The sequence below is a fragment of the Geothrix paludis genome (assembly GCF_022808815.1).
Taxonomy (GTDB): domain Bacteria; phylum Acidobacteriota; class Holophagae; order Holophagales; family Holophagaceae; genus Geothrix; species Geothrix paludis.
This window is the reverse complement of the sequence record NZ_JAKZLC010000001.1, coordinates 278,790-334,841: the sequence shown is the minus strand read 5'-3', so window position 1 is coordinate 334,841 and position 56,052 is coordinate 278,790. Positions and strand designations below refer to the sequence as shown.

Genomic DNA, 56,052 nt, shown 5'->3' with positions numbered 1-56,052 from the left:
GTCCCTCGACCAGGGCCGCGTTGAACCGGGGCTGGTCCGCATCGAGATCCCGTCCGCCACGCATGGCTGCCCGGGCCACCAGCCGGGAGATCCACCGGCCCAGCCCGGCACCCTTCCTGGAGGCTGGTCTGGAGGCCGCCTCCAGCTCCTTCAACCAGGCCGGAGCCTCCCCTTGAACCTTCTCGGTACGGGCCGTCGGGGCAGCGTGGGACATGCGGAAACTCCGGATCTGTCTGGATGGGGCATGGCTGTGGATCCCCCAGGATAACCTGGACATCGGCAATGACTATTCCAGGATTCGCATAGACTTAGAGCCACTGACAACCTCCCGACGAAACCACGAGGATTCATCCATGCTCCTTGCCCTCCCCCTTCCCCGGCTGGCAGCCGGTCTGCTCGCGGTGGCGCCTCTCTTCGCCCAGGACCCCCACTTCACCGGTCACGACGCCATCCAGGCCGAATGGGCCCGGCAGCCCCTGGCTTTCACGGATGCCCAGAAGGCGGCCCTGGCGCCGGTGGACCGGGCCCGCCTGGAACGGACGATCCGTCGCATTGGGGCTCCCGGCGCGCCCGCTCTGCTGCCGCCGGAACTCGACCACCCCACGGAGGCGCTGTGGCTGGCGAAGGCCGCCGAGGCGCGGACACCCCGGGAGCGCTTCGACGCCCTGTTCTTCCTGAACCGCTTCAAGAGTCCGAAGGCCCTCATGGCCCTCGATGGCCTCGTCGCCGCGGATGCCGCCACCTGGCCCAGACACCTGCACCTGGAGGCGTCCCTCGCCACGGCGCGCCTGAACGACGCGGAGGTCTCCCCCCGCCTCCAGGCCTTCCTCGATGCCCTCCAGAAGGCCGGCAAGGTGGACCCCGTCCGCGCCCAGGCGGCCCGGCTGCGACTGGTGATGGCGGGAAAGGAGAAGGAGCTCCTGCCGCCGGTGCCTGCCACGCCCGGAAGCATTCTGGCGCTGATGGATGCGTGGAACCGTGCGCCCTGGCCCCAGCGCCGGGACCTGGCGCTGAAAGCGTTCGCGTCGCTCTCGCCGGAATCCCCAGCCTGGGCCAGGCTCGGCCTTGCCCGTCCCGACCAGGCGACGCTGGACGTGGCCTGCGTGGGCATCCTCTCCAGGCTGGCCGAGGGCGTGCCCAGGCCTGCGCCTGCGGAGGCTTTCAACGTGGAAGGTGGCCCCTGGCCCTGTGCGGCCCATCCCTTGGCCCGGTGGTACGGATTCCAGGCCCTGGCCAAGCTCGATTCCCCCCTGCCCGGCCTGCGGACGCTCATGGATCAGGAGGCTCCCTTCGGCGCCACCACCCCTCTCCTGATGGGCACCCTTCTCCCCGCCCTGCGGATCCAGAATCCGGTCCGGGCGGATCTCGTCCGGGCGCATCTCCTCGCAGGAGCGGACGCCACCGCCCGCGCCGCCGGCATTGAGGACCTCCCATCGGCCCCCACCGATCTCGAGGCCCTCACCAGGCGCGTCTGGAGTGACACCCAGTTCGAGCCTCAGCAGACGCTGATCCAGAGCTATGCCCGCTGGAAGCTGCCCCCTGAAGAACAGAAAGCCCACCTTCGCCCCTGGCTGCAGCATCCCAACTGGACCTGCCGCTGGGAGGCCTATCAAGCCCTCGTGAAGCTGGATCCCGCCACACCCTGGCCCAGAGCCCCAAAACCCACCACGACCGACGCTGCGATCCTCAGGGAAGCCATCCGCCTCACCGAGCGCCGCAAGCCCCTCCGACTTCTCATTTCCCTGAGCGGAAAGCGCCACATCACGCTCCGCTTCGACCCCGCCGTCGCCCCCATGAACATCGCCAACCTCGTCCTGCTGGCCAGGAAGGGCTACTTCAACGGCCGGCTGGTGCCCCGGGTGGTCCCGGACTTCGTGGTGCAGATGGGCTCGCCCTTCGACACCATGGACGGCGGGCCCGGGTACACGGTCCGCTGCGAAGACAGCCTCGATTGGTACGGCCCTGGCAGCGTGGGCATGGCGCTCGCGGGGAAGGACACGGGTGGCAGCCAGTTCTTCATCACCACCAACGCCACGCCCCATCTCACGGGGAAATACACGCGGATGGGCGAGGTGGAGGACCTGGACGCCGCCATGAAGATCCTCGATGACCTCGAGCTGGGCGCGAGAATCGTGTCCGTCAAGGTGCTGGAGCCGTGAGGCGCTGGCCATTCCTCCTCGCGGTAATGGGCCTGGCGACCGGGCTGTGCGCCCAGGCCCCGATGCTGCAGGATGGCGCGGCCACCCTGAGACAGGCCCAGCGGACCTGGACCACCGGCGAGGAGCCCCTTCCGCCGCTGGCCTTCCCGTCCCTGGAAGTGGGCCTGGGAGGGGCGGGATCGGAGGGCCGGTACGCACCGCTGGTCGGGGGCGAGGGCCTGGGCCAGGCGGTGCAGGGCTGGGGGCTGGGCCTGCAGGGCCGCTACGTCAGCGGGGGCTGGTCCGTGGCCGCCACGGCCCTGGGCCTGCGGGACGGCGAGATGACCCGCGGCTATCTTCTCCGCGCCGAGATCGCCTACCGGTGGGAATCCGGATGGCGGCTGGCCCTGGAACAGCAGCCGTTCGCCTGGGGAGCCGGGCTCGGGGGTGGCGACCTGCTGGGCGATGCCGCGCGCCCCTTGCCCCGCCTCTCATGGAGCACCCCCGAGGCTTCGCTGCTCTTCGGGCGCTGGCGGGCCGAAGGCTTCGCCGGCCGACTGGAAGCCGATCGCCCCATCCCCGCTTGGATCCCTGATCGCGAGGCCCGTCTCGCCGCCCAGGCCGGCGGGCTGGATCTGCGCCGGCCGTGGCTCTACGGAGGCATGCTCCGGGCGGCCTTCGGCCCCGTGCTGGAAGCCAGCCTCGGATCCGTCCGGATGGAAGGCGGCGAGGACTCTGTCGGTCGGGCGGCCCCCGCCTCGTCCGCCCGGACCTGGAGCCTGATGGAAGTGAAGGTGCGGATCCCCGCCCTGGCCCGCTTCGCCGGGGCTCGGGGCGCAGCCATCCACCTGTCCCGGAGCGCCGCCCCGGGCAGCCGGGCCCTCACGCTGACCCCGGCCCGCACGCTCGGCGGGTTCCAGCTGGTCTGGGACCTTTGGGATTTAGCAGTCGATTACGCCGGGGCCGCTCCGTCGGATCATCCCGAAACCTTCACTCAGCCGATCTACCTCGCAGGCCCCTCCACCTTTGGCGACTCCCTGGGCGCCGCCTTCGGCCGCGAGGCCATCACCCGGACGGTGGAGCTCGGCATGCCCCTCTTCCTCGAAGGTCAAGGGCGCCTGCGCGGTGTGCGGGGCACATCGGCCTCTCCCCTCACCCCGGGGTTCTGGTTCCTCCAGGGCGAGGCCCAGTGGCGCACGCCCACGGGCCGGATCGGAGCCTCCCTGGCCTCGCGGCGGGACGAAATCCCAGGCTCCACCGTCCGCTGGGGCTGGACATTCAGCCTCTTCCAGAGCTTCCGCGTCTTCTGAGGCCCCGGCCGCCTGCGCTATCCTGGTTCCCCTTTTCGAGGTCCGCATGGCGTTGTCCCGCGATCAGCTCGTCCGCCGCGCGGCGCAGGAACTGCGCGACGGCTACTACGTGAACCTGGGCATCGGCATCCCCACCCTCATCGCCAACGCGATCCCGGAGGGCATGGAGGTCATCCTCCAGAGTGAGAACGGCCTGCTGGGCATCGGCCCCTTCCCCACGCCGGAGGAGGTGGACCCGGATCTCATCAACGCGGGCAAGCAGACCGTGACGACCGCGCCGGGCGCCAGCTTCTTCAGCAGCGCCGACAGCTTCGCCATGATCCGCGGCGGCAAGATCGACCTCAGCATCCTCGGCGCCATGCAGGTAGACATGGAGGGCAACCTCGCCAACTGGATGATCCCCGGAAAGATGGTCAAGGGCATGGGCGGCGCCATGGACCTCGTTGCCTCCGCCAAGCGGGTGGTCGTCGTGATGGAGCACACCAGCAAGGACGGCGAGCCCAAGATCCTCCGCAAGTGCAGCCTGCCCCTCACGGGCCAGCGCTGCGTCCATCGCATCATCACCGACTTGGCCGTCATCGACGTGGTGCCGGGCCGCGAGGGTTTGCGGCTGGTGGAGGTGGCCCCTGGGGTCACCCGGGAGGAGGTCCAGGCCCGGACGGAGCCGCCCCTGGTGATGGACCACGTGACCGACATGACCGGTGTGTGAGGTTTCCATGCTGATGCGCGCTCTGCCCTTCGCTCCCATCCTGCTGGCCCTCGCCTGCACCGCCCCGGGGGACACCGTGCCCGCCAAGCCCAAAGAGCCCTTCAAGCCTTCCCTGAGCCTCCGCCCCGTGGCCGTCAGCCTGGCCCGCGGCGCCACCCAGACCTTCCAGGCGGAGATCAACTACCCCGAGGGCGTCCGCTACATGCGCCAGCCCGTTGGGTGGCGCGTGGTGGAACCGGAGGGGGGAACCATCACGGGCGCCGGCCTCTACACCGCCCCCGCCATAGCCGGAACCTACCACGTGGAGGTCCGCCGCGAGGACTTCCCGGAGATCACCGCCACGGCCACCGTCTCGGTGAAGTGATGGATCTGTACGCCGCCCTGCGGCCCCTGCTCTTCCGCCTCGACCCCGAAACCGCCCATAACCTGGCTTTCCGGCTGGGAGCGGTGGCCTGCGCCTTCCCTGGCCTGCCCAAGCCGAAGCATCCCGCGACGCTGGGCCGGCACGCCTTCGGCCTGGACTTTCCCACGCCCCTGGGCCTGGCGGCGGGCCTGGACAAGGGCGCGACCCTGCTGCCCCTGTGGCAGAGCCTCGGCTTCGGCCACGTGGAGATCGGCACCGTCACGCCGCGCCCTCAGCCCGGCAATCCCAAGCCGCGCCTGTTCCGCTTTCCCGAAGCGGGCCTGATCCTCAACCGCATGGGCTTCAACAGCGAGGGCGCCGAGGTGGTGGCCGGACGCCTGAAACGCCGTCCCGCGGGCCTGATCGTGGGCGGGAATCTGGGCAAGAACAAGGAGACACCTGAGGCCCAGGCTCTGGATGACTACCGCGCGGCCTACCGTCTCATCGCGCCGGTGGTGGACTACACCGCCCTCAACGTGAGCAGTCCCAATACGCCCGGCCTGCGGAACCTCCAGGCGCCCGAGGCCCTGAAGCCCCTGCTGGCGGGCATGTTGGATCTACGCAAGGAGATGGGTCTGGAGCGCCAGCCCCTGCTGCTGAAGCTGGCGCCGGATCTGGCCCCGGAGGACCTGGACGCCATCGTGGAGGTGGCCGTGGCCTCCGGCATCTCCGGTCTCATCGCCACCAACACCACGTTGGATCGCGGCGTCGTGGCAGAACCGCTCCGGACCCTCGTCGAATCCAAGGGCGCCGGCGGCCTCAGCGGCACCCCCCTGAAGCCCAAGGCCCGAGAGGTGCGGAAGCGCATCCTCACCGCCCTGCGGGGCCGCTTGCCCCTGGTGGCCTGCGGCGGCCTGGGATCCGCGGAGGACGTGCAGGGCGCCCTGGACGACGGTGCAGCCCTGGCCCAGATCTACAGCGCCCTCATCTTCGAGGGCCCCAGCCTCGTGCACCGCATCCACGAAGGGTTGCGTCTCATCGGGTAAACTGGTGGTTCGAGGTTTCGATGTTGTCACTCCATTCGAAGATCCGTGATTCGCGCCTGCTGCCCCTGGCGGACAAGGTGCTGCGCAGCGAGCGCCTGACCTTTGACGACGGCCTGCTGCTCTACGAGAGCCCCGACCTCACGGGCATCGGGGCCATGGCCCACCATGTGCGGCTCCAGAAGAACGGCCGGGCGGCCTACTACGTGATGAGTCGCCGGCTGTCCTACACCAATGTCTGCTTCACCCACTGCCAGTTCTGCGCCTTCCAGGCCAAGCCCGGCGACCCCCGGGCCTACGCTCTTTCGGCCGAGCAGATCATCGCCGAGCTGGAGAAGCCCGAGAACGCCGGCGTCCGCGAGCTGCACATGACCTCGGGCCACAACCCGAAGCTGAAGATCGACTACTTCGAGGACCTGTTCACCAAGATCAAGACGCGCTTCCCGTCCATCCACCTCAAGGTCTTCACCATGATCGAGATGGACTACTACGCCCGCATTTCGGGCCTGAGCACCGAGGCCTTCCTGGACCGCTGCATGGCCGCGGGCCTGGAGAGCTGCCCCGGCGGCGGCGCGGAGATCTTCGACGAGCAGCTGCGTGAGCAGATCTGCATCGGCAAGAAGGACGCCCAGGTCTACCTGGACACCGCCGCCCTTTGCCACCGCAAGGGCCTGCCCACCAACTGCACCATGCTCTACGGCCACATCGAGGAGGCCCGCCACCGCGTGGACCACCTGCTGCGCCTGCGGGACCTGCAGGATCGCTCCCAGGCGGCGGGCTACCAGGGCTTCCTGGCCTTCATCCCCCTGGCCTACCAGAACGAGGACAACGAGCTGAGCGCCACCCACGTCATCCACGAGACCACGGGCACCCAGGATCTGCGGGAGATCGCGGTGGCCCGGCTGCTGCTCGACAACATCCCGCACATCAAGGCCTACTGGGTGATGATCTCGCCGGGCCTGGCCCAGGCGGGCCTGAGCTACGGGGCGGACGATGTGGATGGCACCGTCATCGCCGAGGAGATCGCCCACGACGCTGGCGCCAAGACCCCCCAGGGCCTGAAGCGCGACGAGCTGGTGCGCCTCATCGAAGACGCCGGCTTCGAGGCGCTGGAGCGTGACAACCTCTACAACGTCTACGCCCAGGTCTAGGTTGGCCGCTTAGTCCACCTTCCGCTTTTCATAAACCTTCGCCGGGTCCAGCGGGAAGGCGTAGGAGCTGTTCCAGAGGCGATCGTGGATGCGCACCGCCTGGGCGGCCAGGGGCGAGTCCCGGAAGATGAGCTCGATGTTCCGCGAATCCGTGAAGTAGCTCTCCTCCCAGTTGCTGGTGCCCAGGGCCAGGTGCATGCCGTCCACCACCAGGTACTTGCTGTGGACGGTGCGGGCGAAGGGAATGTGCCCCTCCTTGGCCTCGGGAATGGAAACCACCCTCACCTCCAGGTTGGGGATCAGCGTCAGGGCCTTGAGGTGCGGCAGGGCGCGGCCGCCCAGCACCCAGTCGGACACCATCAGGCGCACATGGACCCCCCGCACCGCGGCGGCCCGCAGGGCATCGTCCAGCACCGGCCAGAAGCGGTCCTGTCCCGCGATGGGCGAATAGGTCAGCAGCTGCACCCGCACGCTCTGCCTCGCCTGGCCGATCAGCTCCACCAGGGCATCGATGGCGGGCCGGATGTCCTTCGGGGTGAGGAAAGGCGGGCTGGCCACCAGCTCCGTGTCGGGCCGGAGGACGGGGACGGACCGGCCCGGAAGGTCCGGCAGTTTCCTGCTTCCGGCGAAGGCCCAGTCGAGAGCGAACAGTTCCGTGAGCCGGGTGACGATCCGGGGATCCGTGGTCCGGACGCCCAGCTCATGGATCTGCTCCAGGGCCCGCCAGTCGAAGTTCTGGCTGCCCAGGGCCGCCTCGCGGCCATCCACCACGAAGTACTTGGCGTGGAGAATGCCCCGGGAGACGCCGGCCAGGTCGAAGCTCCGCACCTCCGCGCCGGGAATGTTCCGGATCCGGGCCACCGAGGCGGGGTCCTGGTCGAGCATCTTCGCCGAGAGCAAGAAGCGGACCTTCACCCCGCGGGCCCCGGCCTTCTCCAGCTCCGCCAACACGGGCTCCAGGGCGCTGCCGGGACGGTTGGTGACGTAGAACTCCGCGGCATCCACGCTGGTCTTCGCTCCGCGGATCATCGCCACCCAGGCATCCTTGGCAAAGGCCAAGGTGGGATCCGCCAGGCCTGTTTCCGCCGGAACGGACTGCACCAGAGAAGTGGTGGGGACCTGGTTCTGGTCCACGGGTTGCGCCCGGGCGGGCTGGAAGACGCCGAGGGCCAAGCCGGCGGCGAGGGTCAGCAGCAGGGAACGTGAGGTCATGGCGGCGTCGCTCCAGGTGCGAGGATACTCCGTTGACGGGGCAGGCGCCGGTCTGGTGAGGTGAAGGCGTGGAAACCAAAGCCGAGTACCGCGCCCACCTCAAGGCCCGCCGGAACGCGCTGCCGGCGGAATCCCGCGCCGACTGGTCCGCGGCCATCGCCACCCACCTCGACCGCTTCTGCCGCGACCGCCGCCTGACCCGCGTGGGAGCCTTCTGGCCCTTCGGCTCCGAGATCGACCTGCGCCCCGCGGTGGCGGCCCATCCGGGCTGGCTCTGGTTCTTCCCGAGAGTGGCTTCAACCCAGCCTCCGCGGCTGGCCTGGGGCACGGAACCCCTGGAGAAAGGCCACTGGGGCCTCCTCGAGCCGGCCCTGGCCCAGCACTTCCTTCCGCCGGTGCAGCTGCTGCTCGTCCCGGGACTCGCGTTCGACGACGAGGGCTACCGCATCGGCTACGGCCGCGGCTTCTACGACGCCCTCCTCGCGAAGCTGCCGGAAGATGTCCTGACTGTGGGCGTGGGCTTCGAGGCCCAGATGCACCTACCCGTCCCCGTGGACCCCCACGACTGGCCCGTGCAGGCCCTCCTCAGCGAGCGCGGCTTCCGACAGCTGAGAGCTGAGAGCTGAGAGCTCCCCTACCCCAGCTTCAGGATGCTCGACCCGTCCGCATAGCCCTCCGTGGGCGTCTCCCGCATCCTCTGCAGCACCTGCACCAAGCCCTGGATGCGGTCGACCATCTCGCCAATCTTGGCGAGCTTGGCCTCCTCGGGGTATTTCCGCTGGAGCATCTCCACCTGCATCGAGATGACCGCCAGGGGGTTGTTGATTTCGTGCTTGAGGGTGCCGGCCATCTGGCGGAACGATTCCAGGCGCTCGGCCGCCAGGGCCCTCTGCCTCAGCTCCGTGTGGCCCCGCAAAACCCGGAGGCGCTGGTGGAGCGTCTCCCAGCGGAATCCGTCGGCGAGCCAATCCGTGGCGCCGGCTTCCATGAGGCGCTGCGTGTCCTCGTCCGAGCAGCGGACCACCAGGATGGGCGTGGTGGCGAAGGACGGATGGCGCCGGTAGGCGCGGATGGTGCCTTCGGGCTCCTGGTCGCCCTTGGCGTCGATCACCAGGAACCGGTACATCGGCTGGGGCGGGGCGGGCGGCTCGGCCTCCAGGGGGTGGAGCGTCAGGTCCCCCGCTTCGGCCACCGTCTGGAACAGGCTCACCAGGCCCAGGTCTTCACTGACCAGGCCCAGGAGGGGCCGAGCGGGCTCCTCCGGCATGTCCTCGGGCCCTTCGGGCAGGAGCACCTCCAGCGCCCGGTCCGTCCAGCGCCACCGGAGGCCCGCTTCCCTCAGGACCCGCTGGCTCCAGCCGTCGGCAGGGCTCCGCCCCACGGCGGGGAGGCTGATCCTGAGCACGTGGTACCCCGGCTCGCGCTCCCACTGGAGGGCGACCTCGGCCCCGCGGGGCACTTGCATGATCAGGGGCTCGACCAGGCCGTCCAGGGCCTGGAGAAGCGGACCTTCCGGCCACCACGCAGCGCCGTCCGGCGGCGGGGCGACCCTCCACTCGACCTGGCGGAGGGCCAGGAGCGGGGCCCAGCGCCCGGCCAGTTCCTCCTGCAGGGCGGCCAGAGCGAAGGGATGGCCGCCCGCCACGCCGCCCGGGTCATCGCAAGGGCCCTGGTCCAGCAGGGTGAACAGCCGCTCGAGCTGGAACCGGATAACCCCGCCGGCCGCCTCGGGCAGCTCCTGGACACAGCTCTGGATGCGCCGAAAGGACGCGGCCATGGCCGCGAACAGCTCGCCCCGGCATTCCTCGGCGCGCTGCACCTGACTCCGGAGGCGCAGCAGCTCCCCCTGCTGTTCCGCCTGGTCGATGGCCCGCCGCTGGAGCCGGGCCTGGTGGATCACCAGGGCCCCGCGGCGGGAGAAGGCCTGGAGGGTGGCCAGCTCGAGGCGGCTGAAGGGCCGCCCGCCGGGTTCGCGCTCCAGGTACAAGGCGCAGACGCCGTGGCCCTCCACCCTCAGGGGCGCGCACAGGAAGGGGCCGGGCCCGGCCTCCAGCGGATCGGCCCGTTCGAACCTCGGGTCCGCCGAAGGCTGATTGGACAGGACCGCCGTGTGTTCCCTCGCCACGTAGTCCAGGACGGAAGGCGGCGGCACGGTCCCGGCCGCGTCCGCACCCACATGGTGGACGGCGCGCCAGCCGCCCGGCTCGTGCCGCAGGACCAGGAACCCACGGTCGCTTGCCGTCAGGCGGAGGGATTCCTCCAGGAGCGCCCTCTCCAGGTCGCCCGAATCCACCTCCGCCAGCAGCCTCTCCGTGGCGAGGTAGAGCTGCTGCAGATCGGCGAAGCACCAGTCGCCCCGTTCCGGGTGGAGCCGGATCTCGTCGAAGAGGTCTCCCACCCGTTCCGCGAAGGTGACCCCATCCAGCCCAGGGAACCCCTCCGTATAGGACATCCGCCAGGAGCCGAGGACCAGCTCGTCCCCGTTCTTCAGGGGGTGGGCCTGGGAAGGGTCCACCGGAACCCCGTTCAGCATGGTGCCATTGGCCGATTCCAGATCCCTCACATGCCACACGCCACCCAAGAGGGTCAGGGCCGCATGGGCCGGCGAAACGGTGCCGAGGGCCGGCTGCGCGACGGCGCTGGCCAGGGAATCGCGGCCCAGGACGCAGGGATCCTCCACCACGGCATGCCTGAAGGGCTGGCTCCCCTCCATCCATGACAAGTAGGGCATCGGAACTCCTTCTGCGGGCTCCTCGGGGTGCGTGCCAGGCTCGGATCAGGCGGGCAAAGGATACCGCGTGTCGTGGGTGCGGCTGGGCCGGAAGAACAGCATGGTGTGGCCGATGGTCCAGACATGTTCCAGCCCCGGCACGGCGGCGCACAGGGCCGCGGCGGCCGAGGCCTCGTCCTCGAAGCTGTTCTGGTTGATCTTGATCTTCACCAGCTCGAGGCTGTCCACCATCACGTCCAGCTCCGCGGCCTGGGCCGGCGACACGCCGCCCTTGCCCACATGCATGACGGGCTTCAGGTGATGGGCCTCGGCCTTGAGGAACTGGCGCTGCTTCGAGCTGAGCATTTGGATCTCCACGGACCAGTCTATCCTCGAAGGCGAGGTGCCCCCATGATCCGTCGCCTGCTGTTCTCCCTCACGGCCCTGGCCTGCCTGGCTGCCCCGCCCCGCACCCTGCGGGTGGACTACGGCCACACCGGGGATGCGGCCTCGGAACGCTTCGGGGTGGACCGCGTGGTGCTGGAGCCCCTGCCCTGGCCCGGTGACCTCGCCAAGGCCCTAGACGACAGCAACCTCGGGAAGTACTGCTTCGAGGTGGCCGACAAAGCGACGGGGAAGCTCCTCTACTCCCGTGGCTTCGCCAGCATCTTCGGCGAGTGGGAGACCACGGACGAGGCGAAGGCCCTCAGCCGGAGCTTCTCCGAATCCCTGCGCTTCCCCCAGCCCGAGGCCCCGGTGCGCGTCCAGGTGAAGAAGCGGGATGCCCGGAACGCCTTCCGCACCCTCTGGGCCTTCGACCTCGATCCGAAGGACCCCCTCATCGAGCGGGCCCCCGCCCCGGACGCCGGTGCCCTCATCGCCCTCCAGAAGGCCGGCGATCCGGCGGACAAGGTGGACTTCCTCATCCTGGGCGACGGCTACACGGCCGCGGAGCGCGGCAAGTTCGAGCAGCAGGCGCGCAAGGTCATGGAGCTGCTCTTCCAGCAGACGCCCTTCAAGGAGCATCGCAATGACTTCAACGTGTGGGCCCTCTGCCCGCCCGCGAAGGAGAGCGGCATCTCCCGGCCTTCCACCGGTGTCCACAAGCGCTCTCCGCTCGGCGCCACCTACGACGCCTTCGGCAGCGAGCGCTACGTCCTGACCTTCGACAACCGCACCTGGCGCGACGTCGCCGCCCAGGCGCCCTACGAGTTCGTGGAGATCCTCGTCAATGCCGAGACCTACGGCGGCGGCGGCATCCACAACCTCTACAGCACAGCCTCCGCGGGCAACAGCACCATCGGCTACCTGTTCGTGCACGAGTTCGGCCATCACTTCGCGGGCCTGGCGGACGAGTACTACACCTCCGATGTGGCCGTCACCAACAGCCCCGAGCGGCCGGAGCCCTGGGAGCCCAACGTCACCGCCAACCCGAAGCAGCCCAAGTGGGGCGCCCTCCTCAGCCCCGGGGTGCCCCTGCCCTCCCCCTGGAAGAAGGACGAGTTCGAAGCGCACAGCCACGCCTACCAGAAGGAGCGCCGCGCCATCCGTGCCGCGAACAAGCCCGAGTCCGAGATGGACGCCCTCTTCGCGCGGGAGAAGGTCTTCGAGACGAAGCTCCTGGGCACCGACGCCCACAGCGGGAAGGTGGGCGCCTTCGAAGGCGCCAACTACGAGGCCAAGGGCTACTTCCGAAGCCAGGAGGACTGCCTCATGTTCACCCGCGACGAGGTCGGGTTCTGCGCCGCGTGCCGGGCCGCCATCGAGCGGGTCATCCGGCAGTACGCAAAATAGCGGACGCGGGTCTGGAAGTTCGGCTTGGATTATTCTTTAATCAAAGCCACAATCTTCCCACTCCCATGCTCCCGCCCGGAACCCGGCTTGGCCCTTATGAGATCCAGTCTCCCCTCGGTTTGGGCGGCATGGGGCAGGTCTACCGTGCCCTGGATACCCGCACCCAGCTCCCCGTGGCCCTCAAGGTCCTGGGGCATGCCTCGGCCCAGGCCGACGAGCGGCTGGCCCGCTTCCAGCAGGAGGCGCGGACCCTGGCGGCCATCGAGCACCCCGCCCTTCCGGCGATCTACGGGTGGGACACGGAAGGCGCGACACCCTACATCGCCATGGAGCTCCTCGAGGGCGAGACCCTCCATGAGCGCTTGCTGCGCGGGGCCCTCCCGCCCGATGAGGCCATGGACCTGGCCCACCAGTTGGCCCTTGGCTTGGCCGCCACCCACGAGCGGGGGATCATCCACCGCGACCTGAAGCCGGGGAACCTGTTCATCACCACGGACGGCCGCCTCAAGATCCTGGATTTCGGCCTGTCGAAGGCGCTCCCGACCCTGCTGGATGAGCAGACCCTGATCCAGCGCCCCGAGACGAGCCACCAGACCCAGGTCGGAACCATGATGGGCACCGTCGGCTACATGGCTCCGGAGCAGATCCGGGGGCGGGAGGTGGATCCCAGGGCCGACCTCTTCGTCTGCGGCATTCTGCTGTACGAAATGCTGTTCGGCCGCCGCGCCTTCTCCGGAGAGTCGCCGGTGGAAGTGCTCAACGCCATCCTCAAGGATGAGCCGCCGATGCGGACCGCGTCCCCCAGCCCCTATTCGCCCGAGCTCATCAACCTCCTGAAGCATTGCCTGGAGAAGAATCCGGAAGACCGCCTCCCCACGGCCCAGCAGCTGGCGTCGCGCCTGGCGGCGCTCCAGCGCAAGGGGGTGACGCTCCAGGGGCTGGCCCGGATCTTCCAGGGCCGGGTGGGCTGGGTGGCCCTCGCGCTGGTCCTGGGAGGCCTGGGCTTCGGCCTCGGCCATCATCTGGACCACCGGGAACCGCCCACGTTCAAGCGGCTCACCTTCCGGCAGGGGCTGATCCGGAACGCGCGGCTGAGCCCCGATGGCCAGGAGGTGCTCTACAGCGCCGCCTGGTCTGGCGGACCGCTCATGGTCCACTCCACCCGCCCCGACAGCCCCGAGAGCCGCACCCTTGAGCTGCCCGAAGCGGATCTCCTGGGCCTCTCCCGCACCGGGGAGCTCGCCATCGCCCTGGGCAGCCGCCCCATCCAGAGCTGGATGTGGCGGGGCACCCTGGGGGTGGTCCCCCTGGCGGGAGGCGCCCCGAGGGCCCTGATGGAGCAGGTGGTGGCCGCCGACTGGAGCCCGGACGGATCCGAGCTGCTGGTGGTCCGCAACGCGGACGGCAAGGCCCGCCTCGAGTTCCCGCTGGGACACCCCATCGCCGAATCGTCCGGATGGATCAGCCATCCCAGGGTCTCGCCCAAGGGCGATCGGGTCGCCTACCTGGAGCATCCGGTGTCCGGAGACGATGCCGGCTATCCCGTTGTGGTGGACCGGCAGGGGAACCGCCATCCCCTAACCGGCGCCTGGCCCAGCATCCAGGGGCTGGCCTGGAAGGGAAACGAGGTCTGGTTCACGGCCGCCACTCACGGCGTGGCCAGGGGCCTCTATGCCGTCGGCTCAGGCGAACCGCGGCTCGTCCTGAATGTGCCCGCCCCCCTCACGCTCCATGACATCTCCCGCGACGGGCGCCGCGTGCTCCTCGCCAAGGAGGTGATGCGCACGGGCATCCAGAGCCTGCGGCCCGGCGCCGACCGCGAACGCGAGCTCTCCTGGCTGGACTGGTCCCTAGTGCAGGATCTCTCCGCGGACGGGTCCACCCTCATCTTCAACGAGCAGGGTGAAGGTTCGGGAATCCAGTACGACATCTACCTGCGGAAGACGGATGGAAGCCCGGCGGTGCGGCTGGCCAAGGGCGCCTACCCCATCCTCAGCCCCGATGGACACCGGGTGGCGGCGCTCGCTCCCGGAACCCGCAACAAGATCCAGATCTTCCCGACGGGGGCCGGGGAGGTCCTGACCCTAGCCTCCTCCGGCCTGGAGACCATCCACCGCCTGCGCTGGTTCCCGGATGGCCGCCGCCTGCTCGTGCAGGCCAACCGTTCCGGCGAGGGAACCCGGCTCTTCGCCATCCCCCTGGACGGCCGGCCAGCGGAGTCCCTGACCGCGCCGGGGTACCAGTTCTTCGGGCAGCCCATCAGCCCGGACGGGCGCCGCATCACCACCCGCATCAGCGAGCAGGAGGACCGGATCCTCTCCCTGGAGGACGGCAAGTCCCAACCCATCCCGGGCCTTCATCCCCTGGAACGGGTGGTCCGGTGGGCACCCGATGGCAAGGGATTATGGGTGGTGGACCTCCATGAGATGCCCTGCACCGTGACGCACCTCGACCTCATCACCGGCGCCCGGAAGAAGCTTCTGGAGATCGCCCCGGAAGACCTCGCGGGGATGACCGTCAGCAACTTCCTCCTCACGCCGGACGCCAGGGGCTATGCCTACGCCTACCGCCGGGTGCTGTCCGAGCTCTACCTCTACGAAGGGCTTCGCTAGGCCTGCCTTCCCGCGGGAGAGCGGCCCCGGTCAGCGGAGCAGGCGACGAAACAGCAAACCCAGCAGGGCGGCACCCGCCGCCAGGCCGAAGGCGAAAGCGCCCGTGAGGACCACCTCGAAGGGCCACAGGTTGTGCGAGGTCGGATCCTTCGCGGTGGCCACGATCACCCGGACGATCACCGCCGCCGGCACCGCCGCGCCCGCGGCCAGGACGGTGCGGCTGAAGCCCAGCTCCGTCCCTCCGGCGAACCAGGCCGCCAGCACCACGAAGGCCAGGAAGCCGAGGATGGCCGCGGGATGGGAGAAAGTGAAGCGATTGTAGGGCGCCAGCCACCAGGGGATTCCCGAGGCCAGGAAGGCCCCCGCCATGCACGTTGCGAAGGTCCTGGACGGCAGGAAGCTGCGGTCCATCACTCCACCACCGGTCCGGAAGCCATGGCCAAGGGCGAATCGCCGGCGCCCAGCAGCCGCTCCCGTCGGGCATGCAGGATGCGGTCGCGGAGCTCCGCGGCGTCCTCGAACTTCATCTGCGAGGCCAGCTCCTTCATGCGCTTCTCCAGCTTGGCGACCTCGCGCTCGAAGGCCTTGTCCTCCAGGTAGAGCAGCGGCTCCTCGGCAGCCTGCTCCTCCTTGGTGACGTTGATGAACTCCCGGGCCAGGGCCTCGCCCATGACATCGTCCAGGTTGCGCTTCACGGTCTCGGGCGTGATGCCGTGGGCGGCGTTGTGGGCCAGCTGCTTCTGGCGGCGGCGCTCGGTCTCGCCGATGGCCTGCTTCATGGATCCCGTCATCACGTCGGCGTAGAGGATGGCCTTGCCGTTCACGTGACGGGCGGCGCGGCCAATGGTCTGGATGAGGCTGCGGGTGTTGCGGAGGAAGCCCTCCTTGTCCGCGTCCAGGATGGCCACCAGGCTGACTTCCGGCAGGTCCAGGCCCTCCCGCAGCAGGTTGATGCCCACCAGCACATCGAAGACGCCGCGCCGGAGGTTCTTCAGCAGCTCCACCCGCTCCAGGGTGTCGATCTCGCTGTGCAGATACTCGGCCTTGATGCCCAGCTCCTGGTAGTAGGCCGTGAGCTGCTCCGCCAGCTTCTTGGTGAGCACGGTGACAAGTACGCGCTCGTCCCGGGCCACGGTCTTGCGGATCTCCTCCAGCAGATCGTCCACCTGGGTGCCCACGGGGCGCACCTCGACGATGGGATCGACGAGACCCGTGGGGCGCACCACCTGCTCCACGAAGGCCCCGCCGCTCTGCTGCAGCTCGTAGTCGCCGGGGGTCGCGGAGACGTAGACCACTTGTTTGACCCGGCTCTCAAATTCTTCGAATTTGAGAGGACGGTTGTCGAGGGCGGATGGAAGGCGGAAGCCGTAGTCCACGAGGGTGGTTTTGCGGGAGCGATCGCCGTTGTACATGCCGTGGAGCTGGCCGGTGGCCACGTGGCTCTCGTCCATGAAGACGATGAAGTCCTCGGGGAAGTAGTCCAGCAGGGTGTGAGGCGGCTGGCCGGGCTGGCGGCCGTCGAGGAAGCGGCTGTAGTTCTCGATGCCGCTGCAGTGGCCCATCTCCTTCATCATCTCCACGTCGTAGATGACGCGCTGGTGGAGGCGCTGGAGCTCGACGATCTTGCCCGCGGCGCGGAATTCCTCCTCCCGAGCCTCCAGCTCGTCCTTGATGTCGCGGATGGCGGCCTTGAGCTTGTCCTCGGGGGTCACGTAGTGGGTCTTGGGCCAGATGGTGAGCTCGTCCAGCTTCTCGATGACCACGCCACGGAGGGGGTCGATCTTCGACAGCCGCTCCACCTCGTCGCCCCACAGCTCGATGCGGTAGGCCACATCCTCGTAGGCTGGATAGACCTCCACCACGTCGCCCCGCACGCGGAAGATGCCCGGCTCGAAGCTGAGGTGGTTGCGCTGGTACTGGATGGCCACCAGATCCCGCAGCAGCATGGCGCGGTCGATGCTCTGGCCGGTCTTCAACGTCACCGACAGGTTCAGATACGAACTGGGATCGCCCAGGCCGTAGATGCAGCTGACGGAGGCCACCACGATGGTGTCCCGGCGCTCCAGCAGGCAGCGGGTGGCGCTGAGGCGCAGCTTCTCCAGCTCCTCGTTGATCTTCGCGTCCTTGTCGATGAACAGGTCCCGCTCGGGCACGTAGGCCTCGGGCTGGTAGTAGTCGTAGTAGCTGACGAAGTACTCGACGGCGTTCTCGGGGAAGAACTGCTTGAACTCGCTGAAGAGCTGGGCGGCCAGCGTCTTGTTGGGCGCGAAGATGAGCGCCGGCCGGCCGGCCCGGGCGATGGTCGAGGCCATGGTGTAGGTCTTCCCGGAGCCCGTCACCCCCAGCAGCGTCTGGGCCCGGTCCCCCCGCTCGAGGCCCGCCACCAGCTGGGCGATGGCCTCCGGCTGATCTCCGGCGGGGGAGTAAGGCGACACGAGCTTGAAGGGGATTGCCTTGGCCATGGGAAGAAAAGGAAAGCACGAAGACGCGAATAAAAAAAGAAAGAATAACCACTCACGCAGAGGACCGCGGAGAGGACGGAGACTGCGGAGAAAAGGCAGGCCTTCCTCCTCCGCGATCTCCGCTCATCTCCACTTTTCTCTGCGAGTGTTTTGGTCCGTTCTGCTTTCGATCTTCGCGGCGAATTGGCCTGCCGTTCAGACCTTCCGCAGGATCAGGCACCCATTGGTGCCTCCGAAGCCGAAGCCGTTGTTCATCACGTATTCGGAGTCCAGCTTGCCCGCCGCGTTCGCGGTCACGTCCAGGTCGCATTCGGGGTCCTGGTGGTCCACGTTGATGGTGGGAGGGATCTTCCCGGTCTTGACGGCCATGACGGCGACGATGGTCTCCAGGCCGCCGGCGGCGCCCAGCAGGTGCCCGTGCATGGACTTGGTGCTGCTCACCTTGATCTTCTTCGCGTGGTCGCCGAAGACCTTCTGGATGGCCATGCACTCCAGCTTGTCGCCCACGGGCGTGCTGGTGCCGTGCATGTTCACGTAGCCCACTTCCTCGGGCGCGATGTCCGCATCCTTGATGGCCGCGCGCATGACACGCTGGCCACCCTCGCCCTCGGGGGCCGGGCTGGTGATGTGGTTGGCGTCGCCGCTCATGCCATAGCCGGCGACCTCGGCGTAGATCTTGGCGCCCCGGGCCTTGGCCAGCTCGTACTCCTCGAGGATGACGATGCCGGCGCCCTCGGCCATGACGAAGCCGTCACGGTCCACGTCGAAAGGCCGGGAGGCGCGCTCGGGCTCGTCGTTGCGGGTGCTGAGGGCCCGCATGGCGGCGAAGCCGCCCACGCCGAGCTGGTTCACCACGGAGTCGCTGCCGCCGGCCATCATGCGATCCGCATAGCCGAAGGCAATGAGGCGGGCCGCGTCGCCGATGGCATGGGCGCCCGTGGCGCAAGCGGTGGCCACCGCGCTGTTGGGCCCCTGCAGGCCGTACTTGATGCTGGCCTGGCCGCTGGCCATGTTCACGATGAGGCTGGGTATGAAGAAGGGGCTGGTGCGCCGGGGCCCTCGGTAGCCGTTGGCCTCGTCCCAGATGGTACTGAGGCCGCCGATGCCGCTGCCGATATACGCGCCGAACACTTCACGCTCGGCCTTGGTGAGCTGCACCTGATCGAACCCGGCATCCACCCACGCCTCATGGGCGGCGCCCAGGGCGTACTGGATGAAGATGTCCATCTTCTTCTGTTCCTTCTTGTCGATGAAGGGATCGGGGTTGAAGCCCTTCACCTGCCCCGCGATCTTGCAGGCGAAGTCCGTGGCGTCGAAGCGGTCGATGGGGCCGATGCCGCTTCTCCCCGCCAACAGGTTGTCCCAGGTTTCGGGCACGGTGAGGCCGCAGGGGTTGATGGTCCCCATGCCGGTGATGACGACGCGGCGACGCTGGACGGTCCTGGTCATGGATTCACCTCTTGGAACGGAAAACAAACGTGCCGCAGGGCCGTGGGGGCGCTGCGGCACGTCACGATCGCGATGGATCAGGCCTTCGCGTGCTTCTCGATGTAGGCGATGGCATCGCCCACCGTGCGGATCTTCTCCTGCTCGCTCTCGGGGATCTCGAGGCTGAAGGCCTCTTCGATGGCCATGATGATCTCGACGGTGTCGAGGCTGTCGGCGCCGAGGTCGTCCACGAAGTGGCTGGATTCGGAGATGGAATCTTCGGGCTTGGCCAGCTGCTCAGCAATGATCGCAATGACCTTCTTACGCACATCAGCCATCGTGGGCTCCTCCAAACGAACCTGGAAACCCTAACACACCCCTGCCCCGTTGTCCAAACCCGGAGTAAAGACACCCGTCTCCCTCCCCGACGCCGGCAGAAGGATTGCGCCGGGACCAGGGCCGTGGAGGATGGACCCATGCCCCGCCCCAAGACCCTTGAAGAACCCGAACATGGATGGCCCCTGGGATGGGGCGCCAGCCTGCGGGAGTTCCGCACCTTCCTCGCGGTGGAGCGGGGACTTTCACCCCACACGGCCTCGGGCTACCTCTCGGACCTGAACCATCTGGCCGCCTGGGCCTGCGGCCGGGAGGTCTCCCCCACAGATCTCACGCGGGACCACCTCACGGTCTTCCTGGTGGCCCAGCAGTCCGAGGGCAAGGCTCCGCGCAGCCTGGCCCGGCTGAGTTCGAGTCTGCGCGCCTTCCTGTCCTTCCTGCGCATGGAAGGCGGCGAGGGGGCCGGTCCCGAGGCGGTGGTCAAGCCGCCACGCCCCCCCCGCATCCTCCCCCGCACCCTGGGCGAAAGCCAGGTGGAGGCCCTGCTTCAGGCGCCGGACACCACCACCCCCCTGGGCGTGCGCGACCGCGCCTGGCTGGAACTGCTCTACGCCTCGGGCTTGCGCGTGTCCGAGCTGGCCGAGCTCCCGGCCCTGTCCGTGTTCCTGGACGAGGGCTTCCTCAAGGTCATGGGCAAGGGCCGCAAGGAGCGCCTGATCCCCTTCGGGGCGGGCGCCGAGCACTGGATCCGCGCCTGGCTGGCGCTGCGCCCCGGCTTCAAGCCGAAAGGAGTGGAACTGTTCGTGGGCCAGCGGGGCGAGGGCCTCACGCGCCAGCACCTCTGGCGTCTGCTGAAGGGCTACGCGCGCGCCGCGGGCCTTCGCGCTGAGGCCGTGAGTCCACACGTGCTCCGCCATGCGTTCGCCACGCACCTCCTCGACCACGGCGCCGACCTCCGCGCCGTCCAGGCCATGCTCGGCCACGCCGACATCAGCACGACCCAGATCTACACTCACGTCCACCAGGCGAGGCTGAGGGCACTCTACGATCAGCTCCATCCCCGATCCGGTGGATGAGAGGCCTCACAACTGCGTCAGCAGCACGCCTCCCAGCACCAGCGCGGCACCCACTGCGAAGGCTGGTGTGATGGCCTGCCCATAGACGATCCAGGCCAGGATGGCCGTGGCCACGGGCTGGCCGTTGGTGGCGATGGCCACCCGGCTCGGTTCCTTGATAGAGAGGGCGTGGAACCAGAGCAGGTAGGACACCACGCTGGTCATCAGGCCGAGGTAGACCAGGCCCACCCAGGCCACGGGAGGGACGGTGGCCATCTTCAGACCCGGGAGACCCAGGGCCCCGAGGGGCGCGAAGATCGCGAGGCCGAAGAGGATGGACAGGGTGGTGGCCCGCTGGGCCCCGTCCCTCTGCACCAGGGGCCGGCTCATCACGGTGTAGCCCGCCCAGGCGATCACCGCCACCAGCACCAGCAGGTCGCCCAGGATCCACCGGGGCGGCAGGGCGCCGCCCGCCTTGCCGGAGAAGAGCACCAGTACGCCTGAGAAAGCCAAGGCCAGCCCACCCAGCTTCCGCGGGCCAGGCCGCTCCTGACCCCGGGCCCAGGCCAGCAGCAGAACCACCGTGGGCGTCAGCGCGTAGAGCAGGGCCGCATGGGAAGGCAACGTGAAGGCCAGGCCCCCGAGGAAGGCCAGCTGGTTCAGCGTCACGCCCAGGAACCCCGCCCACAGGTAGGTCCGCCATTCCGCCCGGGCCACGGACCACAACTCCAGGTGCCGCAGCCGCGCCAGGATCAGGAATCCCGCGCCGGCGATGAGGAAGCGCAACAGGCCCAGGGCCAGGGTCGGGATCGCGTCCGCGGCGGGTTTCCCCAGGAGGTACGTGCCGGCGGAGATGAACGTGTGGAGCCCCATGACGGCGGCGAAGCGGAGGTTGCGATGGCCCATCCCTCCAGCATGGCCGCGGACGGGCAGGATGGCCGCCGCGGATTTGTGCATGGACCGCCCCTGGCGGAATGGGCGATGATGGGCCAGGAGCCGCGAACCCATGGCCGTCACCAAGACCCCCCGAAAGAAGCCCACCGCTGCAACCGCCGGAGTGGAGAAACCCGCCCCCAAGGCGAAGGCCGCCCCTGCGAAGAAGGCCCCCGCCAAGAAGGCTGAGGCCACCGAACCCAAGGCCAAGAAGGCCGCCAAGGCCCCGGCGAAGGCCAAGGGCGCGAAGGCTGTCGAGGTCGTGCCAGAGCCCATCGCCCCTGCCGCTCCGGCCCCGAAGCCGGTCGCGAAGAAGGCCGCGCCCGCCGCGGCGCCGTCAGCCCTGGTGGATGCCCTCCTCGCCGCCATCCGCGAGGGTCGCGCCGTGGAGTTCATCTTCGCCGACGCGGATGCCAACGCGCCGCGCACCTTCGAACCCCGGCAGCTCACCTTCGACGCCCTCAGCCAGGCCTGGTACGTGTGGGGCTGGGATCGCCGCTACAACGCCGAGCGCCACCACCGGGTGGACCTCCTCGCCGAGGTGAACGAGGTCGAGGGCGTGGGCCGGGCGGCCCAGGGCCCCTACGCCGAGGGCACCCCCGCCAACCAGATCGGCGGCTGGCTGGGCGGCGAGCCCATCGCCGTGAAGGCCACCCTGCTCAAGCAGTGGGTCTTCGCCGTGAAGCAGGCGCCCCCGGCCTTCCCCCGCTTCAAGATCGAAGAACAGGGCGACGGCCAGGCCCTCGTGACCTTCACGGCCACGGACCTCCGCGCCATCGCCCGCTGGGCCATGCAGTTCGGCGACGGCATCCAGGTGCTGGAACCCGCCCGGCTGGTGGACCGCATCAAGCAGGTGGGCGCCGTGTGGTCCGGCCGGGACCGCCTGGCTCCCGCCCCAGCACCGAAGCCCGCGCCTCGGCCCGAGCCTGAGCCTCGCCGGCACGAACCCAAGCATCACGCCGAGGCGAAATCCGAAGCGCGGCCCGAGCCCAGGCCCCATCGCGAGCCCCGCCCCGAGCGTGAGCGGGAGGAAGCCCCCAAGGGCAAGCCTGGCAAGGTGGAGGTCATCCACTTCGACCGGCTCTGAGCGGGGTCAAGGCTGGGCGTCCTCCAGCTTCCAGCCTCGCTTGCCGGGCCAGAAGCCGTAGGCCTGTCCGAGCACATTGAAGGACACCCCGCGTAGCCGGGCGTCCGCCAGCACCCTCACCAGGATGTAGTTGAGGGGGATCACGGGCTTGTCCCGCCAGATGATCTCGGAGAGCTTCAGGTAGATCTTCCGGCGGGAGACCCGATCCAGCGTGTAGCGCCCCTCTTCGAACAACCGGTCCACCTCCGGATTCAGGTAGCTGCTCACGTTCGCCTTGGTGCGATAGCCCTCCTTGGTGAACAGGGGGGCATCCACGTCGGGATCCAGGGAAGTCGTCCAGCCGTACGACCAGATGTCCCCGTCGTGATTCGTGGACTTCTCCGTGAGCGCCTCGAAGGTCAGCCGCCGGACCTCGATGCGCATGCCCACCTTCGCCGCTTCCTCTGCGAGGAGGCGCGCCGTGCTGCGGCTGACGGAGGTGTTCTGCTCGTAGGCCACCAGGCTGAGGGGCCGGCCTTGCGCGTCATGCCGGATTCCATCCGCGCCCATCCGCCACCCGGCGGCCTCCAGGATCGCCTCGGCCCGTCCGATCTGGGGTAGCGGTCGCGGGGTGTCGTCGTGGGCCCAGTTCTCGGGGGGCCAGAAGGCGGAGGCGAGCCGGGCCGGGAAGAAGCGCCGGGCGCGCGCCAGCTCCTGCCAGGGCACCAGCTCCGCCAGGGCCTGGCGCAACGCGACATCGCCCAGCAGGCTCAGCTTGGGATCACAGTTGAGGAAGAAGGCCCCGAAGGCCGCCTGGGGCACCGAGAAGGCCTGGAGGCGTCCCCCGCCCTGGGCGCCCTTCCGGACCAGGTAGTGCGGCAGGGCCCTCACCAGGGCGTAGTGGTACCGTCGCTCCAGAAGGGCCTGGACGAGGTTCGTCTCCTCCGACGAATCGATGAACTCGAAGGCGGGCCAGACACCAGGGTGGGCCCCGCGATAGGCCGGCCAGAGCTCCAGCCTCAGGTGCGTGGTGGTGGCTTTGCCGACGAGCCGATAGGGGCCCGAACCCACCGGCTGGAAGTTCACGGGTTCGGACTGGGGCTTCGGGCCGACCTGGTAGTGGCGCCGAGGCACGGGAATGAAGTTGTAGAGATCGGAGAGGAGCGTGCCGCGGGGCCGGGCCAGGTGGATGCGCACTCGCAGGGGCCCCTCGGCTTCCAGGCGGTCCAGGGAGGCCACCCCGCCGGCCGTATCGGCGATGGCCCGCACCTGGGGCATCCGAAGCGCCTTCCAGGTGAAGACGAGATCCTCCGCCTCGATGGGGGTGCCATCCTGCCAGGTCATGCCCGGGCGCAGGTCGAGGACGACTTCCCGCCCCCCCTTGAGGACGGTCCAACTCTGCAGCAGCCCAGGAATGAAGGTCCCCTCGGCGTTCATGGTCACCAGGCGGTCGAAGACGAGGTCCACCGCCTCGCCATCCGTGTCCCGGGTCATGAGGAGGGGGTTCAGCGTGGTCCAGCCATCCACCGCCACCCGGATGGGCTCAACGGCGCCCAGGCCCCAGGAGAGGCAGACGATCAGGAGAAGGGAACGCCATGGCATCGTGTCCCTTCCATCGGCCGGATCGCGGTGGGACTGAAATCTATTCCTTGGCGGCGGTTTCCACCAACTCCACCAGGGCCTCCGCCATGCGCTCGCCGGCTCGGGGCGGATTCTCCACCACGGTCCCCATCAGCTTCTGCCCTCCCCCGGGCTGGGTGGCGAACAGGTAGAAGGTCGGCACGCGGACCACCGGCTGGGGGGCGCAGCCCTTGGGCCACTGGGCCTCCGTGAGCAGCTTGTCCCGATAGACGCCCAGGTAGTGGACCTCGATGAAGGAACTGGGCTCTGCTTCCAGGGCCAGCAGGTCCGGCAGCTGGTACTGGCTGTCGCCGCACCAGGATCCGAAGACGGCGACCAGCGTGAGAGGGCGGCGCACGGCCTTCCATCGGGCCGTCAGCTCCGCCGGCAGCTGGATGCCCGCGACCGTGTCCCGGAAGACGGCCCGGTGGGCCAGGATCTCCTTCGCGGTCGTGGGTCCCAGCAACAGGGGCTGGTGGTCCTTGGCATCACAGGGCAGGCCTCCCGGCGTTGTGGCCGGAATCGGCGGCGGCACCGCGGGCGGCTCCGCTTGCAACCCCAGGGTTCCTAGGACCAGGAAGACAGCTTTCATGGGAATCTCCGGATGCCAGTCTAGCCTTGCGATAAACTTGACTCAATCACTCAAGAATACTAGCCTGGAACCTGGAGAAAGTTTCGTGAAGATCTCGGCCCGAGGCAGGTACAGCATGCAGGCCCTGTTCGACCTGGCCCACCATAGCCATGGCCAGCCGGTGCCCCTGCATGTGATCGCCGAACGCCAGAAGCTATCCCTGCCCTTCCTGGAGCAGATCTTCAACAAGCTCAAGAAGGCCGGCGTCGTGGCCAGCGTGCGCGGCCCCAAGGGCGGCTACATCCTCACGCGGCCCTGCAACCAGGTGAGCGTGGGCGAGATCCTGCGCCTCACGGACAGTAGCTTCTATGCCGTGGCCAAGGAGGATCCGCGCTCCGCCAACCAGGTGCTCATGGCCGACGAGCGCATGAGCCTCATGCTCTGGAACCGCCTCTCCGACCACATCTCCGCCTTCATGGAGAAGGTGACCTTCGCGGACCTCTGCTCCGAGACCTCCAGCAACACCTGCCCCGACTGCACCTGTCCGGAATACGTGAAGGACGTCCAGGGCCAGATTGTCCGCGGCGAACGCAAGGCCTGCGGCGTGATGTGAGCCTTCCCTCGGGACGGTTCCTTCACCCCTTCTCCTTCACGCACAGGCACGAGGTCTCAGCCCGCACCTGGGCCCGGGTCTGGGCGCGCCGGAGGTCTTCCCCCGCTGCGGAGGCTTCGGCCTCGCGGCCCTGGGCCGCCAGCGACTTCTGGAGGCCCAGAAGGGACCAGTAGTTGGCCGGGTAGGCCCGGAGGTCCGCGCGGTAGACGGCCTCGGCCTCCTTGGCCCGCCCCGCGGACAGGAGCACGGCCCCCAGGGCGTGACGGGCAGGAACGACGCAAGCCGGCGGCTCGTCGTACTTGAGGGCGTCCTCCAGACGCACGGCCTCCTGGAGGCGCTGGACGGCCTCCTCCACCCGGCCCTGGCCGAAGGCGATCTCGCCCGCCAGGAAGGCGCGGGACACCTGCATCACCTGGCGTGCGTTGTTGGAACCCCAGAGGTGGCTCTCCGGAATGAGCGGTAGGGCCGCCTCGAAGGCCGCCTGCGCCTTCAGGGCCTCCTCACGGCGTCCCGTGGCGGCGAAGGCCGTGCCCCGCAGGGCGTGCCAGCTGGCCGTGGCCAGGGGCAGCCGGGCGTCCGGTGCGGGCTCCGCCAGCAGCTCGTCCCAGAGGCCGAACCGCTTCAGAGCCTCCCAGTGCCGGGTGGCGAAAGCCTCGGCGAAGGTGGCGTTGGCCACCACCCAGTCCAGGGGGAAGGCCGTCACCACGGCCTTGGTCTGGGCCAGGGCCACCTCCTTGCGGCCTTCCATGAGGGCCGTGTAGGCCAGGAAGTCCGCGTTGTGCACCATGTAGATCCCGTAGAAGCCGATCTCCGGCTGGCGGGCCCGGTAGCGGCCGTCGGCCTCCATGGCGCGCTCGTTGGCCTCGGCAGCCCCGCCCCAGTCGCCGATCCGCGCGTAGATGTGGCCGGGCATGTGGACCAGGTGCCCGGCGTCGGGCACCAGCCGGCGCAGGCGGTCGGCCGCGGCCTTGGCCCGCTCGGGATGGGGCGAGCCCTCGTAGGCATGGATGGTGAGGTGCAGGGCCAGGGGATGGTTCGGGGCCAGGGCCAGGGCCCGGCGGAGGGCGGCCAGGATCTCGGTGGTGCCGGGCTGGGGCTCGCCGGCCCGGGTCCACTGGTCCCAGGGCCGCACGTCCATGAGGGCCTCCGCGTAGAGGGCCGCCACGTCGGCGTCCTTCGGGAAGCGGGCGGCCACCCGGCCCATGGCCTGGGCGTAGGCCGCATCCAGGGCGCTGCGGTCCGCGGGGTTGGGCATGGCGTAGCGGGATCCCAGGGCTTCGATGAGGGCCCGCTCCACCGGCGGCGCCCCGGCCGCACGCTTCCGGGCCTCCCCCAGGGCCTCCCAGGCGGCCTTGGCCTGGGCCTCGTCCATGGCGGGGTTGTTGATGTGGGGTCCGTTCACCAGGGCCAGCCCCCACCAGGCCATGGCGCAACCGGGATCCAGCCGCAGCGCCTCCTGGAAGGCCCGGGCCGCGGCCTCGTGGTTGAAGGCATAGGCCCAGACCAACCCCTGATCGAAGGCCGCCTGGGTGCCCGGGATCGAAGTGGCGATGCGCCGGTGGTGCCGGCCCAGATCATAGGGTCGCCAGGGGGCCGGGGCCGTCCTGGGTTCGGGAGGGGCGGCGGTGCCCAGAGTGCAGGCAAGGAGGAGCGCACGGAGGACGAAGCCCATGGTTGACCTCTCGAAATAGATCGGTGCCAACCATAGTTTGATAGGAGGAATAAGGCAATATTGTCATTTTTGAAATCAATAAAGGTGCCTCGTTGCAATGGTATCGTTTTCATTTGGATGTACCCCGCATGAGCAACCCCTGCGCCCTCCCCAGCCTGGCCCTGCCGCCCACCGAGGCTGAGCTGAAGACCCTGCCTCGGCTCGAGAAGAAGATCGCCCGCCGCCTGGGCGAGACCAACGCCGCCTACCGCCTCATCGAGGACGGCGACCGCATCCTGGTGGCCGTGAGCGGCGGCAAGGATTCCTGGGCCCTGCTCGACGTGCTGGAGCGGCTGCGGAAGCGGGCGCCCGTCACCTTCCAGGTGGAGGCCGTCACGGTGGATCCGGGCTTCCCACAGTTCAACCCCGACCCCATCGCCGAGGTGTGCGAGCGTCTCGGCGTGCCCCACCACATCATTCCGGCCCCCATCGACAAGATGGTGCGCAGCAAGCCCGAGGAGCTGCCCTGCATCATCTGCTCCCGGCTGCGGCGCGGCGTGCTCTACTCCTTCGCCAAGCAGCGCGGCTTCTCGAAGATCGCCCTGGGCCACCACCTGGACGACCTGCTGGAGACCCTGCTCATCAACCTCTTCTTCGAGGGCCGCCTCAGCACCATGCCCCTGCGGCTGGAGAGCGACGACGGAGCCAACACGGTCATCCGCCCCCTGGGAACCTGTGAGGAGAAGGACCTGCAGCGCTACGCATGGCTGCGGGGCTTCCCCATCGTGCCATGCGGCTGCCCCCTCTGCGGCTGCTCCAGCCTGGAGAGCCGCCGCAAGCAGGTGAAGGAGCTCATCGCGTCCATGGAGGGCAACATCCCGCGTCTCAAAGCCTCCATGCTCGGCGCCATGGGCAACGTGAAACTGAGCCACCTGCTGGATCTGAGCCAGGGGGCGCTGAGCGCGAAAGGTGTGGACGAGGCCGTGGAGCGGCTGGGGTAGACGCCTGGAACCGGATCAGAACATGCCGGGCCGGGCCTGCCGGATGGCCTGCATGATGGTGTCCCCGGCGAACCAGAAGGCCAGGCCGAGGCAGGAGCCGAGGCAGAACAGGAAGATGAGGCCGGGGATCCAGGCGCCGGCCACCCCGCGCCAGGTCTCCACCCGGTGGGTCCGCGCCAGCATGATCCCCTGGTAGGTCGTGGGCAAAAGGAACAGCAGCAGTCCCGCCAGCGCCTGGAAGACCTGCCCCGCGAGGCCCGGAAGCGATTTCCCGAGGTTGAAGGGGAAGAGAATCCAAGCGAGCACGCCGGCGGTATACAGGGTGGACCGGAGGGACGAGCTCAGCCCGTGGCCATGCATCGTGCCCCGCGCCATCCACAGCCCCGCGTGGTTGAGCAGGCCCCCGACCAGGCCGCCGATCAGCAGGCCCACGGGCGCGAACACCAGGACGGACACGACGGCCATCACCAGCAGGAATCCCTGGGCCGGGCGGCCGGTCGGCAGGTTGAGCCAGGCCATCCAGAACGGCGTCCGGGGCAGGAACACGGCCAGAAGGCCCGGGATCACGGCCGGCAGATATCCCAGGAGGCACATGAACCAGAGGGGCGATCCGAGGCCATCCGTCCCCCGGAACGCCTCGCCGGCCCGCTCCCGGTCGCGGAGGATCCAGCGGAAGGTCTCCAGGATCCGGGTCCCCAGGTCCGGGTAGGTGGCCTTGTCTTCGAAGGGCACGAGGGGACCCGCGGATGGGGAAGGGACATCCTCCAGGAACGCCTGGGGGGGTGCGTAGTGATCGTGGTCCATGGAGGCCTCGGGGGGGTGTCACTCCACCCTAAGCCACAGCCCCTTGAGATAAAACCCCTCCGGGTGGTTCAGGGCGTAGGGGTGGTCCGCGGGCTGCCCCAGGTGGGCCAGGACGCGGGCCTCGCGGCCGGTCTCCAGCAGGGCCGTCCACACGGCCTCCTGGAAGCGCATGCGGTCCAGGTGCTGGCTGCAGGAAAAGACCCACAGGAAGCCCCCGGGGGCCGTGGCGCGGGCGCCCAGGCGGAAGACGTCCTTGTAGGCCTTGAAGGCCTTGTCCACGTCCTTGCGCTGCTTGGCGAAGGCGGGCGGATCCACGATGACGCGGTCCCAGCCGCCTGGCTCCAGCTGGCGCATGAGCTCAAAGGCGTCGCCTTCCATGCGGACATGGACCGCCGGATCCAGGCCATTCGCCACCCAGTCCCGCTCCGCCTGGTCCAGGGCCGGGGCGCTGATGTCCAGGGTGGCCACCTGGGAGGCGCCGCCCAGGCCCGCATGGATGCTGAAGCCGCCGGTGTAGCCGAAGGTGTTGAGCACGCGGCAGCCCTCGGCGTGGGCGCCCACCTGTAGCCGGTGCGCCCGCTGGTCCAGGAAGAAGCCCGTCTTCTGGCCCCGCAGCAGGTCGACGCTCAGTTTCGCGGGGCCTTCATGCACCGTCACGGGCCCGCCCAGGCTGCCTTTGAGCAGGCGATTCACGGGCTCCAGCCCCTCCTCCTTCCGGCCGGACTGGCTGCGTTCCACGAAGGCGGTGATGCCCTCGCGCTTTCCGAGCTCGAAGAGGATGGGCCACCACGTGTCGCGCAGGCCCTCCAGCCCCGCCGTACCCACCTGGAGCACCAGCGCCTGGGCGTAGCGATCCACCACTAGGCCCGGCAGGCCGTCGCCCTCGCCGAACACCCAGCGGCAGCCGCCTTCAGGGCTCCATAGGCCCAGATCCCTGCGCAGCCGCAGGGCGGATTCGAACCTCGACCGGAAGAAGGCCTCGTCCAGGGGGGCATCCTCGAAGCGGAAGATCCTCGCCGCCAGCGGATTCGCAGGGCTCGCCGTGCCCACGCCCAGCACCTGCCCGGAGTCATCGGCGAGGCGCACCAGAGTCGATTCCGAAGGCCGCGCCAGGGCGCCGGAGAACACCCAGGGATGGCGCTTGGAGATCAGCCCCTCCTTGCCGGGCTTGAGGCGGAGCAGCGGGTAGGGCCAGCGGGGCGCGTTCATGGCTCTAGGGTACTTGATAGTCTTGAGGGATGCGCCGCTTCGCCCTGCTCGCCCTCCTCCTCGCCCTCCTGCCCCTGAGGGCCGATGCCCCGAAGCCCGAGGCGGGCCCCGTTCTGCTCATCAGCGAAGACGGCCTGGGCGCCGACCAGTTCCGCCCCGACACCATGCCGCAGCTCTGGGCTCTCGCACAGGGTGGCCGACGCGGAGCGGTGCTCCCGCCCTTCCCCGCCACCACCTTCAATGGGCACGTCACCCTGGCCACAGGCTGCTGGCCCGAGCACCACGGCGTGGTGGCCAACGGCTACCTGCGGCCGGAGGACCGGCAGCGCGTCCCCGCCGCCAACCGGGTGGAGGACATCCTGCGGGAACCGCTGTGGGTGGCGGCCACGCGCAGCGGCATCCGTACCGCTGTCTTCCACTGGGTGGGCGCCTCGGGCCCCTGGGAGGGCGTGACCCCCTGGCGCATGCAGCCCTTCAAGCTCGGCGTGCCGGACGCGGAGGGCCTGGCCTTCTGCGAAGCGGCCCTGGCGGACGGCGCCCGGCTGGTGATGGCCTACCTTTCCGGCAGCGACGAAGAGGGCCACCTGAAGGGTCCCCACAGCCCCGAGGCCGTCGCCAAGCTGCGGGCCCTGGACGCCGAATTGGCCCCCTGGCTGGCGCGCATGCGGGCCGCCCATCCGGACCTGCGGGTGATCCTCACGGCGGACCACGGCATGGTCCCCATGAGGCGCCGCGTGCACCTGCCCACCGTCCTCGACGGCATCCCCGTGGACCTCATCACCCACGGCGGCAGCGCCTACGTCTACCTGAAGCGACCCGGGGACCGAGCCCGCGCCCTGGCCCGCCTCCGCAAAGCCGGCCTGAAGGCCTGGCCCCGCGAAGCGGTGCCCGCGCGCTACCACCTGGGTGGGAGCCCTCGGGTGGGCGATGTGGTCGTCCTGGCGCCCCTGGGCACCTGGCTCTCTCAGGCTCGCAGCAGCCGCGAGGATGAATCCGAGCGCCACGGCCGCGCCGGTGCCCACGCCTATGGCCCCGAGTCCGCGCCCATGCGCTCCTGGCTGGTGGTGCTGGGCGCGGGCCAGGGCCCCCTGGCGGACGTGCCCGCCTGGGACATGGCCCCCACCGCGGCCGCCTGGCTGGGCGTGAGGTGGGCGCAAGCCCCGGACGGCAAGCCCGTGGCGGCGCTGATCACCCGCTGATACCAAGGTGCCGTCAAGAACGGCCAACTGTTTATTCACCGCAGAGAACGCAGAGAAATAATTTTCCGGCTGGCGACCAGGCCAGGACAGCCGGGCCTTCGGTCCCAGGCCCCGCGGCAAGGGTCCTGTTCGCGGTAGGTCGAACTCCCTCTGCGCGCCCGAAGGGCGTTTCTGCGTCCTCTGCGTTCTTCTTTTCTTGCCGAGGACAGCTGAGTCAGCGGATGAGCGCCAACAGCACCTGGGCCAGGACGATCTTGAGGATGGTGGCCAGCGGGTAGACCGTGGCGAAGCCCACGTTGGGCATCTCGTTGCCCGTCTGGTGGTTCGCGTAGCCCAGCACCACGGGCTGGGTGTGCGTGCCCGCCACGATGCCGAACATCACATTGAGGGGGATGCCGAAGCCCTTGTGCCCGATCAGCATGGTGAGCGAATCGGCCATCAGGCAGACCAGGAAGGCGGCGCCCAGGAAGAGAGGCAGCACGCCGGCGTTGCCGGCCACGATGGCCCGGAAGCCCTCGCCGGAGATCACGCCGATGCCCGCCGCGAACAGCACCAGCCCGAACTGGCGGATGGTGTGGTTGGCGCTGTAGGGGAAGTTCCAGACCAGGGGCCCGATGCGGTGGAAGCGGCCGAGGACCAGCGCCACGGCCAGGGGCCCGCCCGCGAAGCCCAGCTTGAAGACGATGCCGTGGCCCAGGGGGATGGGAAGCTGGCCCAGGGCCAGGCCCGCCGCCAGGCCCATGGCGAAGGTGAGGAAGCTCACCTCGCTGAGGGCGCGATAGCTGTCTCCGAAGAAAGTTTCGATGGCCTCGATGTTGTCCCGGCGCGTGGTGACGCGCACCCGGTCGCCCAGCTCCAGCACCGTGTCGCCGGCCGGCACGAACCAGAGATCCCCGCGCCGCACGCGGGTGATGATGGCCTGGCGCTTGTTCACCAGATCCAGCTTGCCGAGGGGCACGCCCACCACCTCCCAGTTGGAGACGAAGACGCGGGTGGCATCCAGCGCGCTCTGGTCCCGGTCCAGTTCCACATGGCTGCGCTCGCCGATGAGCAACGCCACCTGGACGAGATCGTCCGGTGAACCCACCACGGTCACGAGGTCGTCCAGCTTCAGCCGGAAGTCCGGCCCCGGCAGGAGCAGCTCCGCGTTGCGCAGCACTCGCCCGAAAACCACCTGGAAGCGGCCGGCGGCACGGATCTCCCGCTTCGTCAGGGACTCCGCCTCGGGCCGCGTCACCCTCAGGGTCCAGACCTCCAGCTTGTGGTGGCCCGTCTGGTAGTCCTTGAGGCCGTCCGCCTCCTCCCGCAGGTTCACCCCGAAGAGCCTCGGGCTCACGAGGATGACCAGCATGGGCACCAGCACGCCGATGGGGTACGCGATGGCCGAGGCCACCGTGGGCTGGGCCAGCTCCAGGGGCCCCGCGCCCATGGACTTCACACGCTCGATGACGCCCGCCAGGGCCGGCATGTTCGTGAAGCTGCCCGTGAGCAGGCCCGCCGCGTAGCGGGCGTTGAAGCCCATCAGGCGGGCCAGCAGCACCACGAAGGCCATGGAGGCCACCATCACCAGGACGACCACGGCGTTCTTCTTCATGCCCTCGCGGCTGAAGGCGGCCCAGAAACTGTGGGAGATGGAGAGTCCCATGGCGTAGACGAAGACGGCCAGCCCCAGCTCGTAGACCAGCTTCATCTCCCGGGAGATGTCCTTCTTGAGGCCCGGATCCAGGCCCGGCGCCATCACGAGCGCGCCCAGCGCGATGCCCGCGAAGAGGATGCTGGCGATGCCGAAGGAGGCGCCGGCGATCCGGAGCTTGCTGATGGGGTAGCCCAGCGCCACCACCGCGAACAGCATCAGGAGCGGGTTGTGCGCGAAGAAGAAGAGGGTCTGCTCGATCATGCCCGCCCCGCTCAGGATCACCTGGGGATCATGTCAACCGCCGGATGGCCGCCGCCAGGGCCTCCACCTCGTCGGGCCGCGCATCCGGGAGCATCGAGAACCGAAGCACCGAGCGCGCGTCGTCCGAACTATACCCCAAGGTCATGATTGCGTGGCTGGGCTTCACGGCCCCGCTGTGGCAGGCGCTGCCCGTGCTGACGGCGAAACCGGCCAAGTCCAGGGAGGCGTGCAGGGCCTCGCCGTTGCGGCCCCGGAACAGGAGGCAGCTGGTATTGGGCAGGCGTGGGGAGCCCTGGCCGATGACTTCGATGTCCCGGTTCCAGGAGGTGGTTTCGGCCTCGAAAGCATCCCGGATCGGCGCGAGGGCGGCATTCATGGCTTGACGCTCCGTCAAGTGCCGGGCGGCGGCCGCCAGGCCCAGAATGGCCGGCAGGTCCTCGGTGCCGCCGCGCCGGCGGCGCTCCTGGGGCCCTTCCATCACGGCCTCCCAGGGCAGGCCCGGGCGCATCCACAGCAGGGCCGCGCCCCGGGGCCCACCCATCTTGTGACCGCTGAACACGGCGGCATCGCAATCCGACAGGTCCACGGGCACCTTGCCCCAGGCCTGGCAGCAATCCTTGATGCGGACGGCATCCAGCACCGAAGGCATCCCGTAGAGGACCCCCGTCTCGTTGCTGGCGGCCATCTGCACCACCGTGGCGCAATCCGCCGGCACCTCCGGCAGCCAGGCCACCCGTGACCAGTCCTGCAGGGGGTTCAGGCAGGCGCTGTGCTCGCCGGGAAAGACCGCTGCCGGACGGTCGCCCAGGGCGCCGTGGAGCCCCCGGATGAGCAGGTGCAGGGCCTCCGTGGCGCTGGCACAGAACACCAGCTCCCCTGGCGCCACCTTCAGGGTTGCCGCGAGCTCCCGACGGACCTCCTCGAGCCGGAACCGCGCCCGCTGGCCCTCCCGGTGCGTGCTGGTGGGGTTGGCCCAGTCCTCCACCATGGCCCGCCGCACCGCCTCCACCGCGTCGGGATGGGGCGGTGTCGTGGCGTTGGCGTCGAAGTAGAGCCTGGGCATGACATCAATGTACCCTGGGCCCATGCCCAAATCCCTGGAAGGCAAGTTCGTCGTCGCCATCTCCTCCCGGGCCCTCTTTGATTTCGAGGAGGAGAACCGATTCTTCGAATCTTCAAATGATCGCGCGTACATGGACTTCCAGTTGTCGCGGCTGGACATGCCGGCCAAACCAGGCGTGGCCTTCCCATTGGTAAAGAAGCTGTTGGCCTTCAACACCACAAAAGATCAGCAAGTGGCCATCGTGGCGTTGTCACGGAACGACCCTGTCAGCGGCCTTCGCGTATTCCGAAGTGCCCAAGAAGCTGACCTCAGGCTGGAGCAGGGCGTGTTCACTCGCGGCAGGCCTCCCTATCGCTACTTAAAGCCCCTGTGCGCGACATTGTTCCTCTCAGCTAAGGAGGAGGATGTGCGGGCGGCCCTCAACGCCGGCTTCGCGGCGGCGCGGGTCTACCCGGACAGCGCCATGGCCGCAGACAGACACCCAGACGAGATCCGCATCGCCTTCGACGGCGACGCCGTGCTCTTCAGCGACGAGGCGGAGCGCGTCTACGCCGAGAGTGGCCTGGCAGCCTTCCAGGCCCATGAGATCAAGCACGCGGCCACCCCCCTGCCCCCGGGTCCATTCAAGCCCCTCCTGGAAGCCCTGCAGCCCCTCCAGGAGGCGGCTCCGGACGCGCCCATGCGCGTTCGCACCGCCCTCGTCACCGCCCGCAGCGCCCCCGCCCACGAGCGCGCCATCCGCACCCTCATGGCCTGGAACATCCAGGTGGACGAGGCCATGTTTCTCGGCGGCCTGGAGAAGGCGGACTTCCTGCGGGAGTTCGAGCCCGACTTCTTCTTCGACGACCAGACGGGCTACTGCGACACCGCCGCCAAGGTGGGGCCCACAGGGCATGTGGTGAGCGGCGTGAAGAACGAGACCGGAAAAGGCTGAGACGCCTCAGACACCTTCCGCCGCCTTGGCCAGGGCCGCGTGGAACTCCGCCTTGCCCATGAGCTTCCGGACAGCGCCCGGCAGGGCCTGCTCGTAGGCCTGCTTCACGTTGCCTCCCCCGAACACACCGGCAGCGTGCTTGAAGGAGTCCATGACCGTGTCGGTGTACACCTCCCGCCCCTGAGCGTCCCGGATGCGCACCAGGAAGCTCACCTCGGCCAAGCTGTCGCCGGAGAAGAACCCTGAGTTGTAGCGGTGGATGAAGGTCAGCAATTCAATCTGAAGGGGCACCTTCCCGCCTTCAAGATCGTATCCCCGGGCCCGCAGCTCCATCTCGACCGCGCGCTTCAGCAGCGGGAGCACGTCCTCGTCGTTGAAGATGGGGGCGGTCTCGGCGCCGAAGGCGTTGATCTTCTTGGCCACCTCCCGCGTCGGGTTGGGCCGCAGATCCTTGACCTCCACCTTGACCTTGATGGACTCGGCGCCCTTCACCTTCTCGACCGAGACGGGTCCCGGGTAGGCGATGTGGATGGTCTCCGTGGTGAAGGCGCAGCCCAGGCCCATCGCCAGGCAGATCCCCGCGCCAGTGCTTCTGAGGAACATGCATGCGTCCATGGCTCCTCCTGGTATAAAACTGACTTCATTTTACACCTTGTCGTCAAATACGCCGGCTTCGACGCGATTCAAACCCGCGCCACTGCTAGACTCGGAGCATCCGGAGGATCCATGTCCCGCAAGCTGGTGGAGTGCGTGCCGAACATCTCGGAAGGTCGGGATGCCGCGAAGATCAAGCAGGTGACGGACGCCATCGCGGCCGTGCCGGGCGTGCGGATCCTCGACGTGGACCCCGGGGCGGACACCAACCGCACGGTCATCACCTTCGTGGGCGAGCCTGAGGCCGTGCTGGCGGGAGCCTTCGCGTGCATCGCCGAGGCCGCCAAGATCATCGACATGCGCCAGCACCACGGGGCCCATCCCCGCATGGGCGCCACGGACGTGACCCCCTTCGTGCCCGTGGAGGGCGTGACCATGGAGGACTGCGTGGAGCTGGCGCGGCGGCTCGGGAAGCGCGTGGCCGCCGAGCTGGCCATCCCCGTCTACCTCTACGAATCCGCCGCGTCCCGGCCCGAGCGCCGAAACCTGGCCGAGGTGCGCCGGGGCGAGTACGAAGGCCTGGAGAAGAAGCTCCAGGACCCCGCCTGGCGGCCCGATTTCGCTGCCCCCTACAACGCGGGGGCCGGGGCCTGCATCATCGGCGCCCGGGAGTTCCTGGTGGCCTACAACGTCACCTTGAACTCCAACGACAAGGCCCACGCCACGGACATCGCCTTCGAGCTGCGCGAGAAGGGCCGCGTGGCCCGCCGCGGCCGCGTGAGACCGTACTACCAGGCCGGCGAGCTGATCTACTACACCGAAGGAAGCTTCCCCTGCGGCAACTGCGACTTCACCGGCGCCACCTGGCAGGAGACGGTGGACCACTGCGCCTCCGACCACGGCTACGACCTGCCGGCCCTCATGCGGCTCAATGACGTGGACCCGGCGAACCCCGTGGGCCAGAAGGTCCGCCGCCGGGGCCTCTACGACCACTGCAAGGCCATCGGCTGGTACGTGGACACCTACCGCCGCGCCCAGATCAGCATCAACCTCACGAACTACAAGGAGACCGCGCCCCACACCGTGCTGGAGGAGGCGCGCAGCCTCGCCGCCGAGCGCGGGCTCGTGGTCACCGGCAGCGAGATCGTGGGCCTGGTGCCCTTCCAGTGCCTGCTGGCCTCGGGCCGCCACTACCTGAAGGCCATGGGCAAGTCCACGGGCGTGCCCGTGCAGGACATCCTCCAGACCGCCGTGTTCTCCATGGGCCTCGGCGACGTGGCGCCCTTCGAGATCGAGAAGAAGGTGCTGGGTCTGCCCACCTACGATGCGAAGGCCCTCGTCTCCATGCCCGTCCACGCCTTCACGGACGAGGTCAGCCGCGACACCCCGGCCCCCGGCGGCGGCTCTATCGCCGCCTTGGCGGGCAGCCTGGGCGCGGCCCTGGCCAGCATGGTGGCCAACCTGGCTCAGGGTGGCCCGGACGCCGGGAAGGACGCCAAGCTCATCGCCCTGGGCGAGAAGGCCCAGGTGCTGAAGGACCGCCTCATGGTGGCCGTGGATGCCGACACCAACGCCTTCAACGCCTTCATGGACGCCCGCCGCCTGCCCGACGCCACGCCCGAGCAGAAGGCCGCACGGCATGAGGCCATGCAGGCCGGACTGAAGGTGGCCATCGACGTGCCCCTGGACACCGCGAAGACCAGCCTCGAGGCCCTGGAACTGGCCGGCGAGGCCGCCCGCCTGGGCAAGGTGGCCTCCATCACGGACGCGGCCGTGGGCGCGCAGATGGCCCACGCCGGCGTGCGCGGCGGCATCTGGAACGTGGTCATCAACCTCAAGGACATCACCGACGCGGGCTATGTGTCCGACATGCAGGCCCAGTGCGCGGATCTGCTCGCACGGTCCACGGAGAAGCTGGCCGAAGTCACCGCCTACGTGGACCAGAAGCTGGTCGACCGGTTGATGAAGGCCAGGAAGTAGGTCTGTTCGGGCTGCCCAAGGGCAAGCCCGAGCCCGGAGGCCTTCCCCATGCGCATGCGGATATACCAGGTCGACGCCTTCGCCACCCGCCGGTTCGAGGGGAACCCCGCCGCGGTGATGCCGATGGAGGCCTTCCCGTCGGATGGGTTGATGCAGGCCCTGGCGGCCGAGAACAACCTGGCCGAGACGGCCTTCCTGGTTCCGGATGGCGGCGACTACCGATTGCGCTGGTTCACGCCCACCACGGAAGTGCCGCTGTGCGGACACGCCACCCTGGCCAGCGCGGCGGTGGTCATGGAGCGGCTGGAGCCGGGCCGCAGGCGGGTGGTCTTCCAGACGGCCAGCGGCCCCCTCGGGGTGGACCGGACGGCCTCCGGCTACCGCATGAACCTTCCGGTCCGGCCGACCAGGCCAGTTCCGCCGCCGCCGGGGTTGGCCGAGGCGCTGGGAATCGTTCCTGTGGAGGTCCTCGCGGATGCCTTCAACTACCTGGCGCTGCTGGAAAGCGCCCAGGCCGTGCGCAGGCTGGCCCCCGATCTCGCGGCCATCGCCCGGATGGATCGCAGCGGCGTGATCGTGACCGCCCCGGGGGACGATTCCCACGACTTCGTGAGTCGCTACTTCGCCCCTGCCAAGGGCATTCCGGAGGACCCGGTGACCGGAGGCGCGCATTGCGCGCTGACACCCTACTGGGCGGCCCGGCTCCGCAAGACGGAGCTCCGGGCCCACCAGGCCTCGCGGCGCGGTGGGGAGCTCCTTTGCCGCCTGGTCGGCGACCGCGTGGAACTGGAAGGCGCCTGCGTCTTCTACCTGGAGGGCGAAGCGGAGGCCTAAGCCCGGGAGCGAGGGTCCGCCTCCGCTACTCCGCCATCCAGAAGAACAGCGCCGTCATCCGCTTGGTGGCGAGGTCATGGCCGAAGTAGCCGCTGGCGGAGTGCACCAGGTCGGCCCGGTAGAGCAGCAGGCGGTTGAAGGCGTTCGGCACGGAGACATCCGGATGCCAGGCCTGCAGCGGCAGGCCGGTCACGCCCAGGGCCTCTCGCAGGTTGGCATGCGGCGGCGGGCAGAGGTTCCCACCCAGGGCGCCGTTGGGATAGCGCAGGCGGAAGAAGGTCGTGCCTGCGGCCGCCGGCGCCTTCGGTGTCAGGTAGATCACGGCGGCGTAGCGGCAGAGCCGCCGGGAGTCCGTATGGGGCCGCGGCCCCGATTCCCGGGCGCCCACCACCTGCACCACGTTGTGGTTGAGGAAGGCTCCGTCCGGCGCGGTCTCCGACCACAGGCGCCGGGCGCCGGTCAGCTCGCGGACCTTGGCTTCGACCCGGGCCAGTTCCTCCGGAGCCAGGGCGTCCCGCGAGCGCATGCCCGGCCAGGTTTCCTGGGTGTACGGGAAGCCCATCTCCCAGGCTTCCAGGGCCCGGAAGCGCGCCACCAGGGCCATGGGATCCGGTAGGATGCCGTCCACGATCCAGTAGTCCCGCCCTTCGCTGGGCTTGCGGTAGGGAAGCCGCGGCGGGGCCGGCGGGGGCATGGTCATGAATCTCGCTCCAGTGCGGAAAACCCACAGCCTACCCTGGCCACGAAAAAAGGGGGGCTTTCACCCCCCCACTCCCCCCCCCCGGGGAGAGTTTCTAGGAACCCGTGCGGCCAACCCCTGCGTGCGGCGCTTCCTATCCTACGGCTATAGAGTGGCGCAACTTGAGTAAAGGTGTCAGAAAAAAACGTGTTGCTATTTGCAATATTTAATCCCTATCCCAACACCTTTTCCGGGCTTAGCGATACCAAGGCATCATGGAAATCCGGCGAGTCCGGAGGGGCGGACCACCGCATGGGGCTCAACCAGGGCTACATCCACCGGGAGCAATTGGGTGCCGCGGCAGCCGGACAGACCTTGCTGGCCCACCTGGCCGCCCGGCACCCTCTGGCGGGCCCGGACCTGTGGCGGACTCGGATCCTGGAAGGCCAGGTGCGCCTCGATGGGGCCCCGGCCCTTCCCGATGCGATCCTCCGGGCCGGCCAATGGATCACCTGGGCCCGCCCCCCCTGGGTGGAGCCCGAGGTTCCCCTCGCCACGGCGGTGCTCTACGAGGATGAAGACCTGCTCGCCGTGGCCAAACCCAGCGGCCTGCCCACCCTGCCCGGGGGAGGCGAATTCCTGGAGCACACCCTCCTGGCCCTGGTGCGCCGCCGGGCCCCGGAGGCCAGCCCCATGCACCGGCTGGGCCGGGGCACCTCGGGGCTGGTGCTGTTCGCTCGCACCGCGGCGGCCCGTGGCCCGCTCCAGGCAGTCTTCCAGGATGGACAGACCCGCAAGGTCTACCGGGCCCTCTGCCAGGGCCGTCCCGCCCAAGAAGCCTTCGAGATCGCCACGCCCATAGGGGAAGTGCCCTACGGCCCCCTGGGCACCCTCCACGCCGCCACCCCGGACGGGCGACCCTCTCTGAGCCGGGTCACCGTCCTGGAGCGGCGGGCGGACGCCTCCCTGCTGGACGTGGAGATCCTCACGGGCCGCCCCCACCAGATCCGCATCCACCTGGCCTCCGTCGGCCATCCTTTGGTGGGAGACCCGCTCTACGGCCCCGGCGGAGGCCCGCTCCCGGGCACCGAGGCCCTGCCTGGTGACCCGGGCTACCTGCTCCATGCCCACCGGCTGGAGCTGAGCCACCCCCGCACCGGCGCCCGGCTCACCCTCGAGTGCCAGCCGCCGCCAGAGCTGCGGGTGCTTGATTTCAGCGAAAAGAAATCTGGAAGCGGAGGAGAACGGAGGAGCTGAGGAAAGCGGAAAAAAGAAGGGAAGTGAACCGCAGTCCCTCCGTTCTCCTCCGCATTTCAGCTCTCCTCCGCTTTCAGAATTCCTTATCCCTCACAGGCTCGGCGTGAAGGATCAGGAAGCCTCAGTTGTGCACGCCCGGCGCCTCGCGGCCGGTGCGCTCCACGTACTCGGCGTAGGTGCCCGGGAAGAGCATGGGGCCCTCGTGCTCCTCGCCCGCCAGCTCCAGCACGCGGTTGGCGAGCCCGCGCAGGAAGGTGCGGTCGTGGGACACGAAGAGCATGGTGCCCTCGAAGTCCTTCAGGGCCTCGACGAGCATCTCCTTGGTGGCCAGGTCCAGGTGGTTGGTGGGCTCGTCCAGCACCAGGAAGTTGGGCGGGTTGAAGAGCATGCGGGCCATGACCAGGCGGGACTTCTCGCCGCCGGAGAGCGCGCGGACCTTCTTGTCCACGTCGTCGCCGGAGAACTGGAAGGCGCCCAGCAGGTTGCGCAACACGCCCAGGCCCTCCATGGGGAAGTCCTTCTGCATCTGCTCGAGCACGGTGAGCTCGGGATCCAGCAGGTCCAGGGCCTGCTGGGAGAAGTAGCCCAGGCTGAGACTGGCCCCCAGCTTCACGGCGCCCGCATCCGGCTGGAGGGCCCCCGCCACCATCTTCAGCAAGGTGGACTTGCCGGCACCGTTCCGGCCCATGACGCACCAGCGCTCGCCGCGGCGGATGTGGAGGGCGAACTGGTTGTAGAGCTTCTTCGGGCCGTAGGCCTTGCAGACGCCCTCCAGCATGGCCACGTCGTCGCCAGAGCGGCCGGGAATGCGGAAGTCCCACTTCACGATGCGGCGCCGCTTGGGCGGCTCCACGCGCTCGATCTTGTCTAGGGCCTTGATGCGGCTCTGCACCTGGGCCGCCTTGGCGGCATGGGCGCTGAACCGCTCGATGAAGCGCTGCTCCTTGGCCAGCTTGGCCTGCTGTCGGGCGTAGGCGGCCTCCTGATTGGCCTCGCGGGCTTCCCGCTCCTTCGCGTAGAAATCGTAGTTGCCCGAGTAGGTGACGATGTCGCCGCCGTCGATCTCCAGCACCTTGGTGACCACCCGGTTCATGAAGTCGCGGTCGTGGCTGGTCATCAGGAGCGTGGCCGGCACGGACTTGAGGAAATCCTCCAGCCAGAGGATGGATTCGATGTCCAGGTGGTTGGTGGGCTCGTCCATGAGCAGGACATCGAAGTTCCCCAGCAGTACCTTGGCCATGGACACACGCATCTTCCAACCGCCGGAGAGCGCGCCCACGTCGCCGTCGATCTGCGCGTCCTCGAAGCCCAGGCCGTGCAGGCAGGCCCGGGCCCGGGCTTCCAGCTCGTAGCCGCCCAGGTGCTGGTACTCCTCCTGGACATGGCCGAAGCGCTCCAGAATGGCCTCCAGCTCATCCGCCTTTTCCGGATCGGACATGGCGTGTTCGAGATCCATGAGCTCGTGGTGCAGGTCGCCCAACCGCCCGCTGCCAGCGATGGCCTCGTCCAGCACGGGGCGGCCCGCCATTTCGTCCACCTCCTGGCGGAAGTAGCCCAGGGTGAGCTTCTTGGGGAGCGTCACCGTGCCGTCGTCCGGCGCCTCCTCGCCCATGATCATGCGGAAGAGCGTGGACTTGCCCGCCCCGTTCGGCCCCACCAGGCCCACCTTCTCGCCGGGGTTCAGCTGGAAATCCGCCTCGATGAACAGGACCTGCTTGCCGTACTGCTTGCTGACGCTGGAGAACGAGATCATGGGAATCCGATGCGCAGAATGGGTCGCCCGGCAGGCCTGGGCGGCGGAAGATCCAGAGACAGGGGATCGAGGTCGCGGAAAGCAGGATCCTCAAGCCTACGGTGCCTTCAGGGTACCACAGGGGCCACCAGGGACTTCCGTGAGGAAGGTCAACCGCGAAATCGCGCGAATCGCCCTTCAGGCGCGCGAAAAGAGAAAGGGCAACTTTTCCACTGCTGTCGTTTGCCTCACGGTTGGGGCTCTGGGCGCCCGAGCCCTTTTCACGGCCTTTCGCGCTTTTCGCGGTTTCAGGCCGAAGCGCCCGCCCGCGGGCCGTGCATCAGCTCGACCACGGCCTGGTTCAGCCGGAGCCGCGTCTCGTGGCGCTCGAAGGCGCGGGTGAGGTAGCGGGCCCGGACTTCCATGCCGTTGGGGCCGGGCACCACCTGGACGCCGGGCACGGCCGAGAAGGCCTTCACGCGGTATTTGGAGGCGGTCTGCTGCCATTCCGCCTCGGCGATCTTGGCGTTGGCTGAAGTCTGCTGCTCCACCAGCTTCTGCACGCCATCGATGACCAGGTAGGGATCCTGTCCCGCCGGAACGACGATGTTGAGCTCGTCCCACATCCACTTGCCCGAGGTGGAGAAATTGAAGAAGTGCCCCTCGATGGCGAAGTTGTTCACGAAGGCCACCCGGCGGCCCGTGGGATGGCCCGCGTCGCTCCAGCTGCCGGTCTCCAGGATCACCGTGCGGAGCATGCCGATCTCGACCACCTCGCCGCCCACGCCGCGGATCTCCACCCAGTCGCCCACACGGATCCCGTTCTTCCCCATGAGGATGAACCAGCCGAAGAAGGCCACGATGAAGTCCTTGAGGGCCACGGTGAGGCCGGCGCCGGCGAGGCCGAAGACCGTGGTGGCCTGGGCCGGCATGCCCACGACCATGAACCCGATGGTGAGCACGGCCACCACTCGGATGATCACCTTCAGCACGGACTTCGAGGCGCCCACGGAGGCTCGTTCCGCAGCCGCGGGACGCCGATGCAGCCAGTCGATGAGCAGGCCGAGCAGGTAGGCGGCGACCACCACACCGAGGATGGCCAGGCCCTGGGACAGCAGCTTGTGCAGGGCGACATTGCGGTAGCCATCGGCCAGCCCCAGCCACGTTCCGTAGGTATCCGCCAGGCCTTGCTGATCCTGGATCCGCTTGGCCATGGTGGCCAACCTGCGCTGCACGTCCCCGAACTGCTTCAGGGAGGACACGGCGGCCTTGGCTTCCTCCCGGCCCAGTCCGTGGCTCGAGGCGCCCTTCATGAGGGTCGAGGCCGCACTGCGGGCCGCCTCGCGGTCCTCCTGCTCCTTCTTCGCCTGGGCCTCAACTTCGGCCCGGCGCTTGGCCATGGCCTGCTCCTTGACCTGGGCCTCCGCACGGGCCTTCTCCAGCCGGGCGCACTTGTCCCGCTGGGTGCGCCATTCCAGCACCCGTCCGACCAGGCTGCCGGACTGGAAGGCGCTGGGAGGCTTGGCCGCCGCCATGATCTGGGAGGACTCCCGGTCGGCGGCCTCGTGGGCCTCCTTTAGCCGCCGAATCTTGGCCTGGGGATCCCCGCCGGCCTGTGCCAGGTCGTTCGAGGCCGTCTCGAGCTCATCCTTGTCCAGCTCCAGCTGGGCCTTGGTGAGGTCGATCTGGTCTTCCAGCGCATCCTTCTTGGACTCCGGGGCTGCGGCGAGCATCCGGCCCAGGCGGGCCAGTTGCTGCTCCCCGGCCTCCACAGCCGTCTGGGCCCTGGCCTTGGCTTCCGATAGTTCCTTGATCTCCGGGGTGTTCGGCACGGAAGCGGTGGCCGCCGTCCGGAGCGCATATGAGAAGGCGAGGTCCACCGAGTGGTTGCCCAGGCGCTCGGCCTGGACGGCCAACTGCTTTTCCTCGAAGGTCGAGGCCAGGGGCACCAGGCTCCGGGCGGTGAGCAGCGGCGACTGGTCCACCAGGCGCTGTTGCACGGGCGCGCCTCGACGGCCCCGCTTCTGCGGCTGGACCGGCGCCTCCTGGCCCTGGGGTTGCGGCACGTCCCGGGTCCACATCCAGCCGGCCACGGTACCGGCCGTCAAAGCCAACAGGATGGCGCCAGGGAGCAGGGTGCGGATCTTCATCCCATCCAGACAATCACGAACCGGGCCGGAACGCAAAAACCCCGGAGGCGATCTCCGGGGTTTTCACGTTCCGGGGCTGTGAGGCGCCGGAAAAGGGACCATCAGCCCTTCTTGGGAGCGGCTTCCTTCTTCTTGCAGCACCCAGTGCAATCCTTGCAAGAGGCAGCCTTGTTCTTTTCGCAGCAGGCCATCCCGCAGCCCTTCTTGGGCTCGGGCTTCTTCTCCTCGGCGGCGAAGCCCGCCAGGGCGAAGGAGCTCATCAGGACCAGCGCCAGCATCTTCTTCATGGAATTCTCCGTGGTCGTGGGACACAGCCCCATCGGAGCACCATAGCCGCACCCGGGGCTTTGTCCAAATGAATTGGGATCAGTGGCCGAACAGGTTCTTCAGCACCATGGCGGCCATGGCGGGGTTGGCACCCAGCCGGCGCTTCATGTAGGCGATGGCGAACTTCCAGTCCTCGGCGAAGGGCACGTACAGACGCATAATCTGCCCGCGCTTCACGATCTCCTGCTGGATCTCCGAGCGGGGGACGCCCATCAGCATCTGGAACTCGTAGGCGTCCTTCGCCACGCCCTTCTTGTCCAGATGGTCGATGCAGCGCCGGATCAGGGGCTCGTCATGGGTGGCGATCTCGGGATAGTGGCCGTGGTCCAGCAGCAGCTGCACGTACTCGAAGAGCTTCTCCTTCATGTCGCGCTTGTCCTGGAGCGCCACCTCGGCGGGCTCCCGGTAGATGCCGATGCAGATGCGCACCTTGCAGGGCTTGAGGTGGAGGGCCTTGATGTCTTCACCCGTGCGGAAGAGGCGGCTCTGCAGCACGATCCCGAAGTTGTCGAACTCGTTCCGGATGGCCTTGAACATCCGCAGGGTGACGTCCGTGAAGTGCCGGTCCTCCATATCCAGTGTGATGTGGACGCCATGCACGGCCGCGGCGGCCACGATGCGGCGAAGGTTCTCCTGGCAGTAGGCCTCGCTCTCGTTGATGCCGAGCTGCGTGGGCTTGAGGCTGATGCTGGCGTTGCGGCGGTCCTTCACCGCCTCGATCATCCGGAAGTACACCTGGACCGTGGCTTCCACGTCCTCGCGCTTGAAGACCTCCTCGCCCAGCAGGTCCAGGGTCGAGTAGAGTCCGGCCTTGGTGTGGATCTCGTCGACCTTGGCGATGCCACTGGCGATGCCTTTGCCCGCGCAGTACGGCGCGGCGAAGGTGCGAACCAGGCCACCCGGCATGAGGTCCAGAACGATGCGTTTCAGATCCACGGTGTTCCTCCCGTCATTCCTGCGTTTCCCGGTCCTTCGACACGACCGGACAGCCCTACAAATATACCGGCCTCCGTCCACCGCAGGGCGCCCCGCGCCGCGACATGTGACCGGGGAGACAGCACGAAAAAGCCCGCGGACTTTGGATCCGCGGGCTTCTGGTCTGGTGGTCCCTCCCGGACTCGAACCGGGGACCCTCTGATTAAGAGTCAGATGCTCTAACCAACTGAGCTAAGGGACCACGAGCAAAAGAAAGTCTACCAGGATGGAAACGGAACGCAAGCGCTCGTTCCCCGCCCCATTCCTAGAGGCTGGGCATCTTCATGGCCTGGCGGACTTCCACCATGGTCTCGGCGGCCACGGCACGGGCCCGGGCGCTGCCGTCCTGCAGCACGGCTTCCAGGTCCGCCGGGCGGGCCAGGGAGGCCTCGATCTTCTCCCGCAGGGGCTCGATGCGCTGGATCATCGCCTCGGCCACCCGCTTCTTGCAGTCGAAGCAGCCGATGCCCGCGCGGCGGCACTCGGTGTTCACCATCTGCACCGTGGCGTCATCACTGAAGAGCTTGTGGAACTCGAAGACGGGGCAGATGTCCGGGTTGCCCGGATCGGTCTTGCGAACGCGGGCGGGATCCGAAGCCATCTGGCGGGTGCACTTCTCGAGGATGGTGGCGTTGGTGTCCCGCAGGTAGATGCAGTTCCCGTAGCTCTTGGACATCTTCCGCCCATCGAGGCCGGGCACCTTGGGCGTCGGGGTGAGCACGGCCTCGGGCTCCGGGAAGACCTCCTCCTTGTAGAGAAAGTTGAAGCGGCGGAGCACCTCGCGGGCCAGCTCGATGTGGAAGAGCTGGTCCTCACCCACGGGTACCTTGCGGGCCTTGTAGAGGATGATGTCCGCGGTCATCAGCAGGGGGTAGCCCAGGAAGCCGTAACTGCCGAGGTCCGCCACGGCGTTCTGCAGCTTCTCCTTGTAGGTGGGCACCCGCTCCAACCAGGAAAGGGGCGTCACCATGGACAGCAGCAGGTGCAACTCGGCGTGCTCCTTCACCAGGCTCTGCACGAAGATCGTGGCCTTCTGCGGATCGAGGCCCGCCGCCAGGTAGGTGGCCGTCAGCTCCAGCGTGGCGGGCCAGATCTCCTCGACGGCCTCGTACTTCGACGTCAGCGCATGCCAGTCCGCGATCATGTAGAAGGCCTCGCCCTGGCCCTGGAGCCGCGTGAAGTTGTCCAGGGCTCCCACCAGGTGGCCGATGTGCTGGGAGCCCGAGGGCTGGATGCCGGAAAGGATGCGTTGCATGAAAGCTCCGAGGGTGCGCGTGGATCAGAAATGGAGAACGAGGCGGGCGACGAGCTCAATGCCGTAGAACACCAGCCCGAACACGGGGCCCAGGACGTAGCCCAGGAGGCCCGTGAGGGCCAACACGATGAGGATGCCGCCCATCCAGGGCTGGACCCGGTCGAACTTCGGCAGCCATCGCCAGGGCAGGAAGCCCCGCAGGATGCCGGCGCCATCCAGCGGTCCCATGGGCAGCAGGTTGAAGAGGGCCAGGCCGATGTTGATGAGCACCAGGCGGCCCAGAAGAGCCAGGAAGAGCGTGGTGGTCGTGCCCAGCTGAAGCACCTGGAGGCTCTCCACCTTGCTGGCCAGGAGCGACCGGGCGAAGACCCGGAACTCCATCTCAGGCACGGGCGCCACCGCCTTCACCACCAGGAACATGATCCCCAGGAAGACCACGGCCTGGACCAGGTTGGAGGCCGGCCCGGCACTGGCCACGAAGGCGTAGCCCACGCGCTGGGTGAAGCGGCGGGTCAGCTTGCGGGGATCCACGGGCACGGGCTTGGCCCAGCCGATAAAGGGGAAGCCGGTGGCCATACCCAGCAGGGGGAACACGAAGGTGCCCAGCAGGTCCATGTGGGCAAGGGGGTTCAGGGTCATCCGGCCCAGCCGCGCCGCCGTGTCGTCCTCCAGCAGGTAGGCCGCCGTGGCGTGGCTGGCCTCGTGCACGCTCAGGCTGAAGAGGAGGGCCACGTAGCTGACGAGGATGGTGGGGATGGAAAGGCTGTCGAACACCTGGGCTCCGGCAATCCCCCAGTGTACAAGCTGCGGCTCAGAGCCCCAAAGCGGCCAGGGCGCGACCGAGGTCCCCGGCGGTGGCGCCCAGGCCCAGCCGCAGGAGGAACTCCGTGTTGCCCTCCCCCCCCTTGATGGGGCTTTCGGCCAGATCCAGCGGCCGCAGGTCCGTGCCCTCGAAGAAGGTCCAGGTTTCCACCAGCACGCGTCGGTGGACGGCGGGATCGCGGACGATGCCGCCCGCGCCCACGTCCTCGCGCCCGGCCTCGAACTGGGGCTTCACCAGGAGGACCGCCTCCGCGCCGGGCTCGAGGCTCGGAAGCACCGGCGGAATGGCCAGCCGCAGGGAGATGAAGCTCAAGTCCGCCACAAGGAGGCTGCATCGCTCGGGGATGGCGGCCGGGTCCCAGGTGCGGAGGTTCACCTGCTCCATGGACACCACTCGCGGATCGCTCCGCAGCTTCCAGTGGAGCTGGTTGGTGCCCACGTCCACGGCATAGACCTTGGCCGCGCCGCGCTGGAGGAGGCAGTCGGTGAAACCGCCGGTGCTGGCGCCGGCATCGAAGCAGATCCGGCCCATGGGATCGATGCCCCAGCGGTCCAGGGCCCCGGCCAGCTTGAGCCCGCCACGGCTCACGAAGGGGAGCGCATCGCCCCGCAGCCGGATGGGCGCGGCCTCGTCCACGGCGGTGCCCGCCTTGGTGATGGGCCGGTCGCCCACCAGCACGTCGCCCGCCAGGATGCGCGCCTGGGCCTTGGCGCGGGTCTCGCACAGGCCGCGCTGCACGAGGAGCTGGTCCAGCCGGACCTTAGCCACGAATCGCCTTCTTCTGCCGGGCCAGTTCCTTGCGGTAGGTCCCCACGTTCCGGTTGTGGTCGCGCAGGTTCGCCGCGAAGCTGTGGCCGCCCCTGCCCGTGGCCACGAAGTAGAGGTCCTTGCCGGAGAGCGGCTCCTTCGCCGCCGCGATGGCCGAGGGGCTGGGAACGGCGATGGGCGTGGGCGGCAGGCCCTTCACGGTGTAGGTGTTGAAGCGGCTGGGCCGCCGGATGTCCTCCGGCGTGGGCGCCGTGAAGCGCAGGTCGCCGGTGATCCACCGGGCATAGAGGCTGGTGGGATCGCACTGGAGGCGCATGCCGATCTTCAGCCGCTTCAGGTAGACGCCCGCTACCTTGGGCTGCTCCTCCGGCAGCTTCGTCTCCTTCTCCACCAGGCTCGCCAGGATCAGGGTCTCGTAGGGTGGCAGCGGGCCGCCCTCGAGCTTCGGCCGGACCTGGTTCCGGAAAGCCTCCACGAGCATGAGCATGATCTCCTCGGGTTCCATGGCGTGGTGCAGCTTGTAGGTGGCCGGCGCCACGAGGCCTTCCAGGCTTTCCGCATCCTCGAACCCGGCGGTGCGGGCCAGTCGGGGGCTCTTCCACAGGGTCCAGAAGACATCCTCGGGCACGAAGTCCTTGAGGCGCTTCTGCACGGCCCAGGCGTGGGCCCCTTCGGGGATGGACACCGAAGTGAAGTGGATCTCCGCCCGGCGCAGCTTCCCCGTGACGTCCGACAGGCTGGCCCGGGGCTCGAACGTGTACTCACCGCGGATGAGCTGAAGCTTCCGGGCCCGGGCCCAGAGCTTGAAGAGCGAGGCGGACCGGATCACCCCATCCCGCTCCAGCTGGTCGGCGATCTGGTTGATGTTGGCGCCCTTCCTCACCAGGACGGTGGCCTCCTGGCGCAGGGGTCCGCGTCCCTTCCAGGCCCACCAGCCGCCCGCCGCCGGAGCCGCGGCCAGGATGAGGATGGCCAGGAAGAGCCTGAGGGACATGGAAGAACGCGCCATGCCTCCAGAATGCCGTGATAGCGTGGATCCATCCACCCAAGGAACCCAATGAGCGCCCCCGGCTACCGCCGCCACGTCGGATTGTTCTCGGCCACCATGCTCATCGCTGGCTCGATGATCGGCTCGGGCGTGTTTATCGTCGCGGCCGACATGGTGCGGACGGGGGGCTCAGGAGGCTTCCTGCTGGCTGCCTGGGGCCTCACGGCGGTGCTCACGCTCTTCGCGGCCCTCAGCTACGGGGAGCTGGCGGGGATGTTCCCCCAGGCCGGAGGCCAGTACACCTACCTGCGGGAGACCTACGGCCCGGCCGTGGGCTTCCTCTACGGCTGGACCTTCTTCGTCGTCATCGAGTGCGGCACCATCGCCGCCGTGGCCGTGGGCTTCGGGAAGTACCTCGGCAGCTTCCTGCCGGCGGTCACCGATTCGGCCTGGATGGGCCCCCACCTGGACGTGCCCCTGATGAAGGTCACCCATGCCATCGCCGTGGGGCCCTACCACCTGGGCCTCACGCCCTCCCGCCTGTCCGGCATCGCGGTCGTGCTGCTGCTGAGCGCCGTGAACCTCTACGGCGTGAAGCTGGGCTCCCGCATCCAGGACCTCTTCACCGTGGCCAAGATCGGCGGCCTCGCGGCCCTGGTGCTGCTGGGCCTGCTGCTGAAGCCCGCCGTGGCCCCTTCCCAGGCCGCCTTCGTCGCTGGAGACAGCGCCGCCCTGCCCTTCCTTACAGCCCTGCTGGTGGTGCAGACCGGAAGCCTCTTCTCCGCCGACGCCTGGAACGCCATCACCTTCATCGCCGGGGAGGTGAAGGAGCCGAGGCGAACCATCCCCTACGCCCTGCTCGTGGGCACCACGCTGGTCTGCGGCCTCTACATCCTGGCCAACGCGGCCTACCTGCGGGTGCTCGGCCCGTCCGGCATCGCCCACGCCCCCCAGGACCGGGTGGGCAGCGCGGCCCTCCAGGCCCTGCTGGGCAGCGGCGGCGGCCTCATCATGGCCGGCAGCATCCTCATCTCGATGTTCGGCTGCCTCAATGGGCTCATCCTCTCCGGCGCCCGCGTCTACCAGCGCATGGCGGAGGACGGCCTGTTCTATCCGAAGGCGGCCACCCTCAACGAGCACGGGGTTCCCGGCTTCGGCCTCTGGATCCAGGCGCTCTGGACCTGCGCGCTCACCCTCACGGGCACCTACGGTCAGCTGCTGGACTTCGTGATGCTGCCCACGATCCTCTTCTACGTCCTGGCCGTGGGGGGGATCTTCCTCCTGCGCTGGCGGCGGCCCGACCTCGAGCGCCCGGTGAAGGTCTGGGGCTACCCCTTCGTCCCGGGGCTGTACCTCTTCGGCGCCCTCGCCATCATCGGCGCCCTGTTCATCCACCGTCCCAGCTATTCCTGGCCGGGCCTGGCCCTGGTGGCCCTGGGCTGGCCGGTCTACCTCGCCGTGAAGCCCCGCGCCGCGGCCCCTGAAGGGAGTCTCCCGTGACCCACCCGGTGACCCATGTCGTCGTTCTCGGAGCGGGCCGCGTCGGCGGCGCCATGGCCAAGGATCTCGCTCCGGATTTCAAAGTCACCGTCGCCGACCGCTCCGAAGCCGCCCTGGCCCGCATGCGCGGGGCGGGACTGGCCACGCGCCCCGCGGACCTGGCCACGCCGGATGGCGTAAAGGCCGCCGTGGCGGACGCGGACCTGGTGGTGGGGGCCGTGCCCGGCTTCATGGGCTTCGCCACGGCCAGGGCCGTCCTGGAGGCCGGCAAGCCGCTGGTGGACATCTCCTTCTTCGACGAGGACTGCTTCGAGCTGGACGCCCTGGCCAAGGCCCAGGGCCTCACCGCCATCGTGGACTGCGGCGTGGCGCCCGGCTGCGGCAACATCATCCTGGGCGACACCGCGCGGCAGTGGGACCACGTGGACACCTTCGAGTGCCTGGTGGGCGGCCTGCCCGCGGTGCGGACCTGGCCCTACGAATACAAAGCCGGCTTCAGCCCCATCGACGTCATCGAGGAGTACACCCGGCCCGCCCGCTACGTGAAGGACGGCCGCATGGTGACACTGCCCGCACTTTCGGAGCCTGAGCTGCTGGATTTCGAGGGCCTGGGCACCCTGGAGTCCTTCAACACCGACGGGCTCCGCAGCCTCATCCGGAGCTTCCCCCAGGTGCCGGACATGAAGGAGAAGACGCTCCGTTACCCCGGCCACATCGAAAAGATGCGCATGCTGCGGGAATCCGGCTTCTTCCGGAAGGAGAAGCTGCAGTTGGCCGGCGTGGAGATCAGCCCGCTGGACCTCACCACCGCCCTGCTCTTCCCCATGTGGTTCATGGAGGAGGGCGACGAGGACTTCACGGTCATGCGGGTCACCGTATCCGGCCTCAAGGACGGCCAGCGCATGCGCCGGGAGCTGAACCTGCTCGACCGCTACGATCCCGCCACGAAGACCACCTCCATGGCCCGGACCACCGGCTACACCTGCACGGCCGCGGTGCGGCTCCTCGCCCGGGGCGGCTATTCACACCAGGGCGTCAACCCGCCGGAATTCCTGGGCCAGGAGCCCGGCGCCTGGGACTTCATCCGGGGGGAGCTCGCCAAGCGCGGCGTGGTGTTCACCGAATCCTGATCAGCCGTTCAGCTCCCGGTGGCGCACCGTGAGGGCGGCCACGTCGTTCCGGAGCCGGTGGGCGAGCAGCTCCACCAGGGCCACGGAGCGGTGCTGGCCGCCGGTGCAGCCGATGGCAAGGGTGTGGTAGGCGCGGCCCTCCTGGCGCACCAGGGGCAGGGACCAGCGCAGCCAAGACTCCGCCCGCTCCAGAAACTCCCGGAAGTCTGGTGATTCCAGCAGGTACTCCTGCACCGGGGAATCACACCCCGTGAGCGGCTTGAGGGCTTCGACGTAGTAGGGATTGGGCAGGAAGCGGGCATCCAGCACCACGTCCGCATCCGCCGGCACGCCCTTCTTGAACCCGAAGCTGAGGAGGCGGACCGCCGTGCCCCGAGTCGGCAGCTGCGGCACCAGGGTCGCGATGCGCTGGCGCAGGTCCGCCAGGCTCAGGCCCGTGGTGTCGAGGATGGTGGTGGCCAGGGCGCGGATCGGGGCGAGCAGTTCCCGCTCCCGCTGGATGCCTTCGCCCGCGGAGCCCAGCAGGGCCAGGTGGTGGGGGCGCCGGGTTTCGGAATACCGGCGCAGCAGCACGCTGTCGTCCGCCTCCACGAAGACCACCTGCACCGGAACCTGGCTGGCGCCCAGCCGCTCCAGCAGCGGGCCGAACGCCTGCGCGAAGTCCGCCTGGCGGCTGTCCATCCCCACCACCAGGCGCTCCCGGCCCGGCCGGAGCTTCGACTCCAGCTCGATCAGGGGCTCCAGGAGCCGGGGCGGGACGTTGTCCAGGGCCGTGCAGCCGCTGTCCTCCAGCGCGCCCAGCACCGAGTGGCGGCCGGCGCCGGAGAGTCCCGTGACGACGATGAGTTCCATGGACTAGAAGCTATCAGCTGTCAGCTGTCAGCCATCAGTAAAAACAGCGGGCCCCGGCCGGGGCCCGCCGCAATGCGCAACTGAGAGCTGATAGCTGACGGCCAGGAATTCAGTCCTCCAGCCCGCCCGCCGTGAAGCGCAGCACGCGCTGGATGCCGTCGGGGGCGTTGCCCTGCTCGTCGGGACCCAGCTCGATGGTTTCGCCGGGACCCCGGAAGAGATCCTCGTCCGGTGTGTAGGCCGGTTGGGGCTCCACGCGGTAGAGGTAGGAGATGATCTCGTCCTCGTAGCCGAAGCGCATCTGCTCGAAATACTCGTAGCTCTCGCGCTTGTACTCCACGAGGGGATCCTTCTGGCCGTAGCCGCGGAAGCCGATGGCCTCCTTCAGGTGGTCCATGACCAGCAGGTGGCGCTTCCAGGCCGCGTCGATGATCTGGAGGATGGACCAGCGCTCGTAGCTGCGCATGCCCTCGCCGCCCAACCGCTCGTCCTTGCCCTCGTAGTACTTCTGCACCAGCGCGATCAGCGCTTCGCTGGCCTGGGCCTGGGGCATGTGGCCGACGGCGTCCACCTCCTCGCCGGAGAGTGTGAACAGCTGCTCCACGCGCTCGCGGAACCCGGCGAGATCGCGCTCGCCCTTGTCCTGCAGGAAGTCGTTGGCGAGCCCTTCGGCGATCTCCCCGGCGACGCGCAGCACGTAGTCCTTGGTGTTGCCCTTGAGGATCTCCGTGCGCAGGCCGTAGAAGAAGATGCGCTGCTTGTTCATCACGTCGTCGTACTCGAGCAGGTGCTTGCGGATCTCGAAGTGATGAGCTTCCACCCGCTTCTGGCTCCGCTCGATGGCCCGGGTGACCATGCCGGCCTCGATGGGCTCGTCATCGTTCATGCCCATGGCGCCCATGAGGTTCTTGATGCGGTCGCCGCCGAAGATCCGCATCAGGTCGTCCTCGAGGGACAGGTAGAACCGGCTGCTGCCGGGATCGCCTTGGCGGCCGGCGCGGCCGCGGAGCTGGTTGTCGATGCGGCGGCTCTCGTGGCGCTCGGTGCCGAGGATGTGCAGGCCGCCCAGGCTCACCACCTCTTCGTGCTCCGCCGCGGTCTGCTGGCGCATCTGCTCCACGAGGGCGGAGAATTCGGCGGTCTCGAGTCCCTCCTCGTCGTAGAGGGCGATGCCCTGCTTCTTGGCTTCCAGCCGGGCCATGCCCTCGGGATTGCCGCCCAGGATGATGTCCGTGCCGCGGCCGGCCATGTTGGTGGCGATGGTGACGGCGCCCTTGCGGCCCGCCTGGGCCACGATCTCGGCCTCGCGCTCATGGTGCTTGGCGTTGAGCACCACGTGAGGGATGCGGGCCGTCTTGAGCGCGTCGGCGAGGTCCTCGCTGCTCTCGATGCTGGCGGTGCCCACCAGGACCGGCTGCCCCTTGGTGTGGAGCTCCCGGATCTCCTCGACGATGGCCTTCTTCTTCCCCTTGCGGGTCGAATACACCGTGTCCGCGAAGTCCTTGCGGACCATGGGCATGTTCGTGGGGACGATGATGACGTCGAGCTTGTAGATGGAGTGCAGCTCCGTGGCCTCGGTCTCCGCCGTGCCCGTCATGCCGGCGAGCTTGCCGTACATGCGGAAGAAGTTCTGGAAGGTCACGGTGGCGAGGGTCTGGTTCTCGGCGTTGACCTCCACGCCTTCCTTGGCCTCGATGGCCTGGTGCAGGCCGTTGGACCAGCGGCGGCCCGGCATGAGGCGGCCCGTGAACTCGTCCACGATGACCACTTCCATGCCCTTGCCGTCCTCCTTGGGACGCACCATGTAGTCCACGTCCAGCTTGTAGAGGTTGTGGGCCAGCAGGGCCTGGTTGAGGCCGTGAAGGGTCTCGATACTGCCCGGATCGTAGAGGTTCGCCACCCCCAGGAGCTGCTCGGCGCGGTGGATGCCGTCATCCGTGAGCATCACCTGGCGGTCCTTCTCGTCCACCTTGTAGTCGACCTCGAGCTTGAGCTTGGGGACGATGGCATCAATGCGGAAGTACTTGGAGGTGTCCTCCTCGCTGCTGCCGGCGATGATGAGCGGCGTGCGGGCCTCGTCGATGAGGATGGAGTCCACTTCGTCGACGATGGCGTAGTGGAAGCCGCGCTGGGTGAACTCCTCCAGGTCCCACTTCATGTTGTCGCGGAGGTAGTCGAAGCCCAGCTCGTTGTTGGTGGCGTAGGTGATGTCGCAGCCGTAGGCGTCGCGGCGCTCCTGGTCGTCGAGGCCGTGCTGGATGACGCCGATGGTGAGGCCCAGCCAGGAGTAGAGGCGGCCCATCCACTCGGCATCGCGCCGGGCCAGGTAGTCGTTCACGGTGACCAGGTGGGCGCCCTTCCCCGCCAAGGCGTTGAGGTAGAGGGGGAGCGTGGCGGTGAGGGTCTTGCCCTCGCCCGTCCTCATCTCGGCCACCTTGCCCTCGTGGAGCACCATGCCGCCCACGAGCTGCACGTCGAAGTGCCGCATCTTGAGGACGCGCTTGCTGGCCTCCCGGGCCACGGCGAAGGCCTCGGGCAGGATGTCCTCCAGGGTGGCGCCGTTGGCCAGCTTCTCCTTGAGGTAGGGCGTCTTGGCCTTCAGGGCCTCGTCGCTCAGCGCCGAAATCTCAGGTTCCAGGGCGTTGATGGTCTGGACCTTGGCCCACAACCGCTTCAGCTCCCGGTCGTTCTTGGAACCGATGAGTTTCTTCAGGAGATTGTCGATCATGGACCCGTCCAGTCGCGTAAACCATTGATTGTAGCCTGACGGGTCCCTGATTCCCAGCGGAGGTGCGGCATCCCAAGCCTCCTTGGTTGCCGAAGTTACCCTGCCCAGGCAAACTGATCGTTTGGAAAATGGAGAAAGCATGGCCCTCGAACGCACCTTTGCCATCGTCAAGCCCGACGCCGTGAAGGACGGCCACATGGGCGAGATCCTCACCGCCATCGAGCAGAGCGGCCTGAAGATCGTGGGCCTGAAGCTGACCCGCCTCACGCCCGCCATCTGCCAGGGCTTCTACCACGAGCACGTGGGCAAGGGCTTCTACGCGGAGCTGGAGGCCTTCATGACCGAGGGTCCCGTGGCGATCATGGTGCTCGAAGGCGAGAACGCCATCCTCCGCTGGCGCGACCTCATGGGCGCCACCAACCCGGCCAACGCCGCCGAGGGCACCCTCCGCAAGCGCTTCGGCGCCAGCATCGGCCGCAACGCCACCCACGGCAGCGACAAGCCCGAGAGCGCCAAGTTCGAGGTGAGCTACTTCTTCAACGCCTTCGAACAGTTCTGATCCCCAGGGCGAAGCCCCAACGAAAATCGGCGCCGAACGGCGCCGATTTTCGTATGA

49 protein-coding genes and 1 tRNA gene (1 of these 50 cut by a window edge) are annotated in these 56,052 nt (G+C 68.6%); 21 read left to right on the top strand and 29 right to left on the bottom strand.

From position 1 onward, the window contains the following. Positions 1-214, bottom strand: the 5' portion of a protein-coding gene (locus MLE64_RS01580; RefSeq protein WP_243315079.1) for a class I SAM-dependent methyltransferase. The gene continues 872 nt to the left of window position 1, outside the view; the window shows 214 of its 1,086 coding nt (coding positions 1-214); it begins with the start codon at positions 212-214; the stop codon falls past the left edge of the window. Positions 215-353: 139 nt separating this feature from the next. Between MLE64_RS01580 and MLE64_RS01575 the strand changes: the two genes are divergently transcribed. The 6 genes from MLE64_RS01575 to mqnE are packed head-to-tail and all read left to right on the top strand — an operon-like array spanning position 354 to position 6,694. Then, on the top strand, positions 354-2,159 hold the full coding sequence (locus MLE64_RS01575) for a peptidylprolyl isomerase (RefSeq protein WP_243315077.1): 1,806 nt from the start codon (positions 354-356) through the stop codon (positions 2,157-2,159). Next, positions 2,156-3,448, top strand: coding sequence for a hypothetical protein (locus MLE64_RS01570; protein WP_243315075.1), 1,293 nt, complete (start codon positions 2,156-2,158; stop codon positions 3,446-3,448). Before MLE64_RS01575 ends, MLE64_RS01570 begins: the two co-directional genes overlap by 4 nt. Positions 3,449-3,494: 46 nt before the next feature. Continuing rightward, entirely contained in the window at positions 3,495-4,157 is a 663-nt protein-coding gene (locus tag MLE64_RS01565; protein ID WP_243293467.1) for a CoA transferase subunit B, read from the top strand. A gap of 7 nt (positions 4,158-4,164) precedes the next feature. Next, complete coding sequence (locus MLE64_RS01560) at positions 4,165-4,521, top strand: Ig-like domain-containing protein (RefSeq protein WP_243315072.1); 357 nt, start codon at positions 4,165-4,167, stop codon at positions 4,519-4,521. Further along, positions 4,521-5,546 (top strand): quinone-dependent dihydroorotate dehydrogenase, encoded by a 1,026-nt coding sequence (locus MLE64_RS01555; RefSeq protein WP_243315070.1) that lies wholly within the window; start codon positions 4,521-4,523, stop codon positions 5,544-5,546. The genes MLE64_RS01560 and MLE64_RS01555 overlap by 1 nt, the downstream gene beginning before the upstream one ends. 20 nt (positions 5,547-5,566) lie before the next feature. After that, positions 5,567-6,694 (top strand): aminofutalosine synthase MqnE, encoded by a 1,128-nt coding sequence (gene mqnE, locus MLE64_RS01550; protein WP_243315068.1) that lies wholly within the window; start codon positions 5,567-5,569, stop codon positions 6,692-6,694. A 9-nt stretch (positions 6,695-6,703) separates the two neighbouring features. On the opposite strand, the gene MLE64_RS01545 is transcribed toward mqnE, so the two are convergent. Next, positions 6,704-7,906, bottom strand: a complete 1,203-nt coding sequence (locus MLE64_RS01545) for a phospholipase D-like domain-containing protein (RefSeq protein ID WP_243315065.1) — start codon at positions 7,904-7,906, stop codon at positions 6,704-6,706. Positions 7,907-7,974: 68 nt separating this feature from the next. On the opposite strand from MLE64_RS01545, the gene MLE64_RS01540 reads away from it, so the two are divergent. Next, a complete protein-coding gene (locus MLE64_RS01540) occupies positions 7,975-8,532 on the top strand; it encodes a 5-formyltetrahydrofolate cyclo-ligase (protein ID WP_243315062.1) in 558 nt (185 codons plus the stop codon). Between the two features lie 8 nt (positions 8,533-8,540). On the opposite strand, the gene MLE64_RS01535 is transcribed toward MLE64_RS01540, so the two are convergent. Both MLE64_RS01535 and MLE64_RS01530 read right to left on the bottom strand, forming a co-directional pair. After that, complete coding sequence (locus MLE64_RS01535; RefSeq protein WP_243315060.1) at positions 8,541-10,637, bottom strand: FHA domain-containing protein; 2,097 nt, start codon at positions 10,635-10,637, stop codon at positions 8,541-8,543. 45 nt (positions 10,638-10,682) lie between these two features. Next, positions 10,683-10,982, bottom strand: coding sequence for a YhbY family RNA-binding protein (locus MLE64_RS01530; RefSeq protein ID WP_243315058.1), 300 nt, complete (start codon positions 10,980-10,982; stop codon positions 10,683-10,685). Between the two features lie 45 nt (positions 10,983-11,027). On the opposite strand from MLE64_RS01530, the gene MLE64_RS01525 reads away from it, so the two are divergent. Both MLE64_RS01525 and MLE64_RS15670 read left to right on the top strand, forming a co-directional pair. After that, entirely contained in the window at positions 11,028-12,410 is a 1,383-nt protein-coding gene (locus MLE64_RS01525) for an IgA Peptidase M64 (protein ID WP_243315057.1), read from the top strand. A gap of 65 nt (positions 12,411-12,475) precedes the next feature. Next, entirely contained in the window at positions 12,476-15,022 is a 2,547-nt protein-coding gene (locus tag MLE64_RS15670) for a serine/threonine-protein kinase (protein ID WP_279342842.1), read from the top strand. Between the two features lie 30 nt (positions 15,023-15,052). Here MLE64_RS15670 and MLE64_RS01515 read toward each other — a convergent pair whose 3' ends face one another. From MLE64_RS01515 to acpP, 4 genes are all read right to left on the bottom strand, one after another. Further along, the gene (locus tag MLE64_RS01515) at positions 15,053-15,433 is read right to left on the bottom strand and encodes a hypothetical protein (protein ID WP_243315055.1); all 381 of its coding nucleotides are present in this window, start codon (positions 15,431-15,433) and stop codon (positions 15,053-15,055) included. Further along, the gene (uvrB, locus tag MLE64_RS01510) at positions 15,433-17,484 is read right to left on the bottom strand and encodes an excinuclease ABC subunit UvrB (protein WP_243315053.1); all 2,052 of its coding nucleotides are present in this window, start codon (positions 17,482-17,484) and stop codon (positions 15,433-15,435) included. Before uvrB ends, MLE64_RS01515 begins: the two co-directional genes overlap by 1 nt. 195 nt (positions 17,485-17,679) lie before the next feature. Then, a complete protein-coding gene (fabF, locus tag MLE64_RS01505; protein WP_243315052.1) occupies positions 17,680-18,933 on the bottom strand; it encodes a beta-ketoacyl-ACP synthase II in 1,254 nt (417 codons plus the stop codon). Between the two features lie 77 nt (positions 18,934-19,010). After that, the gene (gene acpP, locus MLE64_RS01500; protein WP_243288255.1) at positions 19,011-19,250 is read right to left on the bottom strand and encodes an acyl carrier protein; all 240 of its coding nucleotides are present in this window, start codon (positions 19,248-19,250) and stop codon (positions 19,011-19,013) included. Positions 19,251-19,388: 138 nt separating this feature from the next. Between acpP and MLE64_RS01495 the strand changes: the two genes are divergently transcribed. Further along, a complete protein-coding gene (locus MLE64_RS01495; RefSeq protein ID WP_243315050.1) occupies positions 19,389-20,324 on the top strand; it encodes a site-specific tyrosine recombinase XerD in 936 nt (311 codons plus the stop codon). Positions 20,325-20,330: 6 nt separating this feature from the next. Here the strand turns inward: MLE64_RS01495 and MLE64_RS01490 are convergent, their stop codons facing one another. Next, entirely contained in the window at positions 20,331-21,260 is a 930-nt protein-coding gene (locus MLE64_RS01490) for a DMT family transporter (RefSeq protein ID WP_243315048.1), read from the bottom strand. A 49-nt stretch (positions 21,261-21,309) separates the two neighbouring features. Here MLE64_RS01490 and MLE64_RS01485 point away from each other — a divergent pair, with 49 nt between their 5' ends. After that, entirely contained in the window at positions 21,310-22,323 is a 1,014-nt protein-coding gene (locus tag MLE64_RS01485) for a helix-turn-helix transcriptional regulator (RefSeq protein WP_243315046.1), read from the top strand. Positions 22,324-22,329: 6 nt separating this feature from the next. Here MLE64_RS01485 and MLE64_RS01480 read toward each other — a convergent pair whose 3' ends face one another. Both MLE64_RS01480 and MLE64_RS01475 read right to left on the bottom strand, forming a co-directional pair. Then, on the bottom strand, positions 22,330-23,904 hold the full coding sequence (locus MLE64_RS01480) for an ABC transporter substrate-binding protein (RefSeq protein ID WP_243315044.1): 1,575 nt from the start codon (positions 23,902-23,904) through the stop codon (positions 22,330-22,332). Between the two features lie 40 nt (positions 23,905-23,944). Next, the gene (locus MLE64_RS01475; protein WP_243315042.1) at positions 23,945-24,514 is read right to left on the bottom strand and encodes a thioredoxin domain-containing protein; all 570 of its coding nucleotides are present in this window, start codon (positions 24,512-24,514) and stop codon (positions 23,945-23,947) included. 85 nt (positions 24,515-24,599) lie between these two features. On the opposite strand from MLE64_RS01475, the gene MLE64_RS01470 reads away from it, so the two are divergent. Further along, positions 24,600-25,106 carry an Rrf2 family transcriptional regulator gene (locus MLE64_RS01470; protein WP_243315041.1) on the top strand — a complete coding sequence of 169 codons (507 nt, stop codon included), beginning with the start codon at positions 24,600-24,602 and terminating at the stop codon, positions 25,104-25,106. Positions 25,107-25,128: 22 nt separating this feature from the next. Here MLE64_RS01470 and MLE64_RS01465 read toward each other — a convergent pair whose 3' ends face one another. Then, on the bottom strand, positions 25,129-26,778 hold the full coding sequence (locus MLE64_RS01465) for a tetratricopeptide repeat protein (protein WP_243316794.1): 1,650 nt from the start codon (positions 26,776-26,778) through the stop codon (positions 25,129-25,131). Positions 26,779-26,906: 128 nt separating this feature from the next. On the opposite strand from MLE64_RS01465, the gene ttcA reads away from it, so the two are divergent. Beyond that, complete coding sequence (gene ttcA / locus MLE64_RS01460) at positions 26,907-27,758, top strand: tRNA 2-thiocytidine(32) synthetase TtcA (RefSeq protein WP_243315039.1); 852 nt, start codon at positions 26,907-26,909, stop codon at positions 27,756-27,758. Between the two features lie 15 nt (positions 27,759-27,773). Here the strand turns inward: ttcA and MLE64_RS01455 are convergent, their stop codons facing one another. Both MLE64_RS01455 and MLE64_RS01450 read right to left on the bottom strand, forming a co-directional pair. Further along, positions 27,774-28,562, bottom strand: coding sequence for a hypothetical protein (locus tag MLE64_RS01455; RefSeq protein ID WP_243315037.1), 789 nt, complete (start codon positions 28,560-28,562; stop codon positions 27,774-27,776). A gap of 18 nt (positions 28,563-28,580) precedes the next feature. Then, positions 28,581-29,771 carry a class I SAM-dependent rRNA methyltransferase gene (locus tag MLE64_RS01450; protein WP_243315034.1) on the bottom strand — a complete coding sequence of 397 codons (1,191 nt, stop codon included), beginning with the start codon at positions 29,769-29,771 and terminating at the stop codon, positions 28,581-28,583. A gap of 29 nt (positions 29,772-29,800) precedes the next feature. On the opposite strand from MLE64_RS01450, the gene MLE64_RS01445 reads away from it, so the two are divergent. Continuing rightward, the gene (locus tag MLE64_RS01445) at positions 29,801-30,970 is read left to right on the top strand and encodes an alkaline phosphatase family protein (RefSeq protein ID WP_243315032.1); all 1,170 of its coding nucleotides are present in this window, start codon (positions 29,801-29,803) and stop codon (positions 30,968-30,970) included. Between the two features lie 214 nt (positions 30,971-31,184). Here the strand turns inward: MLE64_RS01445 and MLE64_RS01440 are convergent, their stop codons facing one another. Next, complete coding sequence (locus tag MLE64_RS01440) at positions 31,185-32,867, bottom strand: aspartate:alanine exchanger family transporter (RefSeq protein WP_243315031.1); 1,683 nt, start codon at positions 32,865-32,867, stop codon at positions 31,185-31,187. 28 nt (positions 32,868-32,895) lie between these two features. Further along, the gene (locus MLE64_RS01435; RefSeq protein WP_243315029.1) at positions 32,896-33,930 is read right to left on the bottom strand and encodes a cysteine desulfurase family protein; all 1,035 of its coding nucleotides are present in this window, start codon (positions 33,928-33,930) and stop codon (positions 32,896-32,898) included. A 22-nt stretch (positions 33,931-33,952) separates the two neighbouring features. Here MLE64_RS01435 and MLE64_RS01430 point away from each other — a divergent pair, with 22 nt between their 5' ends. Beyond that, on the top strand, positions 33,953-34,864 hold the full coding sequence (locus tag MLE64_RS01430) for a 5'-nucleotidase (protein WP_243315026.1): 912 nt from the start codon (positions 33,953-33,955) through the stop codon (positions 34,862-34,864). Between the two features lie 6 nt (positions 34,865-34,870). On the opposite strand, the gene MLE64_RS01425 is transcribed toward MLE64_RS01430, so the two are convergent. After that, positions 34,871-35,467: a YajG family lipoprotein gene (locus MLE64_RS01425; protein WP_243315025.1), complete on the bottom strand. Its 597-nt coding sequence runs from the start codon at positions 35,465-35,467 to the stop codon at positions 34,871-34,873. Positions 35,468-35,590: 123 nt separating this feature from the next. Here MLE64_RS01425 and ftcD point away from each other — a divergent pair, with 123 nt between their 5' ends. Both ftcD and MLE64_RS01415 read left to right on the top strand, forming a co-directional pair. Further along, positions 35,591-37,438, top strand: a complete 1,848-nt coding sequence (gene ftcD / locus MLE64_RS01420) for a glutamate formimidoyltransferase (RefSeq protein ID WP_243315023.1) — start codon at positions 35,591-35,593, stop codon at positions 37,436-37,438. A gap of 48 nt (positions 37,439-37,486) precedes the next feature. Beyond that, the gene (locus MLE64_RS01415) at positions 37,487-38,272 is read left to right on the top strand and encodes a PhzF family phenazine biosynthesis protein (RefSeq protein WP_243315021.1); all 786 of its coding nucleotides are present in this window, start codon (positions 37,487-37,489) and stop codon (positions 38,270-38,272) included. Positions 38,273-38,297: 25 nt separating this feature from the next. On the opposite strand, the gene MLE64_RS01410 is transcribed toward MLE64_RS01415, so the two are convergent. Then, positions 38,298-38,972, bottom strand: coding sequence for a DUF6445 family protein (locus MLE64_RS01410; RefSeq protein ID WP_243315019.1), 675 nt, complete (start codon positions 38,970-38,972; stop codon positions 38,298-38,300). A gap of 291 nt (positions 38,973-39,263) precedes the next feature. Here MLE64_RS01410 and MLE64_RS01405 point away from each other — a divergent pair, with 291 nt between their 5' ends. After that, entirely contained in the window at positions 39,264-40,208 is a 945-nt protein-coding gene (locus tag MLE64_RS01405) for an RluA family pseudouridine synthase (RefSeq protein WP_243315017.1), read from the top strand. 121 nt (positions 40,209-40,329) lie between these two features. Here the strand turns inward: MLE64_RS01405 and MLE64_RS01400 are convergent, their stop codons facing one another. The 9 genes from MLE64_RS01400 to mltG form a co-directional block, all read right to left on the bottom strand. Continuing rightward, positions 40,330-41,961, bottom strand: a complete 1,632-nt coding sequence (locus tag MLE64_RS01400) for an ABC-F family ATP-binding cassette domain-containing protein (RefSeq protein WP_243315014.1) — start codon at positions 41,959-41,961, stop codon at positions 40,330-40,332. A gap of 287 nt (positions 41,962-42,248) precedes the next feature. Continuing rightward, entirely contained in the window at positions 42,249-44,090 is a 1,842-nt protein-coding gene (locus tag MLE64_RS01395) for a mechanosensitive ion channel domain-containing protein (protein WP_243315013.1), read from the bottom strand. Positions 44,091-44,191: 101 nt separating this feature from the next. Beyond that, positions 44,192-44,377 carry a hypothetical protein gene (locus MLE64_RS01390; RefSeq protein ID WP_243315010.1) on the bottom strand — a complete coding sequence of 62 codons (186 nt, stop codon included), beginning with the start codon at positions 44,375-44,377 and terminating at the stop codon, positions 44,192-44,194. Between the two features lie 79 nt (positions 44,378-44,456). After that, on the bottom strand, positions 44,457-45,353 hold the full coding sequence (locus MLE64_RS01385; protein WP_243315008.1) for a proline dehydrogenase family protein: 897 nt from the start codon (positions 45,351-45,353) through the stop codon (positions 44,457-44,459). A 164-nt stretch (positions 45,354-45,517) separates the two neighbouring features. After that, a tRNA-Lys gene (locus tag MLE64_RS01380) sits at positions 45,518-45,594 on the bottom strand. 63 nt (positions 45,595-45,657) lie between these two features. Next, on the bottom strand, positions 45,658-46,647 hold the full coding sequence (gene trpS / locus MLE64_RS01375) for a tryptophan--tRNA ligase (RefSeq protein ID WP_243315006.1): 990 nt from the start codon (positions 46,645-46,647) through the stop codon (positions 45,658-45,660). Positions 46,648-46,671: 24 nt separating this feature from the next. Beyond that, positions 46,672-47,421, bottom strand: coding sequence for a site-2 protease family protein (locus tag MLE64_RS01370; RefSeq protein WP_243315003.1), 750 nt, complete (start codon positions 47,419-47,421; stop codon positions 46,672-46,674). A gap of 37 nt (positions 47,422-47,458) precedes the next feature. Beyond that, the gene (locus MLE64_RS01365) at positions 47,459-48,238 is read right to left on the bottom strand and encodes a TlyA family RNA methyltransferase (RefSeq protein ID WP_243315001.1); all 780 of its coding nucleotides are present in this window, start codon (positions 48,236-48,238) and stop codon (positions 47,459-47,461) included. Beyond that, positions 48,231-49,247: an endolytic transglycosylase MltG gene (gene mltG / locus MLE64_RS01360; protein WP_243314998.1), complete on the bottom strand. Its 1,017-nt coding sequence runs from the start codon at positions 49,245-49,247 to the stop codon at positions 48,231-48,233. Before mltG ends, MLE64_RS01365 begins: the two co-directional genes overlap by 8 nt. A gap of 48 nt (positions 49,248-49,295) precedes the next feature. Between mltG and MLE64_RS01355 the strand changes: the two genes are divergently transcribed. Further along, on the top strand, positions 49,296-50,726 hold the full coding sequence (locus MLE64_RS01355; protein WP_243314995.1) for an APC family permease: 1,431 nt from the start codon (positions 49,296-49,298) through the stop codon (positions 50,724-50,726). Further along, on the top strand, positions 50,723-51,856 hold the full coding sequence (locus MLE64_RS01350) for a saccharopine dehydrogenase family protein (RefSeq protein WP_243314993.1): 1,134 nt from the start codon (positions 50,723-50,725) through the stop codon (positions 51,854-51,856). The genes MLE64_RS01355 and MLE64_RS01350 overlap by 4 nt, the downstream gene beginning before the upstream one ends. Here the strand turns inward: MLE64_RS01350 and rapZ are convergent, their stop codons facing one another. Then, a complete protein-coding gene (gene rapZ / locus MLE64_RS01345) occupies positions 51,857-52,708 on the bottom strand; it encodes an RNase adapter RapZ (protein WP_243314991.1) in 852 nt (283 codons plus the stop codon). A 109-nt stretch (positions 52,709-52,817) separates the two neighbouring features. Further along, positions 52,818-55,436, bottom strand: coding sequence for a preprotein translocase subunit SecA (gene secA / locus MLE64_RS01340; protein ID WP_243314987.1), 2,619 nt, complete (start codon positions 55,434-55,436; stop codon positions 52,818-52,820). Between the two features lie 139 nt (positions 55,437-55,575). On the opposite strand from secA, the gene ndk reads away from it, so the two are divergent. Then, entirely contained in the window at positions 55,576-55,995 is a 420-nt protein-coding gene (ndk, locus tag MLE64_RS01335) for a nucleoside-diphosphate kinase (protein WP_026853946.1), read from the top strand. The last annotated feature ends 57 nt before the right edge of the window (positions 55,996-56,052 follow it).

Coding starts and splice junctions, on each gene's coding strand:
- acpP (WP_243288255.1), bottom strand. CDS start 19,250: ATGGCTGATGTGCGTAAGAAGGTCATTGCGATCATTGCTGAGCAGCTG.
- MLE64_RS01410 (WP_243315019.1), bottom strand. CDS start 38,972: ATGACCATGCCCCCGCCGGCCCCGCCGCGGCTTCCCTACCGCAAGCCC.
- MLE64_RS01440 (WP_243315031.1), bottom strand. CDS start 32,867: ATGATCGAGCAGACCCTCTTCTTCTTCGCGCACAACCCGCTCCTGATG.
- MLE64_RS01390 (WP_243315010.1), bottom strand. CDS start 44,377: ATGAAGAAGATGCTGGCGCTGGTCCTGATGAGCTCCTTCGCCCTGGCG.
- MLE64_RS01400 (WP_243315014.1), bottom strand. CDS start 41,961: ATGATCTCGTTCTCCAGCGTCAGCAAGCAGTACGGCAAGCAGGTCCTG.
- MLE64_RS01575 (WP_243315077.1), top strand. CDS start 354: ATGCTCCTTGCCCTCCCCCTTCCCCGGCTGGCAGCCGGTCTGCTCGCG.
- MLE64_RS01480 (WP_243315044.1), bottom strand. CDS start 23,904: ATGCCATGGCGTTCCCTTCTCCTGATCGTCTGCCTCTCCTGGGGCCTG.
- ndk (WP_026853946.1), top strand. CDS start 55,576: ATGGCCCTCGAACGCACCTTTGCCATCGTCAAGCCCGACGCCGTGAAG.
- trpS (WP_243315006.1), bottom strand. CDS start 46,647: ATGCAACGCATCCTTTCCGGCATCCAGCCCTCGGGCTCCCAGCACATC.
- MLE64_RS01435 (WP_243315029.1), bottom strand. CDS start 33,930: ATGCCCAGGCTCTACTTCGACGCCAACGCCACGACACCGCCCCATCCC.
- ttcA (WP_243315039.1), top strand. CDS start 26,907: ATGAGCAACCCCTGCGCCCTCCCCAGCCTGGCCCTGCCGCCCACCGAG.
- MLE64_RS01425 (WP_243315025.1), bottom strand. CDS start 35,467: ATGTTCCTCAGAAGCACTGGCGCGGGGATCTGCCTGGCGATGGGCCTG.
- MLE64_RS01530 (WP_243315058.1), bottom strand. CDS start 10,982: ATGCTCAGCTCGAAGCAGCGCCAGTTCCTCAAGGCCGAGGCCCATCAC.
- rapZ (WP_243314991.1), bottom strand. CDS start 52,708: ATGGAACTCATCGTCGTCACGGGACTCTCCGGCGCCGGCCGCCACTCG.
- MLE64_RS01450 (WP_243315034.1), bottom strand. CDS start 29,771: ATGAACGCGCCCCGCTGGCCCTACCCGCTGCTCCGCCTCAAGCCCGGC.
- MLE64_RS01515 (WP_243315055.1), bottom strand. CDS start 15,433: ATGGACCGCAGCTTCCTGCCGTCCAGGACCTTCGCAACGTGCATGGCG.
- MLE64_RS01445 (WP_243315032.1), top strand. CDS start 29,801: ATGCGCCGCTTCGCCCTGCTCGCCCTCCTCCTCGCCCTCCTGCCCCTG.
- secA (WP_243314987.1), bottom strand. CDS start 55,436: ATGATCGACAATCTCCTGAAGAAACTCATCGGTTCCAAGAACGACCGG.
- MLE64_RS01545 (WP_243315065.1), bottom strand. CDS start 7,906: ATGACCTCACGTTCCCTGCTGCTGACCCTCGCCGCCGGCTTGGCCCTC.
- MLE64_RS01475 (WP_243315042.1), bottom strand. CDS start 24,514: ATGAAAGCTGTCTTCCTGGTCCTAGGAACCCTGGGGTTGCAAGCGGAG.
- MLE64_RS01405 (WP_243315017.1), top strand. CDS start 39,264: ATGGGGCTCAACCAGGGCTACATCCACCGGGAGCAATTGGGTGCCGCG.
- MLE64_RS01485 (WP_243315046.1), top strand. CDS start 21,310: ATGGCCGTCACCAAGACCCCCCGAAAGAAGCCCACCGCTGCAACCGCC.
- MLE64_RS01355 (WP_243314995.1), top strand. CDS start 49,296: ATGAGCGCCCCCGGCTACCGCCGCCACGTCGGATTGTTCTCGGCCACC.
- ftcD (WP_243315023.1), top strand. CDS start 35,591: ATGTCCCGCAAGCTGGTGGAGTGCGTGCCGAACATCTCGGAAGGTCGG.
- MLE64_RS01430 (WP_243315026.1), top strand. CDS start 33,953: ATGCCCAAATCCCTGGAAGGCAAGTTCGTCGTCGCCATCTCCTCCCGG.
- MLE64_RS01495 (WP_243315050.1), top strand. CDS start 19,389: ATGCCCCGCCCCAAGACCCTTGAAGAACCCGAACATGGATGGCCCCTG.
- MLE64_RS01395 (WP_243315013.1), bottom strand. CDS start 44,090: ATGAAGATCCGCACCCTGCTCCCTGGCGCCATCCTGTTGGCTTTGACG.
- MLE64_RS01555 (WP_243315070.1), top strand. CDS start 4,521: ATGGATCTGTACGCCGCCCTGCGGCCCCTGCTCTTCCGCCTCGACCCC.
- MLE64_RS15670 (WP_279342842.1), top strand. CDS start 12,476: ATGCTCCCGCCCGGAACCCGGCTTGGCCCTTATGAGATCCAGTCTCCC.
- fabF (WP_243315052.1), bottom strand. CDS start 18,933: ATGACCAGGACCGTCCAGCGTCGCCGCGTCGTCATCACCGGCATGGGG.
- MLE64_RS01565 (WP_243293467.1), top strand. CDS start 3,495: ATGGCGTTGTCCCGCGATCAGCTCGTCCGCCGCGCGGCGCAGGAACTG.
- MLE64_RS01465 (WP_243316794.1), bottom strand. CDS start 26,778: ATGGGCTTCGTCCTCCGTGCGCTCCTCCTTGCCTGCACTCTGGGCACC.
- MLE64_RS01455 (WP_243315037.1), bottom strand. CDS start 28,562: ATGGACCACGATCACTACGCACCCCCCCAGGCGTTCCTGGAGGATGTC.
- MLE64_RS01490 (WP_243315048.1), bottom strand. CDS start 21,260: ATGCACAAATCCGCGGCGGCCATCCTGCCCGTCCGCGGCCATGCTGGA.
- MLE64_RS01560 (WP_243315072.1), top strand. CDS start 4,165: ATGCTGATGCGCGCTCTGCCCTTCGCTCCCATCCTGCTGGCCCTCGCC.
- MLE64_RS01415 (WP_243315021.1), top strand. CDS start 37,487: ATGCGCATGCGGATATACCAGGTCGACGCCTTCGCCACCCGCCGGTTC.
- MLE64_RS01525 (WP_243315057.1), top strand. CDS start 11,028: ATGATCCGTCGCCTGCTGTTCTCCCTCACGGCCCTGGCCTGCCTGGCT.
- mqnE (WP_243315068.1), top strand. CDS start 5,567: ATGTTGTCACTCCATTCGAAGATCCGTGATTCGCGCCTGCTGCCCCTG.
- mltG (WP_243314998.1), bottom strand. CDS start 49,247: ATGGCGCGTTCTTCCATGTCCCTCAGGCTCTTCCTGGCCATCCTCATC.
- MLE64_RS01535 (WP_243315060.1), bottom strand. CDS start 10,637: ATGCCCTACTTGTCATGGATGGAGGGGAGCCAGCCCTTCAGGCATGCC.
- uvrB (WP_243315053.1), bottom strand. CDS start 17,484: ATGGCCAAGGCAATCCCCTTCAAGCTCGTGTCGCCTTACTCCCCCGCC.